This is a genomic window from Pseudomonas sp. TE6288 (assembly GCF_054062095.1).
Genome location: NZ_JBSSEW010000028.1, coordinates 1 through 57671, shown reverse-complemented (window position 1 = coordinate 57671; position 57671 = coordinate 1). Strand labels below are relative to the sequence as shown.

Sequence of the window (57671 nt, the reverse complement as noted above, 5' to 3'; positions counted from 1 at the left end):
GCAGCGGGGTGATCGACACGTAACCCTGCATCACGGCATGGAAGTCGGTGCCCGGGCCGCCATCTTCGGCATCGCCGGCCACGGCGATCCAGTAGCCTTCCTTGCCCCGCGGGTTGACCACCTTGGTCGGTGCCGCGGCACGCGCGCGGTGCCCCAGGCGGGTAAGCTGGATGCCACGTATATGCTCCAGCGGCAGGTTGGGGATATTGACGTTGAGCACGGTGCGCGGCGGCAGCTCCAGGCGCGACTGCGCCTCGACCAGGCGCCGGGCGATGTAGGCGGCGGTCGGCAAGTTGTCGGGCAGGCGCGACAGCAGCGAGAAGGCCAGCGAGGTGCCGCCGAGGAAGCGCCCCTCCAACGCCGCAGCCACCGTGCCCGAATAGAGCACGTCATCCCCCAGGTTGGCGCCCAGGTTGATGCCGGACACCACCATGTCCGGGGTTTCCGGCAACAGGCCGTTGAGCCCCAGGTGCACGCAGTCGGTCGGTGTGCCGTTGAGGCTGATGAAGCCGTTGGCCAGCGTCTGCGGATGCAGCGGCCGGTCCAGTGTCAGCGAGCTGCCGGCACCGCTTTTGTCTTGATCCGGGGCAATCACCACGCACTCGGCATAGTCCACCAACGCTTCATGCAGCGCGGCGAGGCCGGGTGCGGTAACTCCGTCGTCATTCGAAATCAGAATACGCATGGGCTGTCCGTCTGCCCTGCCGGCACCAGATCGACGAGTTCGCGCACCACCACGGTGGCGAAGCATCCGGCCGGAAGGACGAATTCCAGTTGCAGGATATCAGGCTCGGGATAATGCCACGTCAGCCGCCCAATAGGGAGCCGCAGGATGCGCCGTTCGTGATCCATGCCCGCTCGCGCCAGCCAATCGCACAGCGCCGGATGACGTCCGGCGACCGTGGACTCGAGGTCGAGGGTCGCGCCTTGGCTCGGTGCCGCACCGGCGCCCCACAGCGGGCCCGTCGGGTGCAGGTCGAGAATGGCCAGGCGCGGGTCGTTGCACTCGGCCTCGCCGGCCATGAAGAAGCTGCGCTTGTCGGTGAAAGCCAGCAGGTCGCCGACCTGGGCGCGCTGCCAGCTGCCGTCGGCGACACGGGTGGCTAGCACCTGGTTGAACAGGTAGCTGCGCCCGGCCGACAGCAGCCGCGAACGCAGGTTGCGCTGCTCGGGCAGCGCCTGGCGAGCGGCCCAGCCCTGTGCGTCGTGCACGTTGCCACCGGCATGGCCGAAGCGCTGGCTGCCGAAGTAGTTGGGCACGCCCTGCTGTTTGAGTTGCTCCAGGCGGGCATCAAGGGCCTGGTGGTCGGCCTGCAGCGCGGTAAGGCGCAAGGTGAAGCCATTGGCCGAATGCGCGCCACGCTGCAGCTTGCGTTGGTGGCGCACCTGCTTGAGCACGCGCAGGGTGTCGTCCTCGGCACGGGACAGGTCTGGGTCGGCCTTGCCCGGCAGGTGCAGGCTGAACCACTGGCGGGTCAGGGCCTGGCGGTCCTTGAGGCCGGCATAGCTGATGGCACGCACCGGCACGCCGGCGGCGCGGGCCAGGCGGCGAGCCGCCTCCTCGGTGTTGAGGTCACGCTTCTCGACCCACAGCCACAGGTGCTCGCCCTGGCCGGACAGCGGGATATCGAGGACTTCATCGACCTGGAAGTCTTCAGCCACCGCCTTGAGCACCGCGGTGCCCAAGACATCGCCCGAGGCCCGAGGGCCTAGCAGTTCCAGTTCGGTCATGCTGGCAGCAGCAGGGCAACCGCATGCACGGCGATGCCCTCCTCGCGGCCGGTGAAGCCCAGCTTTTCTTCAGTGGTGGCCTTGACGTTGACCTGGTCGAGCTCGACCTGCAGGTCTGCGGCGATGTGCTGGCGCATGGTCTCGATGTGCGGGGCCATCTTTGGTGCCTGGGCGACGATGGTGGCGTCGACATTGCCGACCTTCCAGCCCTTGTCACGCACGACAGCGACCACGTGGCGCAGCAGCACCCGGCTGTCGGCGCCCTTGAACTGCGGGTCGGTGTCGGGGAAATGCTTGCCGATGTCGCCCAGCGCCGCGGCACCCAGCAAGGCATCGCTCAGGGCGTGCAGCAGCACGTCGCCGTCGGAGTGGGCCAGCAGGCCGAACTTGTGGGGGATACGCACCCCGCCCAAGGTAATGAAATCACCGTCGCAGAAACGATGGACATCGTAGCCGTGGCCAATACGCATAGAAGAACGCCCTGATTGAGTCAGGGCGTGATTCTACCTGCTTTTGCGGTATTGGGGCTGCTTCACGGCCCTGCGGCTCAGACCCTGCCCAGTGCCACCGCATGATGGCGCAGGTGTTCATCGATGAAGCTGGCGATGAAGTAGTAGCTATGGTCGTAGCCTGGCTGCAGGCGCAGGGTCAGCCCATGGCCGCCCTTACGGGCCGCCTGCTCCAGCGCCTCTGGCTTGAGCTGCTTTTCAAGGAAGTCATCGCGATCCCCCTGGTCCACCAGCAGCGGCGGGCATTCATCCGCCTCGGCCAGCAGCACACTGGCATCCCACTCGCGCCACTGCGCCCGGTCTTCGCCCAGGTAGCGGCTGAAGGCCTTCTCACCCCAAGGGCAATCCATTGGATTGCTGATCGGTGAGAACGCCGACACCGAGCGGTAGCGCCCCGGGTTGCGCAAGGCGCAGACCAGCGCGCCATGCCCGCCCATCGAGTGGCCACTGATACTGCGCTGGCTTGACGCCGGGAAATGCTCCTCGATCAACTCCGGCAACTCGTGCACCACATAGTCGTGCATCTGGTAGTTGCGCGCCCAGGGCTGCTGGGTGGCATTGAGGTAGAACCCCGCGCCGAGGCCGAAGTCCCAGGCACCGTCCGGATCACCCGGCACCTGCTCGCCACGCGGGCTGGTGTCCGGGGCGACGATGATCAGCCCAAGCTCCGCGGCCAGGCGCTGGGCGCCGGCCTTCTGCATGAAGTTCTCGTCGGTGCAGGTCAGGCCGCTGAGCCAGTACAGCACCGGCAGCTTTTCGCCCTGCTCGGCTTGGGGCGGCAGGTACACCGCGAACACCATGTCGCAGGCAAGCACCTTGGAGCTGTGCCGGTAACGCTTGTGCCAGCCGCCAAAGCTTTTCTGGCAAGAGATGTTTTCCAGCGTCATGGCGAGGGCCTCAGAAGTGGATTACGCTGCGGATGCTCTTGCCTTCGTGCATCAGGTCGAAAGCTTTGTTGATGTCCTCCAGGCCCATGGTATGGGTAATGAAGGTGTCCAGCGGGATCTCGCCTTTCTCGGACATTTCCACGTAGCTCGGCAGCTCACTGCGGCCACGCACGCCGCCGAAGGCCGAACCGCGCCAGACGCGACCGGTGACCAGCTGGAACGGACGGGTGGCGATTTCCTGGCCGGCACCGGCCACGCCAATGATCACCGACTCGCCCCAGCCCTTGTGGCAGCATTCCAGCGCCGCGCGCATCAGTTGCACATTGCCGATGCACTCGAAGGAAAAGTCCACGCCGCCGTCGGTGAGATCGACGATCACTTCCTGGATCGGGCGGTCGTAGTCTTTCGGGTTGATGCAGTCGGTTGCGCCCAGCTGGCGGGCGATCTCGAACTTGGCCGGGTTGATGTCGATGGCGATGATGCGCGAAGCCTTGGCCTTGACCGCGCCGATCACTGCCGACAGACCGATGCCGCCGAGGCCGAAGATGGCCACAGTGTCACCCGGCTTGACCTTGGCGGTATTGAGCACCGCGCCGATACCGGTGGTCACGCCGCAGCCGAGCAGGCAGACCTTCTCCAGCGGGGCCTCTTTCTGGATCTTGGCCACGGAGATTTCCGGCAGCACGGTGTACTCGGAGAAGGTCGAGGTGCCCATGTAGTGGAACAGCTGCTGGCCCTTGTAGCTGAAGCGGGTGGTGCCGTCGGGCATCAGGCCCTTGCCCTGGGTGGCGCGGATGGCCTGGCACAGGTTGGTCTTGCCCGACAGGCAGAATTTGCACTTGCCGCATTCCGGGGTGTACAGCGGGATCACGTGGTCGCCGACCGCCACCGAGGTCACGCCCTCGCCAACCGCCTCGACGATCGCCCCGCCCTCATGGCCGAGAATCGACGGGAAGATGCCTTCCGGGTCGGCGCCAGACAGGGTATAGGCGTCGGTATGGCAGACACCCGAGGCGACGACGCGCAGCAGCACTTCGCCGGCCTTGGGCATGGCCACGTCCACTTCGACGATTTCCAGGGGTTTCTTGGCCTCGAAGGCTACAGCAGCGCGGGACTTGATCATCAAAGGTCTCCAGACAAGAGTGTCGATTGCAGGCAAGCAGTGTAATTCACTGCCTTTTGATGAATAATCCGGCCATTCACAAAACATTATTGCCACACAGGGATAATCCATTGAGCAGCCGCTGGGAAGGCATCGACGAATTCGTCGCCGTGGCAGAAATGGGCCAGTTCACCGCCGCCGCCGAACGCCTCGGAGTGTCTTCGTCGCACATCAGTCGGCAGATCGCCCGCCTGGAGGAACGCTTGCAGACCCGCCTGCTGTACCGCAGCACGCGGCGGGTGACCCTCAGCGAAGCCGGGCAGACCTTTCTCCAGCACTGCCAGCGCCTGCAGGATGGCCGCGAGGAAGCGTTGCGCGCCATGGGCGACCTGGCCAGCGAACCCAAAGGCCTGCTGCGCCTGACCTGCGCGGTAGCCTATGGCGAGCGCTTCATCGTGCCGCTGGTGACGCGCTTCATGGCGCTGTACCCGCAGTTGCGGGTGGAGGTGGAGTTGAGCAACCGCACCCTCGACCTGCTGCATGAGGGCATGGACCTGGCGATCCGCCTGGGCCGCCTGCAGGATTCCCGGCTGGTGGCCACGCGCCTGGCGCCGCGACGCATGTACCTGTGCGCATCACCGGCCTACCTGGCACGCTATGGGCGGCCGCACAGCGTGTCGGAGTTGGCGCGGCACAATTGCCTGGTCGGCAGCTCCGACCTGTGGGCGCTGCAGCAGGAGGGTCGCGAGATCAGCCAGCGGGTACAGGGCAACTGGCGCTGCAACAGCGGCCAGGCGGTGCTGGATGCAGCGCTGCAGGGGATGGGCCTGTGCCAGTTGCCGGACTACTACGTGCTGGAGCATCTGCATAGCGGGGCGCTGGTGTCGTTGCTGGAGGGGCACCAACCGCCGAATACAGCGGTATGGGCGTTGTATCCGCAACAACGGCATCTGTCGCCGAAGGTGCGGCGGTTGGTGGACTATCTCAAGGAAGGGTTGGCGCAGTTGCCGGAGTATCGCACCACGCCTTTGTAGGAGCGGCCTTAGCCGCGATGCGGGCAACGCGGTCAGGCACCCGCTGCGCGGGTGATCGCGGCTGAAGCCGCTCCTACAGATACGGCGTCAGACCATCGCTCAGCGACGCCCAGCCCAGCGCTGGCGCAACCACTCCAAGTCCTCTGGCCGGGTCACCTTGATATTGTCGCTGCGCCCTTCGACCAGGCGCGGCGCATACCCGGCCCACTCGATGGCGGACGACTCATCGGTGACTGCTACATCGGACACCAGGCACTCGGCCAGCGCCCGGTGCAACATGCCGAGGCGGAACATCTGCGGGGTATAGGCTTGCCAGACGGTGCTGCGATCGACCGTCGCCGCCACCCTGCCCTCGCCGTCGGCACGCTTGAGCGTGTCCCGAGCGGGTACGGCGAGCAATCCACCGACGGGATCTTCAGCCAGGGCTGACAGCAACTTGTCCAGATCGCCACGCGCCAGATTCGGCCGCGCGGCGTCGTGCACCAGCACCCAGTCGTCATCCGACGCGCCCTGGGCGTGCAGTAGCAATAGCGCATTGAGCACCGAGTCAGCGCGCTCGTCACCACCCGGGGCACGCTGGATACGCGGATCGCTGGCACAGCGCAGGCCGGGCCAATAAGGGTCGTGTTCGGCAATGCTGACCACCACGCCCTTGAGCATGGGATGGTCGAGGAAACAGTCGAGGCTGTGCTCGAGAATGGTCTGACCGCCCAGTTGCAGATACTGCTTGGGACGGTCGGCAGCCATGCGGGCGCCAATGCCCGCGGCGGGAATCACGGCCCAGAAGGCCGGCAGTTTGTTTGTCATTTCTGTGGCAGCTGGTAGAGGGTTTCGCCCTCCTTGACCATCCCCAGTTCATGACGAGCCCGTTCTTCCACGGTCTCCATACCTTTCTTCAACTCCAGGACCTCGGCATCCAGCACGCGATTGCGTTCCAGCAGGCGTTCGTTTTCCGCATGCTGGTCGGCGATCTGCTGCTTGAGTTCGGTCACTTGCGCCAGGCTGCCATTACCTACCCAAAGGCGATATTGCAGGCCGCCGAGCAGCAGGAGCAGGACGAGGAACAACCAATAGGGACTGCGCATGAAGATATCCAGGGTAAAAAAGGCCGCCGCAGCGAGCTTCCGATAGCACGAAGCCTGGCCGAGGCCAGGCTTCGTCGACAGAAACCCGTGGAGGCAACCGAACGATCAGTACGAACGTTCAGCAGGCCCCGGCTGCTGCCTTTTTACCATCTCTTGCTCAGCCGCGAAACTCGGCACGGCCGCGATACACGGCTTTGGCGCCCAGTTGCTCTTCGATGCGCAGCAGTTGGTTGTACTTGCTGACGCGGTCGGAGCGGCACAGCGAGCCGGTCTTGATCTGGCCAGCAGCAGTGCCCACGGCCAGGTCGGCGATGGTCGAGTCCTCGGTTTCACCGGAACGGTGCGAAATCACCGCGGTGTAGCCAGCGGCCTTGGCCATCTGGATGGCTTCCAGGGTCTCGGTCAGCGAGCCGATCTGGTTGAACTTGATCAGGATCGAGTTGCCGATGCCCTTCTCGATGCCTTCCTTCAGGATCTTGGTGTTGGTCACGAACAGGTCGTCGCCGACCAGCTGGACTTTCTCGCCGATCTTGTCGGTGAGGATCTTCCAGCCAGCCCAGTCGGACTCGTCCAGGCCGTCTTCGATCGAGATGATCGGGAAGCGCTCGGTCAGGCCCTTCAGGTATTCGGCGAAGCCTTCGGCGTCGAACGACTTGCCTTCACCGGACAGGTTGTACTTGCCGTCTTCGTAGAACTCGGAAGCCGCGCAGTCCAGGGCCAGGGTCACGTCGGTGCCCAGCTTGTAGCCGGCTTTCTCGACCGCTTCGGCGATGGCGCCCAGGGCGTCTTCGTTGGAAGCCAGGTTCGGGGCGAAGCCACCTTCGTCACCGACGGCGGTATTCAGGCCACGGGCCTTCAGTACGGCCTTGAGGTGGTGGAAGATCTCGGTGCCCATGCGCAGGCCGTCGGAGAAGGTCTTGGCGCCAACTGGCTGGACCATGAACTCCTGGATGTCGACGTTGTTGTCGGCGTGCTCGCCGCCATTGATGATGTTCATCATCGGCACGGGCATGGAATACTGACCCGGCGTGCCGTTGAGGTTGGCGATGTGCGCGTACAGCGGCAGGTCCTGATCCTGGGCGGCGGCCTTGGCGGCAGCCAGGGACACGGCGAGGATGGCGTTGGCGCCCAGCTTGGCCTTGTTCTCGGTGCCGTCCAGCTCGATCATCGCGCGGTCCAGGGCTTTCTGGTCCGATGGGTCCTTGCCCAGCAGCAGGTCGCGGATCGGGCCGTTGATGTTGGCGACGGCCTTCAGCACGCCCTTGCCCAGGTAACGGCTCTTGTCGCCATCACGCAGCTCCAGCGCTTCGCGCGAGCCAGTGGAAGCACCCGACGGCGCGCAGGCGCTGCCGATGATGCCGTTGTCGAGCAGTACATCGGCTTCCACGGTGGGGTTGCCACGCGAATCGAGAACTTCACGACCTTTGATGTCGACGATCTTTGCCATTGTTGTAAGCACTCCAGAATTGACGAAAACAACGCAGCTTTTGGGAATTCTTGCCGTTCACCAGGCGACATGGCACGGGCAGGCCTGGCGAAGGGAGCCCCTGACCGAAAGGTCAGGGGTGGAACGGGCGGTACTTTACCCGAGAAATGAGCTTTACGCGGTTTCTACCGTCGGAAAACTTTTCACCAGGTCGTCCAGCTGCTTGAGCTGTGCCAGGAACGGCTCAAGCTTGTCCAGGCGCAGGGCGCACGGGCCATCGCACTTGGCGTTGTCCGGGTCCGGATGCGCTTCGAGGAACAGGCCGGCCAGGCCCTGGCTCATGCCAGCCTTGGCCAGGTCGGTAACCTGGGCGCGGCGGCCACCGGCGGAGTCGGCGCGACCGCCCGGGGTCTGCAACGAGTGGGTCACGTCGAAGAACACCGGGTACTCGAACTCCTTCATGATGCCGAAGCCGAGCATGTCCACGACGAGGTTGTTGTAGCCGAAGCTCGAGCCGCGCTCGCAGAGGATCAGTTGGTCGTTGCCAGCCTCGACGCACTTGGCGAGGATGTGCTTCATCTCGTGGGGCGCCAGGAACTGCGCCTTCTTGATGTTGATCACCGCGCCGGTCTTGGCCATCGCCACGACCAGGTCGGTCTGGCGCGACAGGAAGGCCGGCAGCTGGATGATGTCGCACACCTTGGCCACCGGTTCGCACTGGTAGGGTTCGTGCACGTCGGTGATCACCGGCACGTTGAAGGTCTGCTTGATCTCCTCGAAGATCTTCAGGCCCTCTTCCATGCCTGGGCCGCGGTACGAGCTGACCGACGAACGGTTGGCCTTGTCGAAGCTGGCCTTGAACACGTACGGGATACCGAGCTTCTCGGTAACCCGCACGTACTCCTCGCAGACCTTCAGGGCCAGGTCACGGGACTCCAGGACGTTCATGCCGCCGAACAGGACGAACGGCTTGTCGTTGGCGATCTCGATGTTACCGACGCGAATGATCTTCTGAGTCATGGATCAGGCCTTGTTCTTCTGTGCCAGGGCAGCCTTGACGAAACCGCTGAACAGCGGGTGACCGTCACGTGGCGTCGAGGTGAACTCCGGGTGGAACTGGCAGGCGACGAACCATGGGTGGTCCTTGGACTCGACCACTTCAACCAGCGCGCCGTCTTCAGAGCGACCGGACACCTGCAGGCCAGCTTCGACCAGCTGCGGCAGCAGGTTGTTGTTGACTTCGTAGCGGTGGCGGTGACGCTCGGTGATGATGTCCTTGCCGTAGCAGTCGTGCACCTTGGAGCCGGCTGCCAGCTGGCAGTCCTGAGCGCCCAGGCGCATGGTGCCGCCCAGGTCGGACGCTTCAGTACGGGTCTCGACCGCGCCGGTGGCATCGGCCCACTCGGTGATCAGACCAACGACCGGGTGGCCGCTGTTGCGGTCGAACTCGGTGGAGTTGGCGTCTTTCCAGCCCATCACGTTACGGGCGAATTCGATCACGGCCACCTGCATGCCGAGGCAGATGCCCAGGTACGGGACCTTGTTCTCACGGGCGTACTGCACCGCGGTGATCTTGCCTTCGACGCCGCGCAGGCCGAAACCGCCCGGGACCAAGATGGCATCGGCGCCTTCGAGCAGGCTGGTGCCCTGGTTCTCGATGTCTTCAGAGTCGATGTAGCGCAGGTTGACCTTGGTGCGGTTGGTGATGCCGGCGTGGCTCATCGCTTCGATCAGTGACTTGTACGCGTCCAGCAGCTCCATGTACTTGCCGACCATGGCGATGGTCACTTCCTGCTCAGGGTTGAGCTTGGCGTCGACGACCTTGTCCCACTCGGACAGGTCGGCGCTGTTGCACTGCAGGCCGAAGCGCTCGACGACGAAGTCGTCCAGGCCCTGGGCATGCAGCACGCCTGGGATCTTGTAGATGGTGTCGACGTCTTCCAGCGAAATCACCGCACGCTCTTCGACGTTGGTGAACAGCGCGATCTTGCGGCGCGACGAAGCGTCCACCGGGTGGTCGGAGCGGCAGATCAGCACGTCAGGCTGCAGGCCGATGGAGCGCAGTTCCTTGACCGAGTGCTGGGTCGGCTTGGTCTTGGTCTCGCCGGCGGTGGCGATGTACGGGACCAGGGTCAGGTGCATCAGCATGGCGCGCTTGGAGCCCACTTCGACGCGCAGCTGGCGGATGGCCTCGAGGAACGGCTGCGACTCGATGTCGCCCACGGTGCCGCCGATCTCGACCAGCGCGACGTCGGCATCGCCGGCGCCCTTGATGATGCGGCGCTTGATTTCGTCGGTGATGTGCGGGATGACCTGGATGGTCGCGCCCAGGTAATCACCACGGCGCTCCTTGCGCAGCACGTGCTCGTAGATACGGCCGGTGGTGAAGTTGTTGTTCTGGGTCATCGTGGTGCGGATGAACCGCTCGTAGTGGCCCAGGTCGAGGTCGGTCTCGGCGCCGTCGTGAGTGACGAACACTTCACCGTGCTGGAACGGGCTCATGGTGCCCGGGTCGACGTTGATGTACGGGTCCAGCTTGAGCATGGTGACTTTAAGCCCCCGCGCTTCCAGGATGGCCGCCAGGGAAGCCGAGGCAATGCCTTTCCCCAATGAAGAAACAACACCGCCCGTGACGAATATGTAGCGCGTCATGAAAAACCCTAGAAGTCTGCGTTAAGGCGGCCAGCGCCGCCGGAGAAAGCGAAGGAAGGCCGAAGCCCCCGATCACCTGCGTCAATCACAGTGCATCTCGAAAAACTGCCGCGTCTGTACAGACCAGGGGTGTCCCCGGCATGGAGCTCGCTCGTCATTTTAAGAAATCAGCCCAGCAAAAAACTGCTTGGTAATCGGCAACCTCTGTGTTTTCGCGGAACCCACAGAAGTTGTATCAAGAAGGGAGGGTAGTCTACCGGAATGTACCCTTCAGCTCAAACCTTGCACGTTCGTCGGCGGTTGCCAGTGCAGTTGGCCTTCGGCCTGAGCGAGTCCGGGCAGATTGGCCACCGCCAGCAATTGCTCGCCGCGGTACAGCAGCGGCAGGCGCGGACGCACGAAGTGCGGGACCTGCAGCTCGTTGAGCAGACGCTTGAGGTCGCGTCGGCCACGGCCGCTGACCTCCAGCACTTCGCCGCCTTGACGATAGGCGATGCGCAGGCCTGCATCGTCCACGCAGCCCTCCAGCCACACCTGGCCGTTGCCCGGCAGCGCCAGGGGCCTGGACGGGTTCGGCCACGCCCATTCACCCGCCAGAGCCTGGAGCCATTGTCCGTCCAGCCACCAGATGCGCCCGTGGCTGCGCTGCAACTGACCGTCGGTCAGGCGCCAGATCGGGCAGGCATCGCCTGCCGCGTCACGCAGGTCGTCCCAGCCGGCCCAGTGGCGACTGTCCGGCAGGCGCGTGCGGCGGCCGAGCCAGTATTGCAGGGCATTGCGCTGGCGCGCCGGTGACAGCGCCTGGAGTACGGCGAGGTCGAGGGAGGCAAGGCCGAGCCAGGGCAGCGGCGCATTGTCGCAGGCCGGGGCCAGGTCGGTGGCGGCCAGTTCGTCAAGCAGGCCCAGGGCTTCGCCTAGATGCTCGGCGCTGCGCGCGAGGTTGCCCTCAGCCTGGGGCCAACGACCTCGCAACAATGGGAAGACCTCTGAACGCAGGAAGTTGCGGGCGAAGGTGGTGTCGGTATTGGAGGGATCGTCAACCCACACCAGCCCCCTGCTCTGGGCATAGGCGTGCAAACGCTCGCGCGAAACCTTCAGCAGCGGGCGCACGAGCCTGCCCTGCCCCAACGAGCGCACCTCGGGCATGGCCGACAGACCACGCAAGCCGGCGCCGCGCAGCAGACGGAACAGCAAGGTTTCGGCCTGATCGTCACGGTGCTGGCCGGTGAACAGGACGGCGCCTGGAGCGAGCTGCTTTTCGAACGCTGTGTAACGGGCATCGCGGGCCGCCTGCTCAAGACTGGCACCCGGGGCTACCTGAACGTGAACAACGTCGAGTTCGATGCCCAGGGCATCACAGACGGTCTTGCAGTGGGCGGGCCATGCATCGGCGGCAGCTTGCAGACCATGATGCACATGGACGGCACGCAGGGGAGGCGCGGGGTGATTACGGGCGTAATCGGCCAGCAGGTGCAGGAGGACGGTGGAGTCGAGGCCGCCGGAGAAGGCGACGTGCCAGGCGGGGGCATCGAGCCAACGGGCAAACTGGCGGGTGAGGTTGATCACCTGGACCTCACCGTCATGGAGATCGCGGGGGGCGTTTCACGCCCCTTTCGCCGGCAAGCCGGCTCCCACAGAAGTATGCATTCCCCTGTGGGAGCCGGCTTGCCGGCGAAAGGGCCGCAAAGCGGCCCCTGGAATCCATCAGAGACCGTAGCTCATCAGGCGATCGTAACGGCGCTTGAGCAGCGCGTCGTTGTCGAGCTTGCCGAGCATGTCCAGCTGTTCGATCAGGTCGGCGCGGATGCTCGCCGACATCTTGGCCGGATCACGGTGGGCGCCGCCCAGCGGTTCCTGGATGACCTTGTCGACGATGTTCAGGCTCTTCAGGCGCTCGGCGGTGATGCCCATGGCCTCGGCGGCGTCGGCGGCCTTGTCGGCGGTCTTCCACAGGATCGAGGCGCAGCCTTCCGGCGAGATCACCGAGTAGGTGGAGTACTGCAGCATGTTCAGCTGGTCGCACACGCCGATGGCCAGTGCGCCGCCGGAACCACCCTCACCGATCACGGTGGCGATGATCGGCGTCTTCAGGCGTGCCATCACGCGCAGGTTCCAGGCAATGGCCTCGCTCTGGTTGCGCTCTTCGGCGTCGATACCCGGATAGGCGCCCGGGGTGTCGATGAAGGTCAGGATCGGCATCTTGAAGCGCTCGGCCATTTCCATCAGGCGGCAAGCCTTGCGGTAGCCTTCAGGGCGCGGCATGCCGAAGTTGCGGCGCACCTTCTCGCGCACTTCACGGCCCTTCTGGTGGCCGATGACCATCACCGGCTTGTCGTCCAGGCGCGCGGTGCCACCAACGATGGCGGCGTCGTCGGAGAAGTGACGGTCGCCGTGCAGCTCTTCGAACTCGGTGAAGAGGTGATCGATGTAGTCGAGGGTGTACGGGCGGCGCGGGTGACGGGCCAGGCGGGCGATCTGCCAGCTGGTCAGGTTGCCGAAGATGCTCTCGGTCAGGGTGCTGCTCTTGTCCTGCAGACGGGCAATTTCATCGCTGATGTTCAGCGAGTTGTCGTTACCCACCAGGCGCAGCTCTTCGATCTTGGCTTGCAGGTCGGCAATCGGCTGTTCGAAATCGAGGAAATTCGGGTTCATAGGCTTCCGTCTTGGGTCTACGGCCAGGCGGCCGGCCGGTTGATCCGTTTGGCGCCCTACCTTAAGGGATCAGGCGCATATAGGTCGAGATTAAAATTCGTCGTTTCAACGGTATTGCAGGAAGACGTTCTCACGTCCGAACTGGTCACGCAGTGCCTGAATCAGGCCGTCGGCCGGGTCGATGGACCACTGGTCGCCGAATTGCAGCATGGCCTTGGCGTCGCTGCCGGTGTACTCCAGGGTGATCGGGCAGCCACCACGGTGACGGGTGATCAGCTCGCCCAGCCAGTTCAGGCGGTCACCCTTGAGCGCGTCGTGGGCGACCTTCAGGCGCAGGCTTTCGGCCAGTTTGGTACGGGCATCCTCCATGGTCATCACCGTCTTGACCCGCAGGCGCAGGCCACCGGAGAAGTCGTCGTTGCTGACCTCCCCTTCCACCACCACCATGGCGTCGGTCTGCAGCAGGGCCTGGGCGCCCATGAAGGCATCGGCGAACAACGAGGCCTCGATGCGCCCGGAACGGTCGTCGAGGGTGACGAAGCCCATCTTGTCACCCTTCTTGTTCTTCATCACGCGCAGGGCAATGATCATCCCGGCGATGGTCTGGGTATCCCGCGCAGGCTTCAAGTCGACAATGCGCTGGCGGGCGAAACGGCGGATCTCGGTCTCGTACTCATCGATCGGATGCCCGGTGAGGTACAGGCCGAGGGTGTCCTTCTCGCCTTTCAGGCGCTCCTTGAGCGTCAGTTCGCGCACCTTGCGGTGATTGGCATAGACGTCGACATCCGCCTCGTCGAACATGCCGCCGAACAGGTCGACATGGCCACTGTCGGCGGTATGGGCCGCCTGCTCGGCAGCCTTGACGGCCTCACCCAGCGCCGACAGCAGGGTCGCGCGGTTGATGTCGATGTTGGCCTGGTAGGCCTTGATCTCGTCATGGAAGTGCGGGCCGAGACGATCCAGCGCGCCACTGCGGATCAACGCATCGAGGGTACGCTTGTTGACGCGCTTGAGGTCGATGCGCTCACAGAAGTCGAACAGGTCCTTGAACGGACCACCCTGTGCGCGCGCCTCGACGATCGCCTCCACCGGGCCTTCGCCCACGCCCTTGATCGCCCCCAGGCCATAGACGATGCGGCCATCGTTGTTGACGGTGAACTTGAAGTCGGAGAAGTTCACGTCCGGCGCGTCGAGGCGCAGCTTCATGCTGCGCACTTCCTCGACCAGCACCACCACCTTGTCGGTGTTGTGCATATCCGCCGACAGCACCGCGGCCATGAACGGCGCCGGGTAGTGGGTCTTCAGCCAGGCGGTCTGGTACGACACCAGGCCGTAGGCGGCGGAGTGGGATTTGTTGAAGCCGTAGCCGGCGAATTTCTCTACCAGGTCGAAGATGTTACCGGCCAGGTCCGCATCGATGTTGTTGGCCACGCAGCCTTCGATGAAACCGCCCCGCTGCTTGGCCATTTCCTCGGGCTTTTTCTTACCCATGGCCCGGCGCAGCATGTCGGCGCCGCCGAGGGTATAGCCGGCCATCACCTGGGCGATCTGCATCACCTGTTCCTGGTACAGGATGATGCCGTAGGTGGGCGCAAGAACGGGCTTGAGGCCTTCGTACTGGTAGTCCGCATGCGGGTAGGCCAACTCGGCGCGGCCGTGCTTGCGGTTGATGAAGTCGTCCACCATGCCCGACTGCAGCGGACCGGGGCGGAACAGCGCCACCAGTGCGATCAGGTCTTCCAGGCAGTCAGGCTTGAGCTTCTTGATCAGCTCCTTCATGCCACGGGATTCGAGCTGGAACACCGCCGTGGTCTCGGCTTTTTGCAGCAGCTCGTAGGTCTTGCGGTCGTCCAGCGGGATGAAGTCGATGTTGACGTCGGGCAGGTTCTTCTTGGCCTGCTCGCGGTTGATGATCTCCATCGCCCACTTGATGATCGTCAGCGTACGCAGGCCGAGGAAGTCGAACTTCACCAGGCCTGCGGCCTCGACGTCGTCCTTGTCGAACTGGGTCACCAGGCCGCCGCCCTCTTCATCACAGGCGATTGGCGAGAAGTCGGTGAGCTTGGTCGGCGCGATCACCACGCCACCGGCGTGTTTGCCGGTACCGCGGGTGACACCTTCGAGCTTGAGGGCCATGTCCCAGATCTCGCGGCCATCCTCGTCGCTCTTGAGGAAGTCGCGCAGGATCTCTTCCTGCTCGTAGGCCTTCTCCAGGGTCATGCCCACTTCGAACGGGATCATCTTCGACAGGCGGTCGGCCAGACCATAGGACTTGCCCTGCACCCGCGCCACGTCACGCACCACCGCCTTGGCGGCCATGGTGCCGAAGGTGATGATCTGGCTCACCGCGTTACGCCCGTAGGCCTCGGCCACGTAGTCGATCACCCGGTCGCGGCCATCCATGCAGAAGTCGACGTCGAAGTCGGGCATGGAAATACGTTCAGGGTTGAGGAAGCGCTCGAACAGCAGGTCGTAGGCCAACGGGTCGAGGTCGGTGATCTTCAGCACGTAGGCCACCAACGAACCGGCACCCGACCCCCGGCCCGGGCCGACCGGCACGTCGTTGTTCTTGGCCCACTTGATGAAGTCCATAACGATCAGGAAGTAACCGGGGAAGCCCATCTGGATGATGATATCCAGCTCGAACTTCAGGCGGTCCAGGTAGACCTGGCGCTTCTCTTCGTAATTGGGCGTGGTCTCCTTCGGCCAGAGCACCGCCAGGCGCTCCTCCAGGCCTTCGTGGGAGACATGCCGCAGGTAGTCGTCGATGCCCATGCCGTTGGGCGTCGGGAAGTCGGGGAGGAAGTACTTGCCCAGCTGCACGGTGATATTGCAGCGCTTGGCGATCTCCACGGTGTTGGCAATGGCGTCCGGCAGGTCGCTGAACAGCTCGGCCATCTCTTCGGCGGACTTGAGGTACTGCTGGTCGCTGTAGCCACGCGGGCGGCGCGGGTCGTCCAGGGTCCAGCCCTCGCCGATGCACACGCGGGTCTCGTGGGCATCGAAGTCCGACTGCTTGACGAAACGCACGTCGTTGGTTGCCACCAGCGGCGCACCGAGCTTGTCGGCCAAGGCCACGGCAGCGTGCACGTACTCCTCGTCACCGGCGCGGTTGGTGCGCTGCACCTCGACGTAGAAGCGCTCGGGGAACATGCTCATCCAGTCGGCGAGCAGGACCTGGGCTTCGTCCTGACGATTGGCCATCAGCGCCATGCCGATGTCGCCTTCCTTGCCGGCGGAGAGGGCAATCAGCCCTTCGCTGGCCGGGGCGATCCAGTCGCGCTGGATGATCACCAGGCCATTGCGCTGGCCATCGGTCCAACCACGCGAGATCAGCTCGGTGAGATTGCGGTAACCCTTGGGGTTCATGGCCAGGAAACAGATGCGCGACAGCGGCGCTTCCGGATCGACCCCGGCCAGCCACAGGTCGGCGCCGCAGATCGGCTTGATGCCGGCGCCCATGGCGGTCTTGTAGAACTTCACCAGCGAGCACATGTTGCTCTGGTCGGTGATCGCCACCGCCGGCATGTTCATCCCGGCCAGGGCCTTGGCCAGCGGCTTGATCCGCACCAGGCCGTCGACCAGGGAGAATTCGGAGTGCACGCGAAGGTGAACGAAGGAGACCGACATGGAGGATCCTGTAGCAGTGCTGAACGACAAGGGCGGGATTGTAGCGTATTGCTCTGCGCTTGCCTCGCCTGCAGGTCAGCGGTTGATTGCAGAATGCATCGCGGGGCAAGCCCGCTCCCGCGCAGCTCGGCGTGGGAGCGGGCTTGCCCCGCGATGAATGGCGCCGATCAGATCAGCGAAGTGGTAATGCCTTCACGGGCTTCCCATGCGGCCCGAACAGGCGCGAACGAGCGCCGGTGAATCGGCGTCGGCCCAAGACGGGCCAGGGCCTCAAGGTGCACTGGAGTCGGATACCCCTTGTGCCCGCCGATCCCATAACCCGGGTAGATCAGCTCAAACGCGCTCATCTCGCGGTCACGGGTGACCTTGGCCAGGATCGATGCGGCGGCGATCGCCGGCACCTGCGAATCACCCTTGACCACCGGAGCCGCCGGTACTGAAAGCTTCGGGCAGCGGTTGCCATCGATCAGTGCCAGCTTCGGCGTGACGTGCAACCCTTCGACCGCACGCTGCATGGCCAGCATGGTCGCATGGAGGATGTTCAGCCGGTCGATTTCCTCGACCTCGGCGCGGGCGATGCAGAAACTCAGCGCCTTCTCGCAGATCTCGTCGAACAGCGCATCGCGCTTGGCCTCGGTGAGTTTTTTCGAGTCGTTCAGGCCGAGGATCGGCCGGCGCGGGTCGAGAATCACCGCTGCGGTGACCACCGCGCCGCACAGCGGACCACGGCCCACTTCGTCGACGCCGGCCACCAGTTCCTCGACCAGGTTGAAATCCAGTCCCATCTGCATGTCAGCGGTCCTTCAACAGGGCAAGCACCGCGTCGGCCGCCTGGTTGGAGGCGTCGCGGCGCAGGGTGCGGTGGATCTGGTCGAAGCTGTCGGTCTGCTGCGTGCCATCCTTGACCAACGGCGCCAGGGTCTGGGCCAAGGCCTCGCTGGTGGCGGCGTCCTGCAGCAGCTCGGGCACCAACAGGCGCTGGGCGAGCAAGTTGGGCAGCGACACGTAGGGGCTCTTGACCATGCGCTTGAGGATCCAGTACGTCAACGGCGCCAGGCGATAGGCCACCACCATCGGCCGCTTGTACAGCATCGCCTCCAGGGTGGCGGTACCCGAGGCAATCAGCACCGCGTCGCACGCCGCCAGGGCCTTGTGCGACTGGCCATCGAGCAAGGTCAGCGGCAACTCGCGCCCTTCGAGCATCTGCTCGACCTGGGCGCGACGCGCGGCATTGGCGCACGGCAGCACGAAACGTGCGCCAGGCACCAGCTCGCGCAGGCGCTGGGCCGCGTCGAGGAACAGGGCGCCCAGGCGCCCCACTTCGCCACCGCGGCTGCCGGGCATCAGGGCAATCACCGGGCCATCACCCAGGCCCAGCTCTGCACGCGCCGCGCCACGGTCAGCTTCGAGGGGAATGGTATCCGCCAACGGGTGGCCGACGAAGCGCACCGGCACACCCTGCTCTTCATAGAAGCGCGCCTCGAACGGCAGCAGGGTGAGCATCAGGTCGCACCCCTCGCGGATCTTCAGCACACGCTTCTGCCGCCAGGCCCAGACCGACGGGCTGACGTAGTGCACCGTCTTGATCCCGGCCTGGCGCAGCTTGAGTTCGATATTCAGGGTGAAATCAGGGGCATCGATACCGATGAACACGTCGGGCTTTTCACCGATCAGTGTCTCGATCAGCAGCTTGCGCCGCTTGAGCAGCTCGCGCAGACGCCCGAGTACCTCGACCAGGCCCATGACGGCCAGGCGTTCCATCGGGAAGTAGGAGGTCATGCCTTCGGCTTCCATCAAGGGCCCGCCGACGCCGATGAACCGTACATCGGGATGGCGCGCCTTGATGGCACGCATCAAGCCGGAACCGAGGATGTCGCCGCTGGCCTCGCCCGCGACCAGCGCCACGCAAAGCTGGGCCATGTCAGCGCGTGATGCCGCGGGCGGAGTTGGTAATCGATTGACGGAACAGATCGACTTCCGGGAACTGGCTCACCAGCTCGTCCAGCTCCTTGAGCGCCTCTTCGACGGTCAGGCCCTGGCGATAGACAATCTTGTAGGCGCGACGCAGTGCATGCAGCACCTCGTCGCTGAAACCGCGACGGCGCAGGCCTTCAAAGTTCATGCTGCGCGCCTCGGCCGGGCTGCCGAACACCGTCACGTAGGCCGGCACGTCCTTGCCGATCGCGGTACCCATGCCGGAAAAGGCATGCGCGCCGATATGGCAGTACTGATGCACCAGCGTATAGCCAGACAGAATCGCCCAGTCGCCCACGTGCACGTGCCCGGCCAACGCAGTGTTGTTGACCAGGATGCAGTGGTTGCCGATGACGCTGTCATGGCCGATGTGGGCATAGGCCATGATCAGGTTGTGATCGCCCAGCGTCGTTTCCGAACGGTCCTGCACGGTGCCGCGATGGATGGTGACACCCTCGCGGATCACGTTGTGGTCACCGATTACCAGGCGCGTCGGCTCACCCTTGTACTTCAGGTCAGGGGTGTCTTCACCGATCGAGGAGAACTGGTAGATGCGGTTGTGCTTGCCGATACGGGTCGGCCCTTTGAGCACGACGTGCGGGCCAATGATGGTGCCCTCCCCGATTTCCACATCGGGGCCTACGATCGACCAGGGGCCAACCTCGACACCCGCGGCCAGCCTGGCCGAGGGATCGATGATCGCCCGTGGGTCAATCGAACTCATAGGGAGCGTTCCGCGCAGGTGATCTCGGCCGAGCAGACTGGCTTGCCGTCCACCAGGGCACGGCATTCGAATTTCCAGATCATGCTCTTGCGGCTGAGGAACTTGGCTTCCAGGACCAGCTGGTCACCCGGCAGTACCGGTTGGCGGAAACGCAGCTTGTCGGAGCCGACAAAGTAATAAAGCGTGCCGTCAGCCGGTTTGGCGTCGAGCATCTTGAATCCGAGAATTCCGGCCGCCTGGGCCATCGCCTCGATGATCAGCACGCCCGGCATGATCGGATGCGCCGGGAAGTGGCCATTGAAGAACGGCTCGTTGATGCTGACATTCTTGTAGGCACGAATGCTTTGGGCCTCGAAGTCCAGCTCCGTCACCCGGTCCACCAGCAGGAACGGGTAACGGTGAGGCAGGTATTCGCGAATCTCGTTGATGTCCATCATTTCGGGGGGAAGCCTGTATAAGAATAGGGAGCGCAGGTGCTGACCACACGCTCCTTTTGCAGATCCAAAGAGGAGCCAGCTAGCGACTGTAACGCTCGCTCAGTAAATGGTATCAGCCTTCTGATGTCGGCTGGCCACCTGAGGTCACGGTGTCGACACGCTTTTCCAGCTGCTGGAGACGCTTGGACATCTCGTCCAGCTGGCGAATGCGAGCGGCGCTCTTGCGCCATTCGGCCAAAGGTTGCATGGCCGTTCCGGAAGAATAGCCACCCGGTTCGGTAATCGAACGGGTCACCATGGTCATGCCGGAGACGAAAACATTGTCGCAGACGTCGATGTGACCGACCATCCCGACACCACCGGCAATCATGCAGTGCTTGCCGATACGGGTACTGCCGGAGATGCCGACGCAGGCCGCCATCGCCGTGTGGTCACCGACCTGCACGTTATGGGCGATCTGGATCTGGTTGTCGAGCTTGACGCCATCACCGATGCGCGTATCCGACAGGGCGCCACGATCCACCGCAGTGTTCACGCCAATCTCGACATCGTCGCCCAGGGTGACGCCGCCGATCTGCGCGATCTTGCGCCAGATACCCTTCTCGTTGGCAAAGCCGAAGCCCTCGCCACCGATCACCGCGCCGGACTGGATGACCACGCGCTTGCCAATGGTCACGTCGTGATACAGCGTGACACGGGGTGCCAGCCAGCCACCCTCGCCGATGACGCAACGGGCACCGATGAAGCAGTGCGCGCCGACCGTCACGTTGGCGTCGATCCGCGCACCGCTTTCGACCACCGCGAACGGGCCGATGCTGGCGCTGGCATCCACCTGGGCATCCTCGGCAACCACGGCGCTGGGATGGATTCCCGCCACAGCCTTGGGCTTCGGATCGAACAGATGCGAGATGCGCGCGTAAGCCAGGTACGGGTCGGCCACGATCAAGGCGTTGCCGGCGAAACCTTCGGCGTCCTCGGCCTTGAGCAGTACCGCGCTGGCCGTGGAATCGTCCAGGAACTTGCGGTACTGCTTGTTGGCCAGGAAACTCAGCTGCCCGGAAACGGCCTCCTGCAAGGTGGCCAACCCGGTGATTTCCAGCGCCTCGGGGCCTTTGAGCTCGGCGCCGAGGGCTTCGGCCAGCTGGCCGAGTGTCATGGTCACGGTCATATCAACGGGCTTGGTTCATGCGCTCGATGACCTGGCGGGTGATGTCGTACTGCGGCTTGACATCGATGACCGCGCCACGCTCGAGCACCAGGTCGAAGCCGCCCTTCTTGATCACTTCCTCAACGGCGCCATCCAGCTTGGGCTTGAGCTGCTTGAGCATGTCGCGATCGGCCACGGCCTTGGCTTCGTTGAGTTCCTTGGACTGGAACTGGAAGTCGCGGGCCTTTTGCTTGAACTCGAGCTCGAGGCGCTCGCGCTCTGGCTGAGGCATCTTGTCGCCGCCCTTGATCAGGCGATCCTGGATGCCCTTGGCGCTGCTTTCCAGGCCCTTGAGCTTGGTCAGTTGCGGACCGAACTTCTTCTCGGCGTCGACGGCGTATTTCTTGGCCGCGTCGGATTCCAGCAGGGCCATCTGATAGTTCAGCACGGCAACCTTCATTTCGGCGAAAGCCGGGGTGGCGACCAGCGCCGCGGCCACGAGGGCCAGTTGGGTCAACTTACGCACGATGCACTCCTGGATAATCCGTTGTCGTTATGCAAGGGCCGACCTCAGAAGGTCTGGCCCAGAGAGAATTGGAACACTTGCGTGTCGGCGTCGTCCGGCTTCTTGATCGGCATCGCCAGGCTGAAGCTCAACGGGCCCAGCGCGGTGATCCAGGTTACGCCCAGACCGACGGAACTGGCCATGTCCGAGAAACCGACCTTGGTGCAGTCCGGCTTGGAACCGCAGTTGGTGTCGAACACGTTACCCACGTCCCAGAACACGGAGGTGCGCAGCGAACGCTGATCCTTGACGAACGGCAGCGGGAACAGCAGCTCCACGCCACCCTGGACGAGGACGTTGCCACCGAACGGCAGCGGATCCTGGTCCGGGTCGGCGATGGTGCCCTGGTTGCCGGTCACGGCCGCGCCACGGCTCGGCGTACTGCGTGGGCCAAGGGTGCTGTCCTTGAAGCCGCGCACGGAGTTGAAGCCGCCCGCGTAGTAGTTCTCGTAGAACGGCAGACCATTGGTCGAGCCGTAGCCGTCACCGTAGCCCAGCTCGGTGTGCAGGCGCAGGGTGTAGTCGTTGTTGATTGGCTTGAACAGCTGGCCACGGTAGTCGAGCTTGTAGAACGACAGGTCGCTGCCCGGCACGGTGGTCTCGAGGGTCAGGCTCTGCGAGTGACCACGGGTGGCCAGCACGCCCTTGTTCAGGGTCGACTCGGACCAGCCGATCGAAGCCTTGAAGTTGAGGAAGTTGTCGCCTTCGTCCTGGATGAACTTGAAGATCTCATCGACGGTGTAGCGGCCAGTCTTCAACTTGTCCTGCTGCACGGTCAGGCCGTAGGTCAGGCGCGAGGTTTCGCTGATCGGGTAGCCGAGGCTGACACCGGCACCCAGGCTGTCCACCGCATAGCTGGCCACGTCGACGTCGAGGTCGTCGTAGTCGGTGCTGCGGTAGAAGGCGTTGTAACCCAGGCTCACACCATCGGGGGTGAAGTAGGGATCGACGTAGCCGAAGTTGTAGCGGGTCTGGTATTCGGAACGGGTCAGGCCGATGGAGACCTTGTTACCGGTACCCAGGAAGTTGTTCTGGCTGATCGAGCCACCGAGGATCAGGCCCGCGCTCTGGGCGAAACCAACGCTGGCGGTGATCGAGCCGGAGGCCTGCTCTTCGACGCTGTAGTTGACGTCGACCTGGTCGTCGGTGCCCGGCACCGGCGGCGTCTCGACGTTGACTTCCTTGAAGAAGCCCAGGCGCTCGAGGCGGGTCTTGGATTGGTCGATGAGGTAGGTCGAAGCCCAGCCGCCTTCCATCTGGCGCATTTCGCGGCGCAGCACTTCGTCTTCGGTCTTGGTATTGCCGCGATAGTTGATGCGGTTGACGTAGGCACGCTTGCCCGGATCGACGACGAACATGATGTCGACGGTGTGATCCTGGTCGTTCGGTTGCGGCACGCCGTTGACGTTGGCGAAGGTATAGCCTTCGTTACCCAGGCGACGGGTGATCAGGTCGGACGTGGTGGTCATCACCTTGCGCGAGAACACCTGGCCCGGCTGCACCAGCAGCAGCGACTTGACCTGGTCTTCCGGCACTTTCAGGTCACCGGACAGCTTGACGTCGCGAACGGTGTACTTCTCGCCTTCATTGATGTTGACGGTGATGTAGACGTGCTTCTTGTCCGGAGTGATCGACACCTGGGTGGAGGCGATGTCCATGTTGATGTAGCCGCGGTCCAGGTAGTAGGAACGCAGGCGCTCCAGGTCACCGGACAGTTTTTCGCGGGCGTACTTGTCGTCGTTCTTGAAGAACGACAGCCAGTTGGTGGTCTTGAGCTCGAACAGCTGGCCTAGGGTCTCGTCGTCGAAGACCGTGTTGCCCACCACGTTGATGTGCTGGATCGCGGCCACGGTGCCTTCGTTGATCTTGATCTTCAGGCCGACGCGGTTGCGCGGCTGCGGCACGACCTCGGCGTCGACTTCGGCGGAGTAGCGGCCCTGGGCCACGTACTGGCGCTGCAGCTCGTTACGCACGCCTTCGAGCGTCGCGCGCTGGAAGATCTCGCCTTCGGCCAAGCCCGACTGTTTCAGGCCCTTCATCAGGTCTTCAGTGCTGATCGCCTTGTTGCCTTCGATCTCGATGCTCGACACCGAAGGGCGCTCGACCACGTTGATGATCAGGACATTGCCGTCGCGGTTCAGCTGGATGTCCTGGAAGAAGCCGGTCTTGAACAGCGAGCGGGTGGACTCGACCAGACGGCGGTCGTCGACCTGGTCACCGACGTTCAGCGGCAACGCGCCGAACACGCTGCCGGCGGAAACCCGCTGCAGGCCGTTGACACGAATATCGGAGATGGTGAAGGACTCGGCGTGAACTTCAGCGATCATCAGTGCGGAGAGCACCGCAGTTAGCAGCAGACGTTTCATGAAGTCCTTTTATTCCAACTGGCAATAAACAACCCGCCGCGAGAAAGCGGCAGGTTTCGCGATTGAGCGAAGCTTTTATAGTCGACCCAGATCGTTGATCAGGGCGAGCAACATCACCCCGACGACCAAACTGATACCGATCTGGACCCCCCAACCTTGCACCCGATCCGAGAGCGGACGACCGCGCGCCCACTCGATCAGGTAGAACAGCAAATGCCCCCCATCCAGTACCGGGATGGGCAGCAGGTTCAGAACCCCCAGGCTTATGCTCAGGTAGGCCAGGAAATTCAGGAAATCCCCAACGCCCGACTGGGCTGAAGCGCCCGCCACTTTAGCAATGGTTATCGGTCCGCTCAAGTTTTTTACCGAGAGCTCTCCGAACAGCATTTTCTTCAGCGATTCGAGGGTCAGGACACTCATGTTCCAAGTGCGGGACAAGCCCTCGCCCACCGCCTCCAGCGGCCCGTAACTGACCTCGCGAAGCATCTTCGCCGGCCATTCGCTGGCCTTGACCCCGGCGCCGAGGTAGCCACCGGATGCCTGGCCTTCGCCCTTGCGCGCCAGGGTGACCGGTACTTCGAGGGTTGCGCCGTCGCGCTCGATGCGCAGGTTCACCGTACGCTCGGGGCGGGCACGGACCGCGTCGACCACCTGCTGCCAGTCGCCCAGCGCCACGCCGTCGAGCGCCAGCAGCTTGTCACCGGTCTTGAGCCCGGCGGCAGCGGCCGGCCCTTTCGGATCGATCTCAGCCAGCACCGGAACCATCGCTGGTCGCCACGGGCGCAGGCCCAGGGACTGGATCGGATCAGGCTCATCGGCGCCCTTGAGCCAATTGTTCAGGGTAATGTCGAGCTGGCGCTCGACCGTTGCACCTTCATCGAGCACACCCACGCGCAGCGTGCCGCTCTCGCCGAGGCGGCGCACCAACTGCAGGTTGACCGCCGACCAGCCATTGGTCGGTTTGCCATCGATGGAAACGATTTCCTGGCCGACGCCCAGACCGGCGCTGGCCGCCAGGCTGCCCGCCTCGACCGCGCCGATGACCGGGCGCACCTGCTGCGAGCCGAGCATGGCCAGCACCCAGAAGAACAGGATGGCGAGGAGGAAGTTGGCAACCGGGCCGGCCGCCACGATGGCGATGCGCTGGCGTACCGATTTACGGTTGAACGATTGCTCGATCAGCGCCGGCGGCACCTCGCCCTCGCGCTCGTCGAGCATCTTGACGTAGCCGCCCAGGGGAATCGCGGCGACGACGAACTCGGTGCCCTGGCGATCGTGCCAGCGCAGCAACGGCGTGCCGAAGCCCACCGAGAAGCGCAGGACCTTGACCCCGCAGCGCCGCGCCACCCAGAAGTGGCCGAACTCGTGGAAGGTGACCAGCACGCCGAGCGCAATCAGCGTGCCGACAATCATGTAGAGCGCAGTCATGTCCTATCTCCGGATGACATTCGGCGGAGCCGGCCGCAGGCTTCAGCGGCCGTGGCGTCGCAACCATTCCCGGGACAGCTCCCGGGCACGCTGGTCGGCGGCGAATACCGCGTCAAGCGTGGGCAATGCCACCACAGGCTCCTGGTCGAGCACTTGTTCGATCATACCCGCGATCTCCGGGAAGCGGATACGCCGCTGGAGAAACGCTTCGACAGCCACTTCGTTGGCGGCATTGAGCACCGCCGGCGCACTGTTGCCCGCCTCGGCAGCCTGACGCGCCAGGCGCAGGCATGGGAAGCGCTGTTCGTCGGGGGCCTGGAAATCCAGACGGGCGATGGCGAACAGGTCCAGCGGCGCCACGCCCGAATCGATGCGCTCCGGCCAGGCCAGGGCATTGGAGATCGGCGTGCGCATGTCGGGGTTGCCCAACTGGGCGAGCACCGAGCCATCGACATAGTCCACCAACGAGTGGATAACGCTCTGCGGGTGCACCACCACTTCGACCTGCGAAGGCTTGGCGTCGAACAGCCAGCAGGCCTCGATCAGCTCCAGGCCTTTGTTCAGCATGCTCGCCGAGTCGACCGAGATCTTGCGCCCCATGGACCAATTCGGGTGGGCGCAGGCCTGTTCCGGCGTGACATCCAGCAAGGCTTCAGCCGGGGTTTCGCGGAACGGGCCGCCGGAGGCCGTCAGCAGGATGCGCCGCACGCCGACAGCGCCCAGGCCCCGGGCGTAGTCGCCGGGCATGCACTGGAATATCGCGTTGTGCTCGCTGTCGATCGGCAGCAGCACCGCGCCGCTACGCTGCACCGCCTGCATGAACAGGGCCCCGGACATCACCAGGGCTTCCTTGTTGGCCAACAGTACCTTCTTGCCCGCCTCGACCGCGGCCAGGGTTGGACGCAGGCCGGCAGCACCGACGATGGCGGCCATCACGGTATCGACCTCCGATGCGGAGGCGACCTGGCACAGCCCGGCCTCACCTTCCAGCACCTCGGTGGCACATCCGCTCCTGGCCAGCCCCGCGCGCAGCCGCACGGCCGCCTCGGCACTCGGCACCACGGCGTACGCCGGGCGATGGCGCTCGCACAGGGCCAGCAGTTCGTCGATGCGCGAATAGCCGCTCAAGGCGAACACCTGGTAACGGTCAGGATGGCGAGCGATGACGTCCAACGTGCTCAAGCCAATGGAGCCGGTGGCCCCCAGCACGGTAATGCGTTGCACGCGACTCACATCACACCCCACTCAGCCGCCCACAACAATACGGCAAACATCGGAATCGCCGCGGTCAGGCTGTCGATGCGATCAAGCACGCCGCCATGGCCCGGCAGCAGGTTGCTGCTGTCCTTGATGCCTTCACGGCGCTTGAACATGCTTTCGGTCAGGTCGCCGACCACCGAAGACATCACCACCACCACGGCGCCCAGCAAGCCCAGCAGCACCTGGCCGACACTCCAGTCACGGGCAATGCCCACGCCCAGGGTGATCAGCAGGCTGACCGCGAGGCCGCCATACACGCCCTCCCAGCTCTTGCCCGGGCTGACCTGTGGCGCCAGCTTGCGCTTGCCGAAGGCACGACCGGAGAAATAGGCACCGATGTCGGCCGCCCAGACCAGCACCATGACCGCCAGGATCAGCCAGTTGCCCAGCGGCCAGTGCTTGAGCAGCACCAGACCCTGCCAGGCGGGCAGCAACACCAGCAGGCCGATCAGCAGGCGGCAGGCGGCACTGCTCCACAGCTCGCCGCTGCGCGGATAGGTCAGCACCAGCCACGTGGCCAGCGCCCACCAGATCACCGAAGCGCCCAGCACCCAGGGCGCGAGATCCGGCATCAGGTAGAGCAGCATCAGCCCGCCCGCGACCACGGCGGCATAGGCGATGCGCAACGGTTGCGCCACCAGGCCGGCCAGGCGCGCCCACTCCCAGGCACCGAGCGTCACCACGAAACCGATGAAGAGGGCGAAATCCCCACCATTGAGCAGGAAGAAACCACCCACCGCGATCGGCAGCAGGATCAGCGCGGTAATGATGCGTTGTTTAAGCATTAAGCACGGGCTCCGGCTTCGACCTGCTCGCTGGTCTTACCGAAGCGGCGCTGGCGCGAAGCGAAATCGGCCAGCGCATTGCGCATGGCCTCGTGTTTGAAGTCCGGCCAATAGAGGTCGGAGAAGTACAGCTCGGCGTAGGCCAGCTGCCACAAGAGGAAATTGCTGATGCGGTGCTCGCCACCGGTGCGGATGCACAGGTCAGGCAATGGCAGGTCACCCGTCACCAGACAGGTCTGCAGCAGATCCGGCGTGATGTCCTCCGGCCGCAGATGGCCGGCCTGCACTTCACGCGCCAGGCGCTGGGCAGCCTGGGCAATATCCCACTGGCCACCGTAGTTGGCGGCGATCTGCAGGATGAAGCGGTTGCTGCCGGCGGTCGCAGCCTCAGCCTCGCGCATAGCAGCCTGGAGTTCAGGGTGGAAGCGTGAGCGGTCGCCGATGATGCGCAGGCTGATGTTATTGTCGTTCAGGCGCTTGGCCTCTCGGCGCAGCGCCTTGAAGAACAGGTCCATGAGGGCACTGACTTCGTCCGCCGGTCGCTGCCAGTTCTCACTGGAGAACGCAAAAAGCGTGAGCACCTCGACCTTGGCCTCGGCGCACACTTCAATTACGGCGCGCACCGCATCGACACCCGCTTTATGCCCGGCAACGCCGGGCATGAAGCGCTTCTTCGCCCAGCGATTATTCCCATCCATGATGATCGCCACGTGACGCGGCACCACGGAGGGCACAGTCTGCTTGGTCTTTTCCATGAAGGCGTCCTGACCCTTAGATGGCCATCAGGTCCTTTTCTTTTGCTTCGGTGGCCTTGGCGATCTGCGCCTCGAAATCCTTGATCAGCTTGTCGATGTCGGCACTGGCACGACGCTCTTCGTCTTCACTGATTTCCTTGTCCTTGGACAGCTTCTTCAGGTCACCCATGGCGTCACGACGAATGTTGCGCACGGCAACGCGGGCATCTTCGGCTGCGGCACGTGCCTGCTTGGTGAAGCCCTTGCGGGTTTCTTCGGTCAGCGGGGGCATGTTGACCAGCAGCAACTCACCCAGGTTGGTCGGGTTGAGGTTCAAGCCGGCACTGCCGATGGCCTTGTCGATGGCGCCCAGCATGTTGCGCTCGAAAGGCACCACTTGCAGGGTCTGGTTGTCTTTCACGGTCACGTTGGCCACGCTGGTCAGCGGGGTGTCAGTGCCATAGTAAGGCACCATCACGCTACCCAGGACGCTCGGGTGCGCCTTGCCAGTGCGGATCTGGCCAAATGCGTGGATCAGCGACTCCAGGGACTTTTGCATGCGCGCCTGGGCGTCTTTCTTGATTTCGTTGATCATTTTTGAACTTCCTCGATCAGAGTTCCTTCCGCGCCGCCATGCACGATGTTCAGCAGGGCGCCGGGTTTGTTCATGTTGAAGACGCGCAACGGCATCTTGTGATCGCGGCACAGGCAGATTGCCGTCAGGTCCATTACACCCAGCTTGCGATCCAGCACTTCATCGTAGGACAGATGATCGAACTTCTCGGCATGCGGGTCCTTGAATGGATCTGCAGTGTATACACCATCGACCTTGGTTGCCTTCAATACCACGTCGGCATCGATTTCGATGGCGCGCAGGCAAGCGGCGGAGTCGGTGGTGAAGAACGGGTTGCCGGTACCGGCAGCGAAGATCACGACTTCTTTCGAGTTCAGGTGGCGCATGGCCTTGCGGCGATCATAGTGATCGGTGACGCCGACCATGGAGATGGCCGACATGACGATCGCGGTGATATTCGCCCGCTCCAGCGCATCGCGCATGGCCAGGCCATTCATCACGGTGGCCAGCATGCCCATGTGGTCGCCAGTGACCCGATCCATGCCGGCTGCGCTGAGCGCCGCGCCACGGAACAGGTTGCCACCACCAATCACCAGGCCGACCTGGACGCCGATGCCGACCAGCTGGCCGACTTCCAGCGCCATGCGATCCAGGACCTTGGGGTCGATCCCGAACTCTTCCGAGCCCATCAGGGCCTCGCCGCTAAGTTTGAGTAGAATGCGTTTATAGCGAGCCTGATGACCACTGCCCTGCTGAGCCATTGCGAATCTCTCCTGCGGCGTTTGTAAAAATCTGGCGGGCTGCTTCAGCCTGCGCGTAACTCTAGCGTGACGCAGCTACTGCGTCAGCGAGCAGCGGTCTGGTAAACCACTCCCGCTTTGACAAAGAGGCTGCGCGCGTGAGCGGGCAGCCTCTTTGGGGCGACAGACGAGTCCGTCTTACTGCTTGGCGGCAGCTACCTGTGCGGCAACTTCGGCAGCAAAGTCGTCAACCGGCTTCTCGATGCCTTCGCCAACCTTGAAGTAGGTGAAGGAAACGATTTCGGCACCGGCTTTCTTGGCCAGCGCGCCGACTTTGACTTCCGGGTCCATCACGAAGGCTTGCTCTTTCAGCGAGGCTTCGGCTTTGAACTTGGAGATACGACCGTTGATCATGTTTTCAACGATGTTTTCCGGCTTGCCGGCGATCTTGTCAGCGTTCAGCTGCAGGAAGACGTTCTTCTCGCGCTCGATGGCCTCGGCAGAGATTTCCGACGCATCCAGGAACTCTGGGTTCGAAGCGGCAACGTGCATGGCAATGTTCTTGGCCAGATCGACGTCACCGCCTTTCAGGACAACAACTGCACCGATCTTGTTACCGTGCAGGTAGGCACCGACAACGTCACCTTCAACGCGCACCAGGCGACGGATGTTGACGTTCTCACCGCACTTGGCGACCAGGGCTTCACGAGCAGCTTCACGCGAAGCGATCAGTGGAGCGGCGTCGGTCAGCTTCTCGGCGAAGGCCTGCTCGATGCTTTCGGCGACGAAGTTCTTGAAGTCGTCTTGCAGGGCCAGGAAGTCGGTCTGCGAGTTCACTTCCAGCAGGACGGCGGATTTACCGTCGGTCTTGACGGCGATGGCGCCTTCGGCGGCAACGTTGCCAGCCTTCTTGGCGGCCTTGATGGCGCCCGAGGCACGCATGTCGTCAATGGCTTTCTCGATGTCGCCGCCGGCCTTTTCCAGGGCCTTCTTGCAATCCATCATGCCTTCGCCGGTACGCTCGCGCAGTTCTTTGACCAGCGCTGCAGTAATTGCTGCCATTTCAAAATCCTCTTGGAAAGTTTTTCAACCATTCCACCCGTTCGTCACGGGCGTTAAATTCTGCAAATCCGCTGTTATTACCTCAGCCAGCCCATGATGCGGGGCCTTCGCTGACAGCAGGATTTCAAGGTGGCAAAAAGGGGGCAAAGCCCCCTTTTTGCGTGCCAAGTAGACGCTAAGCGTCAATTACTCGGCAGCAGGTGCAGCCGCTTCTTCAACATAGACTTCAGTGCCGCCGGCAACGTTGTTGCGGCCGCGGATGACGGCGTCGGCCATCGAAGTCATGTACAGCTCGATAGCGCGGATGGCGTCATCGTTACCTGGGATGATGTAGTCAACACCTTCAGGGCTGCTGTTGGTATCGACAACGCCGATAACCGGAATGCCCAGCTTGTTGGCTTCGGTGATGGCAATGCGCTCGTGGTCGACGTCGATCACGAACAGGGCATCAGGCAGGCCGCCCATGTCCTTGATACCACCCAGGCTGCGGTCCAGTTTCTCCAGATCGCGCGAACGCATCAGGGCTTCTTTCTTGGTCAGCTTGGTGAAAGTACCATCTTCGGCCTGGGTTTCCAGGTCACGCAGACGTTTGATCGAAGCGCGGATGGTCTTGTAGTTGGTCAGCATGCCGCCCAACCAACGGTGATCAACGTATGGCGAACCGCAACGAGCAGCTTGCTCGGCGACGATCTTGCCGGCGGAACGCTTGGTGCCGACGAACATGATCTTGTTCTTGCCCTGGGCCAGGCGCTCTACGAAGGACAGAGCCTCGTTGAACATCGGCAGGGTTTTTTCCAGGTTGATGATGTGGATCTTGTTGCGCGCGCCGAAAATGTACTTGCCCATTTTCGGGTTCCAGTAACGGGTCTGGTGGCCGAAGTGCACACCGGCCTTCAGCATATCGCGCATGTTGACTTGGGACATGATAGTTCCTTGATAAGTCGGGTTGGGCCTCCACGTATCCCAATGACCAACCCGTGTTTCCAGGGAAACCGGGCACCCAGGCCATCGTGTCGACACGTGTGTGGGTTTGAGCTGACGGAGGACATCCCCCGAAAGCGGCGCATTTTATACCACAGCCGGCGAGCGAACGGAACCCGGATAATGCTTCGTCCGTCAGCGGCTTTTGCAGCCCCCGCCTTTTGGGGCCAGAATGCCCTCAATAGACCACCGGATCTGCTGGACTATCCCGACAGATCGACGCCGCGCTCTGGTAGAATCCAGTCTTTCCCGTTTGTTCGCGCCGCCCGCGGCGCCGTAGAGAGCCTGTAATGACCGTCACCATCAAGACCGCAGAAGACATCGAGAAGATGCGCATCGCCGGCCGCCTGGCCGCCGAAGTGCTGGAAATGATCGAGCCACACGTCAAGCCCGGTATCACCACCGAGGAGCTCGACCGCCTCTGCCACGACTACATCGTCAACGAGCAGAAGGCCATCCCGGCGCCACTGAACTACAAAGGCTTCCCCAAGTCGATCTGCACCTCGATCAACCACGTGGTCTGCCATGGCATCCCCAATGACAAGGCACTCAAGGATGGCGACACCATCAACATCGATGTGACCGTGATCAAGGACGGCTACCACGGCGACACCAGCCGGATGTTCCATGTCGGCACCGTCGCGCCGTGGGCCGAACGCCTGTCCAAGGTCACCCAGGAGTGCCTGTACAAGGCCATCGAACTGGTCAAGCCCGGCTGCCGCCTGGGCGACATCGGCGAGGTGATCCAGAAGCACGCCGAAAAGAACGGTTTCTCGGTGGTCCGCGAGTTCTGCGGCCACGGCATCGGCAAGGTGTTCCACGAAGAGCCACAGATCGTCCACTACGGCCGCGCCGGCACCGGCATGGAGCTCAAGGAAGGCATGACCTTCACCATCGAGCCGATGATCAACCAGGGCAAGGCCGACACCAAGGTGCTGGGCGACGGCTGGACCGCCATCACCAAGGACCGCAAGCTCTCGGCCCAGTGGGAACACACCCTGGTGGTGACCGCCACCGGCTACGAGATCTTCACCCTGCGCAAGGACGACACCATCCCGCGCACCTCGGCCTGATACTGAACGACAGGAACGCGACTCGATGCCCCAGGTGGATCCCGAACTGTTCGACCGCGGCCAGTTCCAGGCGGAACTGGCCCTCAAGGCAAGCCCCATCGCCGCTTTCAAGAAGGCCATCCGCATGGCCAGCGAGGTGCTCGACAAGCGTTTTCGCGAAGGCCGCGAGATCCGTCGGCTGATCGAGGACCGCGCCTGGTTCGTCGACAACATCCTGCAACAGGCCTGGCACCAGTTCAGCTGGGGCACGCCAGACGGCATCGCCCTGGTGGCGGTTGGCGGCTACGGCCGTGGCGAGCTGCATCCGTATTCGGACATCGACCTGCTGATCCTGCTCGACGCCGCCGAGCACGAGCAGTACCGCGATGCCATCGAGCGCTTCCTCACCCTGCTCTGGGACATCGGCCTGGAGGTCGGCCAGAGCGTGCGCACCGTCGACGAGTGCGCCGAGCAGGCCCGGGCCGACCTCACGGTCATCACCAACCTGATGGAAAGCCGCACCATCGCCGGCCCCGAGCCCCTGCGCCAGCGCATGCTCGACGCCACCAGCACCGCGCACATGTGGCCCAGCAAGGAGTTCTTCCTGGCCAAACGTGCCGAACTCAAGGCCCGCCATCACAAGTACAACGATACCGAGTACAACCTCGAACCCAACGTGAAGGGCGGCCCGGGCGGCCTGCGCGACATCCAGACCGTGCTCTGGGTAGCCAGGCGCCAGTACGGCACGCTGAACCTGCACGCGCTGGCCGGTGAAGACTTCCTGCTGGAGAGCGAAAACGAGCTGCTGGCCTCGTCCCAGGCCTTCCTCTGGCGTGTGCGTTACGCCCTGCACATGCTGGCCGGGCGCGCCGAAGACCGCCTGCTGTTCGACCACCAGCGCAGCATCGCCGCGCTGCTGGGCTACACCGACGAGAACCCCAAGCGCGCCATCGAACAATTCATGCAGCAGTACTACCGGGTGGTGATGAGCATCAGCCAGCTGTGCGACCTGATCATCCAGCATTTCGAAGAGGTGATCCTGGCCGATGACAGCGGCGCCACGCAGCCGGTCAATGCGCGGTTCCGCCTGCACGATGGCTATATAGAAGCGGTTAACCCGAACGTTTTCCGGCGCACCCCGTTCGCCATGCTGGAAATCTTCGTACTGATGGCCCAGCACCCCGAAATCAAGGGCGTGCGCGCCGACACCGTGCGCTTGCTGCGCGAACATCGCCACCTGATCGACGACAAGTTCCGCCACGATATCCGCAACACCAGCCTGTTCATCGAGCTGTTCAAGTGCGAGATCGGCATCCATCGCAACCTGCGGAGAATGAACCGCTACGGCATCCTCGGCCGCTACCTGCCAGAGTTCGGCCTGATCGTCGGGCAGATGCAGCACGACCTGTTCCACATCTACACGGTCGATGCCCACACCCTCAACCTGATCAAGCACCTGCGCAAACTGCAATACACGCCCGTCTCGGAGAAATTCCCGCTGGCCAGCAAGCTCATGGGCCGCCTGCCCAAGCCCGAGCTGATTTACCTGGCAGGGCTTTACCATGACATAGGCAAGGGTCGCCAGGGTGACCACTCCGAACTGGGCGCCGTCGACGCGCAAGCGTTCTGCCAGCGCCACCAGTTGCCGGCCTGGGACAGCCGCCTGATTGTCTGGCTGGTGCTGAACCACCTGGTAATGTCCACCACCGCCCAGCGCAAGGACCTCTCCGACCCACAGGTGATCAACGATTTCGCGCTGCATGTCGGTGACGAGACGCGCCTGGATTACCTCTACGTGCTGACCGTGGCCGACATCAATGCCACCAACCCCAGCCTGTGGAACTCCTGGCGAGCGAGCCTGCTGCGCCAGCTCTATACCGAAACCAAGCGCGCCCTGCGCCGTGGCCTGGAAAACCCGCTGGACCGCGAAGAGCAGATCCGCCAGACGCAAAGCGCGGCGCTGGACATCCTGGTGCGCGAGGGCACCGACCCGGATGACGTCGAGCAGCTCTGGTCGCAACTGGGCGACGACTACTTTCTCAAGCACACTGCCGCCGATGTGGCCTGGCACAGTGATGCGATCCTCCAGCAACCGGCCGATGGCGGCCCGCTGGTGCTGATCAAGGAGACCACCCAGCGCGAATTCGAGGGCGGCACGCAGATCTTCATCTACGCCCCCGACCAGCACGATTTCTTCGCCGTGACCGTGGCCGCCATGGCCCAGCTCAACCTGAACATCCACGATGCCCGGATCATCACCTCGAGCAGCCAGTTCACCCTCGACACCTATATCGTGCTCGACAACGACGGCGGCTCGATCGGTGACAATCCACAGCGGGTCAGGCAGATCCGCGACGGCCTGACCGAGGCGCTGCGCAATCCCGAGGACTACCCGGCGATCATCCAGCGCCGGGTGCCACGCCAGCTCAAGCACTTCGATTTCCCGCCGCAGGTGACCATCCTCAACGACGCCCAGCGCCCGGTGACCATCCTCGAGATCACCGCGCCCGACCGCCCCGGCCTGCTGGCCAGGATCGGGCGGATCTTCCTCGAGTTCGACATCTCACTGCAAAACGCCAAGATCGCCACTCTCGGCGAGCGCGTGGAAGACGTGTTCTTCATCACCGACGCCGACAACCAGCCGCTGTCCGACCCGCAGCTGTGCAGCCGCCTGCAGGAAGCCATCGTCCAGCAGTTGCAGGCCGGCCAGGCCAGCGACGCCAGCCCTACCCGCATGACCTTTTGACGCTAACGAGACCTTGCGCCGATGAACCACGCCCTGACCCAGCTCCAGCCCTACCCGTTCGAGAAACTGCGCGCCCTGCTGGGCACCGTGAAACCGGCAGCCGACAAGCGCGCCATCGCCTTGTCGATCGGTGAGCCGAAACATGAATCGCCGGCGTTCGTCGCCAGGGCCATGGCCGACAACCTCGACAAGCTGGCGGTCTACCCCAGCACCATCGGCCTCCCGGCCCTGCGCCAGGCCATCGGCCAGTGGTGCGAACGGCGCTTCGGCGTGCCAACGGGCTGGCTGGACGCCGACCGTCATATCCTGCCGGTCAATGGCACCCGCGAAGCACTGTTCGCCTTCACCCAGGCCGTGGTCAACCGCGACGACGACGGCCTGGTGGTCAGTCCCAACCCGTTCTACCAAATCTACGAAGGCGCGGCCCTGCTGGCGGGCGCCACCCCGCACTACCTGCCATGCCTGGAAAGCAACGGTTTCAACCCCGACTTCGACGCCGTGCCGGACGAGACCTGGGAACGCTGCCAGGTCCTGTTCCTGTGCTCCCCGGGCAACCCCACCGGCGCCCTGGTGCCGATGGATACCCTGAAGAAGCTGATCGCCCTCGCCGACAAGCACGACTTCGTGATCGCCGCCGACGAGTGCTACAGCGAGCTGTACTTCGACGAGGACGCGCCGCCACCGGGCCTGCTGAGCGCATGCGCTGCGCTTGGTCGCAGTGACTTCAAGCGCTGCGTGGTGTTCCACAGCCTGTCCAAGCGCTCCAACCTGCCCGGCCTGCGTTCGGGCTTCGTGGCTGGCGACGCCGAGATCATCAAACCATTCCTGCTGTACCGGACCTACCACGGTTGCGCAATGCCGGTGCAAACCCAGCTGGCCAGCATCGCCGCCTGGCAGGACGAGGCCCACGTGCGCGAGAACCGCGACCAGTACCGCGCCAAGTACGACGCGGTGCTCGACATCCTGCAGCCGGTAATGGATGTACAGCGCCCGGATGGCAGCTTCTACCTGTGGGCCAAGGTACCGGGCAGCGACGCAGAATTCACCCGCGACTTGTTCGAGGCAGAGCATGTCACTGTGGTGCCGGGGTCGTACCTGTCCCGCGAGGTGAACGGCGTAAACCCAGGCGCCGGCCGCGTGCGCATGGCGCTGGTTGCTCCGCTGGCCGAGTGCATCGAAGCCGCAGAGCGTATTCGCGCATTCCTGAGCCGTTAATGTCATAACGCCCCTCTTCGGAGGGGCGTCGCCCCAGCAATATGCACAGCTCATGGCCTGCCCGCATCCCAGATACTTGCCACCCTCTCCAACCAGACGGTGACAACAAATGGTCGATTCCCTCCTTGCCTCATCCACCTATCGCCTGCGCAAGAAGCTGTACTCAGCCCATGCGCAGCACACACGCCGTAAGCGCTCGGTAGGCGTAACCTCGGTATTCTGGTCTGCCGGCCAGACACTCAGGATCTCGTTCCTGAACGGCACCTGCCCCTGGCACAAGCAGGCGATAGTCGCCACTGCGTGCCATTGGCTCAGGTACGCCAACCTGCATTTCAAGCTTGTCAACGATGGTGACAGCCAGGCCGAAATCCGCATTCGTACCGATGTCGCCGAAGACATCAACTACAGCGTCCTGGGCAACCAGTCGCTGAATGAGGCGGACGAGAGCATGGCCATTGGCGCCAAGCTGTCAGACCCGCGCTTCGAAGCAATCGTCCTGCATGAGTTCGGCCATGCGCTGGGCATGGATCACGAGCATCAGCATCCCCACGCCAACATTCCCTGGGACCTCGCGGCACTGCGTCCGCTGTTGAGAGAAATCCTCGCCAAGGAAGTGGACGACCAGGAGGCGCTCGACGATGCGATCGAGGACGAGCTCGCCACCCAGTTTCTTCCGGTGCCTGACGATGGCACCCGATTGCTGCTGCCCTACGACAGGCAGTCAATCATGCATTATCAGGTCAGGCAGACGCACACAGTCGGTAACTGGAAGGCAAGGCGAAACCAGGTAATCAGTGAAAAAGACAAACGCTTCATGCGCCTGGTCTATCCCCACCCCTGTCAGTTGCGCTGCTAACGAACCAGCCCCAGGTTCGCCTCACTCATGTCCAACTCGCCCAGCACCTGGCGCACCACTTCATCGCCCACCCGGTGCTGGCGATGCAACTCATATAGCTCCAAGCGCTGCGCCCGCAGCGCACGGAGCCTCAGGCGGCGCTCCAACTGGTCCATCTGCTCGGCCAGCGCACGGGCCTCGGCGGTGTCGTTGTAGCTGTCCAGTTCATCCCGGTATTCGGCCATCAGCCGCGCTTTCAGCTCGGTGGCCAGGGTGGCCTGGGCGGCGTCCTGGGGCGCATTGGCATCGATCACTTCCTCGGCTTCCAGGGCATGGATAGCCGCTTCGGCGGTGCGCCGCCAGGCCTCCTGCACCTCCTGGTGCAAGCGTTCGTCAGGGCTCTTGGTCACGCCACGCAGCAGGATCGGCAGGGCAATCACCGCGCTGACCAGCGACAGCAGGATCACCCCGGCGGCAATGAAGATCAGCAGGTCGCGCTCGGGGAAGGCTTTGCCCGCCCCCATCAGCAACGGCACCGACATCACGCCCGCCAGGGTCACCGCCCCGCGCACGCCGCCAAAGGTCAGCAGCCAGCAGGAGCGCGCGGTCGGCATCAGCACCAGCGCCGGCTTGCCGCGCCAGCGCCGCACCACGCCGATCGCCCGCCAGATGCTCTGCACCCAGACAAAACGCAGCAGCACCAGCGCGGCGAAGATCGCCACCACGTCCAGGCAGCGCCAGGCCAGGGTCGGCCACACCGTCGCCTCGTCGGTGACCACCGCCTTGATGATGTCCGGCAACTGCAGGCCGAGCAGCAGGAAGATCAGGCCGTTGAAAGCGAACTCCAGCAACGACCAGACACTGCGATTGAGCAGGCGGGTGCTGGTCTGACGCGGCAGCAGGTCGAGCCAGCTCTGCATCATGCCCGCGGCCACCGCCGAGAGGATGCCCGACACACCCAGGCGCTCAGCCAGCACGTAGGCGGCGAACGGCAGCAGCAGCATGAACACCACGTGGGTGGCCGGATCGTCCCAACCGCGGGTGATCATCCACATGCGCAGGCGCCCCACCAGCCAGCTCAGCGCCACGCCCACCGCCAGGCCGCCAAGGGCGACGAGCACGAAGGTCAGGCTGGCCTCGGTCAGCGAGAACACGCCGGTGATGGCGGCGGCCAGGGCGAACTTGAAGGTTACCAGGCCCGAGGCGTCGTTCATCAATGCCTCGCCCTGGAGCATGTGCATCAGGGGCGTGGGCAGGCGGTCCTGGGTGATGGCCGAGACCGCCACCGCATCGGTGGGCGACAGCACCGCCGCCAGGGCAAAGGCCACCGGCAGGGGAATGCTCGGCAGCAGCCAGTGGATGAAGTACCCGGCGCCGACCACGGTGAACAGCACCAGCCCCACGGCCAGAGCCACCACCGGCCCGCGGATACGCCACAGCTCGCGCTTGGGCATACGCCAGCCATCGGCGAACAGCAACGGCGGCAAGAACAGGAACAGAAACAGCTCCGGGTCCAGCGCCACATGCAGGCCCAGGGTTGGCCAGGCCAGCAAGGCACCCGCACCGATCTGCACCAGCGGCAGCGGCAGCGGCAACACGCGCCCCACCAGTTTCGACATGCTCACCAGCATCAGCAGGATAAGAACGGTATAGGCTGACTGCATCGGCAAGCTTCCTGTGTAATCGGAGAAACGACAGCAAGGCGAAACATCGCCATTGAAACAATATGTTAGCGAGGACCTTCTATTGTGGACCGCTGCACGTTAGTCGCAACCCACCGGCGAATATGTAACACAATGCTACTTGAGACGATGTGACATACATCCCCCCGTACCTTCGGGCCCGCAGCCGTGGCGCCAACCCCATCGATACCGCATAATCGCTCCCACCCAATCTTCAAGGAGTATCGGGGACGCCAGCCCCCAGCCGGCAGCCCCAGGCATTTCAATGGCTTACACTCTCTACGGCATCAAAGCCTGCGACACCATGAAAAAGGCCCGTACCTGGCTTGAAGAAAAGGCCATTGGCTACGACTTCCACGACTACAAGACCCAGGGCATCGACCGCGACAGCCTGAACCGCTGGTGCGACGAGCATGGCTGGGAAGTCGTGCTGAACCGCGCCGGGACCACCTTCCGCAAGCTCGACGACGCCAGCAAGGCCAACCTCGACCAGGCCAAGGCCGTCGAACTGATGGTCGCCCAACCGTCGATGATCAAGCGCCCGGTGCTCGACCTCGGCGAGCGCACGCTGGTCGGCTTCAAGCCCGACCTGTACGCGGCGGCGCTGGCCTGATCACGCATTACGCTCCATCCCTTTTCGCATGAGGTAATCGCATGTCTCAATCGCTGTTCAGCCTGGCCTTCGGTGTCGGCACCCAGAACCGCCAGGGCGCCTGGCTGGAAGTCTTCTACGCACAGCCTGTGCTCAATCCGTCCGCCGAACTGGTCGCGGCCATCGCGCCGGTTCTCGGTTATGAAGGTGGCAACCAGGCCATCGCCTTCAGCACCGCCCAGGCCGCCCAGCTGGCCGACGCGCTCAAGGGCGTCGACGCCGCCCAGGCCGCCCTGCTGACCCGCCTGGCCGAAAGCCACAAGCCGCTGGTCGCCACCCTGCTGGCCGAAGACGGCGCCCTGGCCTCCACCCCCGAGGCCTACCTCAAGCTGCACCTGCTGTCGCACCGCCTGGTCAAGCCGCACGGTGTGTCGCTGGCCGGCATCTTCCCGCTGCTGCCCAACGTCGCCTGGACCAACCAGGGCGCGGTCGACCTGGCCGAGCTGGCCGAGCGGCAACTGGAAGCGCGCCTGAAAGGTGAACTGCTGGAAGTATTCTCGGTGGACAAGTTCCCGAAGATGACCGACTACGTGGTGCCCGCCGGCGTGCGCATCGCCGACACCGCCCGTGTGCGCCTGGGCGCCTACATCGGCGAAGGCACCACCATCATGCACGAAGGCTTCGTCAACTTTAACGCCGGCACCGAAGGCCCGGGCATGATCGAAGGCCGCGTCTCCGCCGGCGTGTTCGTCGGCAAGGGCTCGGACCTGGGCGGAGGCTGCTCGACCATGGGCACCCTGTCCGGCGGTGGCAACATCGTCATCAAGGTCGGCGAAGGCTGCCTGATCGGCGCCAACGCCGGTATCGGCATCCCGCTGGGCGACCGCAACACCGTCGAAGCCGGCCTGTACATCACCGCCGGTACCAAGGTGAACCTGCTGGACGAGAACAACCAGCTGGTCAAGGTGGTCAAGGCACGCGATCTGGCCGGCCAGACCGACTTGCTGTTCCGCCGCAACTCGCTCAATGGCGCCGTGGAGTGCAAGACCCACAAGTCGGCCATCGAGCTGAACGAGGCATTGCACGCTCACAACTGAGGCTCTGCCTGGGTTTGAGGTGATAAGATCGGGTCTGCTCCTACGGGCAGACCCGATTTTTCATTCCAGGCCCCGCGAACATGTTCCAGCCCTCCCCCTGGCGTACCGACTTCCCGGCCATCGCCGCCCTGCAACGGCAGCACCAGACCTATCTGGACAGCGCCGCCACCGCGCAGAAACCCCAGGCCTTGCTTGATGCCCTGAGCCATTACTACGGGCATGGTGCAGCCAATGTGCACCGCGCCCAGCACCTGCCCGGCGCCTTGGCGACACAGGCCTTCGAGGGCACACGGGACAAGGTCGCCGCCTGGCTCAATGCAGCCGATGCGCGCCAGATCGTCTTCACCCACGGCGCTACCTCTGCATTGAACCTGCTGGCCTATGGCCTGGAACATCGCTTCGAGGCAGGCGACGAAATCGCCGTCAGCGGCCTGGAGCACCACGCCAACCTGCTGCCCTGGCAACAACTGGCGCACCGCCGCAACCTGCGACTGGTGGTCCTCCCGGTCACTGACCAGGGGCATGTCGACCTGGAGCAGGCCCTGCAACTGATCGGCCCGCGCACTCGCCTGCTGGCGATCAGCCAACTGTCCAACGTGCTGGGTACCTGGCAACCGCTGGCGCCTTTGCTGGCACATGCCCGCGCCCAGGGCGCGCTGAGCGTTGTCGATGGCGCCCAAGGCGTGGTTCATGGCCGGCACGACGTGCAGCAACTGGCGTGCGACTTCTATGTGTTCTCCAGTCACAAACTCTATGGTCCGGACGGAGTGGGCGTACTTTACGGCCGCCAGGATGCGCTGGCGTTGCTGCGTCACTGGCAGTACGGCGGAGAAATGGTGCAGATGGCGGACTACCAGAGCGCCAGTTTCCGCCCCGCGCCACTGGGTTTCGAAGCCGGCACCCCGCCGATTGCCGGGGTGATCGGCCTGGGCGCCACCCTGGACTACCTGGCCAGCCTCGACGTACATGCCGTGGCCGCCCATGAAAGCAGCCTGCACCAGTATCTGGTACGTGGCCTGGCCGATCGCGAGGGGGTTCGCCTGCTCGGCTCGCCCGAGGCGGCTTTGGCCAGTTTCGTCATCGATGGCGTGCACAACGCCGATATCGCCCACCTGCTGACCGAACAGGGTATCGCCGTGCGCGCCGGGCACCATTGCGCCATGCCACTGCTCAGGCACCTGGGGCTCGATGGCGCGATCCGCGTTTCGCTGGGGCTGTACTCAGACAGTGACGACCTGCAGCGCTTCTTCGCGGCGCTCGACAAAGGCCTGGAGCTGTTGCGATGAACCTTTCGCCAGAGGCCAGCCAAGCGCTGGAAGCTTTCGAACAGGCGCGTGGCTGGGAGCAGCGGGCGCGGTTGCTGATGCAGTGGGGCGACCGCCTGGAACCGCTGGGTGACAGCGACAAGACCGAAGCCAATCGGGTGCATGGCTGCGAGAGCCTGGTATGGCTGGTGGCTGTGCGGGACGACGGCCAGTGGCGGTTCAAGGCAGGCAGCGATGCGCGGATGCTGCGGGGGTTGCTGGCACTTCTTCTTGTGCGGGTACAAGGCTTGGCCAGCGATCAGTTGGAAGCGATCGACCTGAGCGCCTGGTTTACCCAATTGGGGCTGGAGCGGCAGTTGTCACCGTCGCGCAGCAATGGGCTGCATGCGGTGCTACTGAGGATGGCCGAACTCGCCACCCAGGCCTGAATCGCTGCCCCGCGATAGCCTAATCAGCCTTGACCCGCTCCGAAGGTCGCCGCGCCCCGGCCACCAGTTTTTCAACGGCCTTGCTCGCCGCCACCATGCCGAAGGTCGCGGTCACCATCATCACCGCGCCGAAACCACCGGCGCAGTCCAGGCGTACGCCTTCACCGACAAAGCTCTTCTGCAGGCACACACTGCCGTCGCCCTTGGGGTAGCGCAGCTGTTCGCTGGAGAACACGCATGGCACGCCATAGTTGCGGCTGGTGTTGCGCGAGAAGTTGTAGTCGCGGCGCAAGGTCGAGCGCACCCGTGAAGCCAGCGGGTCGTTGAAGGTCTTGTTGAGATCGCCGACCTGGATCTGGGTCGGGTCGATCTGCCCGCCGGCGCCACCGGTGGTGACGATGGCGATCTTGCGCCGGCGGCACCAGGCAATCAGCGCGGCCTTGGCCATCACGCTGTCGATGCAGTCGATCACGCAGTCCATCTGCTCGGTGATGTACTCGGCCATGGTCTCGCGGGTGACGAAGTCGGCCACCGCGTGCACCGTGCAAGCCGGGTTGATCGCCCGCAGACGCTCGGCCATCACCTCGACCTTGAGGCGGCCCACCTGCCCTTCGAGGGCGTGGGCCTGGCGGTTGGTGTTGCTCACGCAGACATCGTCGAGGTCGAACAGGCTGATCTCGCCCACGCCACTGCGCGCCAGGGCCTCGGCCGCCCATGAGCCGACCCCGCCGATGCCGACGATGGCCACATGGGCCTGGCGCAGGCGCTGCAAGCCGTCGTCGCCGTAGAGCCGGGCGACGCCGGCGAAGCGTGGATCTTCTGTGCTCATGTGGGGACCTCGAAAAAACCGGCGCGCATTATATGCCAAGGCATGCGCTCCGGGGGAGCACAGCGCGTGAACACGCCGCAACGGCGTGGCAGAGCGGCTCGGTGTTGGAACAAAACCTACCTAGCCTGCTTTAATGTCCTATCAAGCAAATATATCTGGACGACAAGCGAGCGGCCTCAGAACTACATTCCTTGTCGATAATCCAACAGATTACCTTCTCCGGCACTTGTAGGACCCACGGCCTGCGACAGCGACCCTCGCTCCCCTCTTCGGAACCTCGAACACCTATGTCATCACGTAAATTCGGTCTCAACCTGGTGGTGGTCCTGGCGATCGCCGCGCTGTTCACCGGGTTCTGGGCCTTGATCAACCGCCCGGTTTCCGCCCCCGCCTGGCCGGAACAGATCTCCGGTTTTTCCTATTCGCCCTTCCGCCTGGGGCAGAGCCCGCAGAAAGGCCAGTACCCCAGCGAGGACGAGATCCGCCAGGACCTCGAGCAACTGAACAAGCTGACCGACAACGTGCGCATCTACACCGTTGAAGGCACCCAGGCCGAGGTACCGCGCCTGGCCGAAGAGCTCGGCCTGCGCGTGACCTTGGGCATCTGGATCAGCAACGACCAGGAGCGCAACGAGCGCGAGATCGAAAAGGCCATCGGCCTGGCCAATACCTCGCGCAGCGTGGTGCGGGTGGTGGTCGGCAACGAAGCGTTGTTTCGCGAGGAAGTCACCGCCGAACAGTTGATCGGTTACCTCGACCGGGTGCGCGCCGCGGTGAAGGTGCCGGTGACCACCAGCGAGCAGTGGCACATCTGGAAGGAACACCCGGAGCTGGCGAAACACGTCGACCTGATCGCCGCGCACATCCTGCCCTATTGGGAATTCGTGCCCATGAAGGACTCGGTGCAGTTCGTCCTCGACCGTGCCCGCGAGCTGCGCAAGCAGTTCCCACGCAAGCCTCTGCTGCTCTCGGAGGTTGGCTGGCCCAGCAATGGCCGTATGCGCGGCGGCGCCGACGCCACCCAGGCCGACCAGGCCATCTACCTGCGTACCCTGGTCAACACCCTCAACCGCCGTGGCTACAACTACTTCGTCATCGAGGCCTACGACCAGCCGTGGAAGGCCAGCGACGAAGGTTCGGTTGGCGCCTACTGGGGCGTGTACAACGCCGAGCGCCAGCAGAAGTTCAACTTCGAGGGGCCGATCGTGGCGATCCCGCAATGGCGCGCCTTGGCCGTGGCCTCGGTGGTGCTGGCGATGATCGCCCTGGCCGTCCTGCTGATCGACGGCTCGGCCCTGCGCCAGCGCGGGCGTACCTTCCTCACCTTCATCACCTTCCTGTGCGGGTCGGTGCTGGTATGGATCGCCTACGACTACAGCCAGCAGTACAGCACCTGGTTCAGCCTCACCGTGGGCGTGCTGCTGGCGCTCGGTGCCCTCGGCGTTTTCATCGTGCTGCTGACCGAGGCCCACGAACTGGCCGAGGCGGTGTGGATCCACAAACGCCGACGCGAATTCCTGCCCGTACAGGGCGACAGCGCCTATCGCCCCAAAGTCTCAGTGCATGTGCCGTGCTACAACGAGCCGCCGGAGATGGTCAAGCAGACCCTAGACGCCCTCGCCGCGCTGGACTACCCGGATTACGAAGTGCTGGTGATCGACAACAACACCAAGGACCCGGCCGTGTGGGAGCCGCTCAAGGCCCACTGCGAGAAGCTCGGCACGCGCTTCAAGTTCTTCCACGTCGCGCCCCTGGCCGGCTTCAAGGGCGGGGCGCTGAACTACCTGATCCCGCACACCGCCAAGGACGCCGAGGTGATCGCGGTGATCGACTCGGACTACTGCGTCGACCGTAATTGGCTAAAACACATGGTGCCGCACTTCTCCGACCCGAAGATCGCCGTGGTGCAGTCGCCGCAGGACTACCGCGACCAGCACGAGAGCGCCTTCAAGAAGCTGTGCTACAGCGAGTACAAGGGCTTCTTCCATATCGGCATGGTCACCCGCAACGACCGTGACGCGATCATCCAGCACGGCACCATGACCATGACCAGGCGCAGCGTGCTCGAGGAACTCGGCTGGGCCGAATGGTGCATCTGCGAAGACGCCGAACTGGGCTTGCGAGTGTTCGAAAAAGGCCTGTCGGCGGCCTACGCCCACAACAGCTACGGCAAGGGCCTGATGCCCGACACCTTCATCGACTTCAAGAAGCAGCGCTTCCGCTGGGCCTACGGCGCCATCCAGATCATCAAGCACCACGCCGGCGCCCTGCTGCGCGGCAAGGGCAGCGAGCTGACCCGCGGCCAGCGCTACCACTTCCTGGCCGGCTGGCTGCCATGGATCGCCGATGGCATGAACATCTTCTTCACCGTCGGCGCGCTGCTGTGGTCGGCGGCGATGATCATCGTGCCGCACCGGGTCGACCCGCCGCTGATGATGTTCGCCATCCCGCCGCTGGCGCTGTTCTTCTTCAAGGTCGGCAAGATCCTGTTCCTCTATCGCCGCGCGGTGGGTGTCGACCTGAAGGACGCCTTCGCCGCCGCCCTGGCAGGGCTGGCGCTGTCGCATACCATCGCCAAGGCGGTGCTGTACGGTTTCTTCACCAGCAGCATGCCGTTCTTCCGCACGCCAAAGAATGCCGATAGCCATGGGCTGCTGGTGGCGATTGCCGAGGCCCGCGAAGAGCTGTTCATCATGCTGATGCTGTGGGGCGCGGCGCTAGGGATCTATCTGGTTCAGGGGCTGCCGAGTTCGGACATGCGCTTCTGGGTGGCGATGCTGCTGGTGCAGTCGTTGCCGTACCTGGCGGCGTTGGTGATGGCGCTGCTGTCGTCGCTGCCCAAGCCGGCGGACAAGGTCAGCGAAGCACAAGTCGTTTGATGCAGCGTGGGAGCGGCGGTACGCCGCTCCCGCCAAGCACATCGTGTCCGCAAACATCATTTGATATAAGATAACGCCCAGTTTCCTGCCCTGCCTTGCCCCCGGAGTCTTGCAATGACGGCCCCTGCCGAGCTTTCGCCTACCCTGCAACTGGCCTGCGACCTGATCCGCCGCCCGTCGGTCACCCCGGTCGATGCCGACTGCCAGACCCAGATGATGAACCGCCTGGGCGCCGTCGGCTTCCAGCTCGAGCCGATGCGCATCGAAGACGTAGACAACTTCTGGGCCAGCCATGGCACCCAGGAAGGCCCGGTGCTGTGCTTCGCCGGCCACACCGACGTGGTGCCCACCGGCCCGGTGCAGCAGTGGCAGCATGAGCCGTTCGAAGCGCTGATCGATGCCGACGGCATGCTCTGCGGCCGTGGCGCCGCCGACATGAAGGGCAGCCTGGCGTCGATGGTGGTGGCCAGCGAACGCTTCGTGCACGACTACCCGAACCACCGCGGCAAGGTCGCGTTCCTGATCACCAGCGACGAGGAAGGCCCGGCCCACCATGGCACCAAGGCCGTGGTCGAGCGTCTGAAGGCGCGCAACGAGCGCCTGGACTGGTGCATCGTCGGCGAGCCGTCCAGCACCACCCTGCTCGGTGACGTGGTCAAGAATGGCCGTCGCGGCTCGCTCGGCGCCAAGCTGACCGTGCGCGGCAAGCAGGGCCACGTGGCCTACCCGCACCTGGCGCGCAACCCTATCCACCTGGCCGCGCCGGCCCTGGCGGAACTTGCCGCCGAGCACTGGGACGAAGGCAATGCGTTCTTCCCGCCGACCAGCTTCCAGATCTCCAACCTCAACTCCGGCACTGGCGCCACCAACGTGGTACCGGGCGAGCTGACCGCGCTGTTCAACTTCCGTTTCTCCACCGAATCGACGGTCGAGGGCCTGCAGCAACGCGTCGCGGCGATCCTCGACAAGCACCAGCTGGAATGGAGCATCGATTGGGCGCTGTCGGGCCTGCCGTTCCTCACCGAGCCGGGCGAACTGCTCGATGCGGTGTCGTCGAGCATCAAGGCCGTCACTGGCCGCGAGACCCGACCATCGACCAGTGGCGGTACCTCCGATGGCCGTTTCATCGCCACCATGGGTACCCAGGTGGTCGAGCTCGGCCCGGTCAACGCCACCATCCACCAGGTGGACGAGCGTATCCTGGCCAGCGACCTCGACCTGCTGACCGAGATCTACTATCAGACCCTGGTACGGTTGCTCGCCTGATGCTCGCCTGCCCTCTCTGCCAGGCGCCCCTGGCGCAGCTCGACAACGGCGTGGCCTGCCCCGCCGGCCACCGCTTCGACCGCGCCCGCCAGGGCTACCTGAACCTGCTGCCGGTACAACACAAGAACAGCCGCGACCCGGGTGACAACCAGGCCATGGTCGAAGCCCGTCGTGACTTCCTCGACGCCGGGCACTACGCCCCGGTGGCGAGTCGCCTGGCGCAACTGGCTGCCGAGCGCCAGCCGCAGGCCTGGCTGGACATCGGCTGCGGCGAAGGCTACTACACCGCGAAGATTGCCCAGGCGCTGCCTGCGGCCGACGGCTACGCCCTGGACATCTCCCGCGAAGCGGTGAAGCGCGCGTGCCGCCGAGCCCCTGAAGTGACCTGGATGGTGGCCAGCATGGCCCGCGTTCCCATGGCCGATGCCAGCTGTGGCTTCATCGCCAGCGTGTTCAGCCCGCTCGACTGGCAGGAGGCCAGGCGCCTGCTCGCCCCGGGCGGCGGGCTGATGCGGGTCGGCCCGACCAGCGGTCACCTGATGGAGCTGCGCGAGGTGCTCTACGATGAAGTGCGTCCCTACGCCGACGACAAGCACCTTGCCCTGGTCCCTGAAGGCATGACCCACGCCCACAGCGAGGTCCTCGAGTTCCGCCTGAGCCTGGTCGAGGCCAAGGCCCGCGCCGATCTGCTGGCGATGACCCCGCACGGCTGGCGGGCCAGCGCCGAGAAGCGCGCACAAGTGATCGACCAACCCGAACCTTTCGTGGTCACCGTTTCCATGCGTTATGACTATTTCGTGCGCCAAGACTGAGCACACTGGAGCCACCCATGCGTCAACCCGATATCGAGATCTACCTCAAGGACGCCGAGGTCGATCACAAGCAGATCGCCGACTGGCTGACCCAGGCCCTGGGCCCGTGCAGCGAATGGAAGCAGAAAGGCCAGACCTTCAAGTGCACAGCCGGTAACATCCCGGTTACCTGGTTGCCAAAGGCTGTGGGGAAATGGAACAGCCTGTACCTGGAAAGTGACCAGACCCCCTGGGTCGACGACATCGCCTGCGCGCGTGCGGCATTCGCCGCGCTGAACGTCGAAGTGCGTTGCGCGCCAGGTAGCTGGGCGGAAGAAGACGGGGAAGAAGATGCCGATCGCTGGATCCGCATCAGCGCCGACGGTGAAGAGGAAATCACCTGGCGTACCAGCTGAGGCCGTTCGCATCAGGCTGCAAGTTCCACGGACAACTTGCAGCTTGAGCGTGCAGCCGGAAGACTCAGAGCCCGACTACATCCTCTGCCTGCAGGCCTTTCTGGCCCTGCACGAGTGCGTACTCCACCTGCTGTCCCTCGACCAGGGTGCGATGCCCCTCACCGCGGATAGCCCGATAGTGGACGAACACGTCCGCACCACCTTCGCGCTGAATGAAGCCATAACCCTTGGCATCGTTGAACCACTTAACATTCCCAGTCTCACGAGACGACATCTGAACTACTCCGGATTTTTATTTTGAAGATCGCCTTGCTGGCATGGGCTCACCGCCCGTGCCGACGCAGCTTGCGCGAATATCCTGCAAGCGGCAGGCCGAGTATATGACAGGGAACAAAAAAAATTCATGACAGGGTCATTTTTGGCGGAATTTTGCTGAACTTACGCAGATACGGCAGACTAACGTGCTGAAAAGACACTGCAACTTCCACCCAGGGCCCACCCCATGACCCGTTCTCCCCTGCGCCGCCTCATCTTCGGCGCCCTGCGTCGCGTTCTCTACCTGTGGGTGCGCTCCGAAACCATCAACCAGTCCTCGCTGACACTCAAGCTCGACCGCAGCCGACCGGTGTTCTACGCCCTCTCCTCGCCTTCGCTGACCGACCTGGCCGTGGTTGACCACGAATGCACCAAGGCAGGGCTGCCACGCCCGGTGCTGCCGGTGGCCGTCGGCCCCTTGCAGGAGCCCGCGGCGTTCTTCTACCTGACCCCCGACCCCGACTGGCTCGGCCGCCAGGACAAGCGTGGCGCGCCGCCCACCCTCGAACGCCTGGTCGCGGCGATCAGCCAGCACGCCGAGGAAGACGCGCAGATCATTCCGGTCAGCGTGTTCTGGGGCCAGACCCCGGCCAGCGAGTCGAGCCCGTGGAAACTGCTGTTCGCCGACAGCTGGGCGGTCACCGGCCGCCTGCGCCGGCTGCTCAGCGTGCTGATCCTCGGGCGCAAGACCCGGGTGCAGTTCTCCGCGCCAATCCACCTGCGCGAGCTGGTGCAGCACAACAAGGGCCACGAGCGCACCGTGCGCATGGCCCAACGCATGATGCGCGTGCATTTTCGCAACCTGAAGACCGCGGTCATCGGGCCAGACATCTCGCACCGGCGCAACCTGGTCAAAGGGCTGGTGCACGACCCGTTGGTGCGCCAGGCGATCAGCGACGAGGCCGACCGCGAGAAAATCCCCTACGCCAAGGCCGAGGCCAAGGCGCTGCACTATGGCAACGAGATCGCCTCGGACTATACCTACACCGCGATCCGCTTCCTTGAAGTGGTGCTGAGCTGGTTCTGGAACAAGATCTACGACGGCATCAAGGTCAACCACATCGAGCAGGTGCAGGGTATCGCCCCCGGCCACGAAGTGATCTACGTGCCCTGCCACCGCAGCCACATCGACTACCTGCTGCTGTCCTACCTGCTGTTCCGCAACGGCCTGACGCCGCCGCACATCGCCGCCGGCATCAACCTCAACATGCCGGTGATCGGCGGCCTGCTGCGCCGCGGCGGGGCGTTCTTCATGCGCCGCACGTTCAAGGGCAACCCGCTGTACACCGCCGTGTTCAACGAATACCTGCACACCCTGTTCACCAAGGGCTTCCCGGTGGAGTACTTCGTCGAAGGCGGGCGTTCGCGCACCGGGCGCATGCTGCAGCCGCGCACCGGCATGCTGGCAATCACCCTGCGCAGCTTCCTGCGCTCCTCGCGCACGCCGATCGTCTTCGTGCCGGTGTACATCGGCTACGAGCGGGTGCTCGAAGGCCGCACCTACCTGGGCGAGCTGCGCGGCGCCAGCAAGAAGAAGGAATCGATCTTCGACATCTTCAAGGTCATCGGCGCGCTCAAGCAGCGCTTCGGCCAGGTGTACGTCAACTTCGGCGAGCCGATCCGCCTGAACAGCTTCCTCGACCAGCAGCAACCCGGCTGGCGCGAACAGGCGCTGGGCCCGCAGTTCCGCCCGGACTGGCTCAACGAAACCACCACCCGCCTGGGCGAAACGGTTGCCCGCCACCTCAACGAGGCTGCGGCAATCAACCCGGTCAACCTGGTGGCGCTGGCCCTGTTGTCGACCAGCCGCCTGGCCCTGGACGAACGAGCCCTGACCCGCGTGCTCGACCTGTACCTGGCCCTGCTGCGCCAGGTGCCCTACTCGCCGCACACCACCCTGCCCGAGGGTGACGGCAAGGCACTTATCGAGCACGTACTGGGCATGGACCTGCTGGCCGAGCAGAAGGATGCGCTGGGTCGCATCCTCTACCTGGACGAAGCCAACGCGGTACTGATGACCTACTACCGCAACAACGTACTGCACATCTTCGCCCTGCCGGGGCTGCTGGCGAGCTTCTTCCTCAGCAGCTCGCGCATGAGCCGCGAACTGCTGGGCCAGTACGTGCGAGCGCTGTATCCGTACCTGCAGGCCGAACTGTTCCTGCGCTGGACGCCCGAGCAACTGGACGAGGTGATCGACCAGTGGCTGGCGGCGCTGGTCGAACAGGGGCTGCTGCGCAAGGAGCAAGACATCTACATGCGCCCCGCGCCCAGCTCGCGGCAGTTCGTGCTGCTGACGCTGCTGGCGCGCACCATCACCCAGACCCTGCAGCGCTTCTACATGGCCACTTCGCTGCTGCTCAACAGCGGCCAGCACACGCTGAGCGCCGAGGAACTGGAGGAGCTGTGCGTGATGATGGCCCAGCGCCTGTCGATCCTGCATGGCTTGAATGCGCCCGAGTTCTTCGACAAGACTCTGTTCCGCCACTTCATCCAGACGCTGGTACGCGAAGGGGTCTTGCGACCCGACAGCACCGGCAAGCTGGGCTACCACGACAAGCTCGCCGAACTGGCCGAAGGCGTGGCCAAGCGCGTGCTGTCAGCGGAGCTGCGCCTGTCGATCCGCCAGGTGGCCTTGCACCGCGATGAAACACCGGAACCTGCCGCGCTTGCCTGACTGGCCCGATCACGGCCTGAACGATACGCTGAACCTGTTCCATTCTGCCCATAAGGAAAGCCCCATGATCCGCTCCTCCCTGCGCTTCACCACCCTGTGCGCCGGCCTGCTGTTGTCGGCCAGCGCCCTGGCCCTGTCGCTTGGCGACCTGTCCCAGAGCGACGCCTCCGGCGGCCTGAAGGACGCCCTCACCCAAGGCGCGCAGATCGCCGTCAAGCAACTGAGCACCCCCGGTGGTTTCAGCAACAACCCGGACGTGCGCATCGAGCTGCCAGGCAACCTCGGCAAAGCGGCCAAGGCCATGAAGATGTTCGGCAAAGGCGACCAGGTCGATGCCCTGGAAACCAGCATGAACAAGGCCGCCGAGGCTGCCGTGCCGCAAGCCCAGGCGATCCTGGTGGACGCGGTGAAGAAGATGACCGTGACCGATGCCAAGGGCATCCTCAGCGGTGGCCAGGATTCGGCCACCCAGTACCTGAACAAGAGCAGCCGTGAGCAGATCCGCGCCAAGTTCCTGCCGATCGTCAAGCAGGCCACCGACAAGGTCGGCCTGGCCCAGCAGTACAACAGCTTTGCCGGGCAGGCCAAGGGCCTTGGCCTGATCAAGGATGACGCCAATATCGAGAACTATGTGACCGAGAAGGCGCTGGACGGCTTGTTCGAGATGATCGGCAAGCAGGAAGAAAGCATTCGCCAGAACCCGGCCGGTGCGGCCACCAGCCTGGCCAAGAAGGTGTTCGGCGCGCTGTGATGTCGAGCTGAAAACCAGTGGGGCTGCTGTGCAGCCCTATCGCTGGCAAGCCAGCTCCCACAGGTACTGCGCAACTCGTGTGGGAGCCGGCTTGCCGGCGATAGGAGGGCAAAGCCCTCCCGCTCGTTCCTCAGTTTTTCTTGACCCTGAACCACGCCGCATAGAGCGCCGGCAGGAACAGCAGGGTCAGCACCGTGGCGACGATCAACCCACCCATGATCGCCACCGCCATCGGTCCGTAGAACACACTCCTCGACAACGGAATCATCGCCAGCACCGCCGCCAGCGCGGTCAGCACGATCGGCCGGAAGCGCCGCACCGTGGCCTCGATGATCGCCTGCCAACGCTCCATCCCTGCGGCGATATCCTGTTCGATCTGGTCCACCAGGATCACCGAATTGCGCATGATCATGCCCGCCAGGGCGATGGTCCCGAGCATGGCGACGAAACCGAACGGCTGGCGGAACACCAGCAGGAACAGAGTCACGCCAATCAGCCCCAGGGGCGCGGTGAGGAACACCATGAACATCCGCGAGAAACTGCGCAGCTGGATCATCAGCAGGCTCAGCACTACCACGATGAACAGCGGCATGCCGGCGTTCACCGAACGCTGGCCACGCTCGGAGTCTTCCACCGTGCCGCCCACCTCGAGCAAGTAGCCATCAGGCAGCTCGTCCTTGATCTGCGCCAGCGTCGGCTGGATCTGCTTGATCAAGGTCGCCGGCTGTTCCTTGTCGTAGATATCGGCGCGCACGGTGACCGTGGGCAGGCGGTTGCGGTGCCAGATGATGCCTTCCTCGAAGCCGTACTCAAGGGTCGCCACCTGCGACAGGGCCACGCTCTGGCCGTTGTCGGTGGGCACCGCCAGGCTGCCCAGGTTGCCCAGCTCACGGCGCTCCTCTGGCGTACCGCGCAGGAGAATCTCGATCAGCTCGTTGTCTTCGCGGTACTGGCTGACGTTGCTGCCGGTCAGTGAACTCTGCAGGAAGCTCGACAGGTGCGCGGTGCTCACGCCCAGCGCCCGGGCACGGTCCTGGTCGATATCCAGGTACACCGCCTTGCTCGGTTCTTCCCAGTCCAGGTGCACGTTGACCACATGCGGGTTCTCGCGCACCTTGGCCGCCACCTCGCGGGCCAGGGCGCGGACCTTCTCGATGTGCTCGCCGGTGACCCGGAACTGCACCGGATAGCCTACGGGCGGGCCGTTTTCCAGGCGCGTCACCCGCGAGCGCAGGTCGGGGAACTGCTGGTCCAGGGTGCCGATCAACCAGCTGCGCAGGCGTTCACGGTCCTCCAGCGACTTGGCCAGCACCACGAACTGGGCAAAGCTCGCCGCCGGCAGTTGCTGGTCCAGCGGCAGGTAGAAACGCGGTGAACCAGTGCCGACATAGGCGACGTAGTTGGCGATACCGTCCTGCTGCTTGAGCAGCGCCTCCAATTGCTTGACCCGCTCGGCGGTGTTGTTCAGCGAAGCGCCTTCGGTCAGCTTCAGATCGACCATCAGCTCCGGCCGCCCGGAAGCCGGGAAGAACTGCTGAGGCACGAAGCGGAACAACAGGATGCTGCCGACGAACGCGGCGATGGTCAGCACGATCACTGTCTTGCGTCGCCGCACGCACCACTCGACCACGCGCCGGACTCGTTGGTAGAACGGTGTTGCATAGGGGTCGGGGGCGTGCCCGTCGGCGCCGTGGCGAGCGGCGTGAAGCTTGGCCAGGTCCGGCAGCAGGCGCTCGCCCAGGTAGGGCACGAACACCACCGCCGCCACCCAGGACGTGAGCAAGGCAATGGTCACCACCTGGAAGATCGAACGGGTGTATTCCCCAGTACTCGAAGCCGCCGTGGCGATCGGCAGGAAGCCCGCTGCGGTGATCAGGGTACCGGTGAGCATCGGGAACGCCGTACTGGTCCAGGCGTAGCTCGCGGCCTTGAGCCGGTCATAGCCCTGCTCCATCTTGATCGCCATCATCTCCACTGCGATGATCGCGTCGTCGACCAGCAGGCCCAGGGCCAGCACCAGCGCCCCCAGCGAGATCTTGTGCAGGCCGATGCCGAAGTAGTGCATGGCGGCGAAGGTCATGGCCAGCACCAGCGGGATCGCCAGCGCCACCACCAGGCCGGTGCGCAGGCCCAGCGAGAAAAAACTCACCAGCAGGACGATGGCCAGGGCCTCGACCAGCACCTGCACGAACTCACCGACCCCGGCCTTCACCGCCGCCGGCTGGTCGGACACCTTGCGCAGTTCCATGCCTGCCGGCAGGCTCTGCGCCAGGCGGGCGAACTCGCCCTCCAGAGCCTTGCCAAGCACCAGGATGTCGCCGCCGTCCTTCATCGACACCGCCAGCCCGATGGCGTCCTCGCCCATGAAGCGCATGCGCGGCGCGGGTGGGTCGTTAAAACCGCGCTGCACCTCGGCGACGTCACCGATGCGGAAGGTGCGATCACCAATGCGGATAGGAAACTGGCGAATCTGCTCGACGCTGTCGAAGCGCCCGCTGACCCTCAGTTGCAGGCGCTCGCTCGAGGTTTCGAAGAAACCCGCGGTACTCACCGCGTTCTGTTCGCGCAGCGCCTGCTGCACGGCGGCGAGCGGCACCCCGAGAGTGGCCAGCTTGACGTTGGACAGTTCGATCCAGATCTTCTCGTCCTGCAGGCCGATGAGCTCCACCTTGCCCACGTCCTTGACCCGCTGCAGCTGGATCTGGATACGGTCGGCGTAGTCCTTGAGCACCGCGTAGTCGAAGCCGGCGCCGGTCAGGGCGTAGATATTGCCGAAGGTGGTGCCGAACTCGTCGTTGAAGAATGGCCCCTGCGCTTCGGGGGGCAGGGTGTGCTTGATGTCCGCGACCTTCTTGCGGATCTGGTACCACAGCTCGGGGATATCCTTGGAATACATCGCGTCACGGGCCATGAACGTGACCTGGGACTCACCGGGCCGGGAGAACGAGACGATCTTCTCGTACTCGCCGGTCTCCATCAGTTTCTTCTCGATACGTTCGGTGACCTGGCGCGACACCTCCTCGGCGGTCGCGCCTGGCCACAGGGTACGGATGACCATGGCCTTGAAGGTGAAGGGTGGATCCTCGCTCTGCCCCAGCTTGGTGTAGGACATGGCGCCTACTGCTGCCAACAGGATCATCAGGAACAGTACGATCTGGCGGTTGCGCAGCGCCCAGGCGGAAAGGTTGAAACCCATCGGGACTTACTCCTTGGCCGCCAGGTTCACTTCACGGTTGCTGCGGTCCACAGGCCGCACCTGTTGCCCCTCGCGCAGCACATGGCCGCCCGCAGCCACCACCCAGTCGCCGGCCTCCAGGCCTTCGAGCACCGGCACGCTGTCCGCGCCATAGGCACCCAGACGCACAGCGGCGCGCTGCAGGCGGTTGTCCTTGCCAACCCGCCAGACATAGGCCTGCCCCGCCTCGGCGGTCACTGCCGACAGCGGGACTGCCAGCGGCGAACGTTCGGCATGATCGATGAACACTCGCGCGCTCTGGCCCAGCTCGGCAGGGGTGGCGTTGGAGATAAAGGCGATGCGCGCGGCAAAGGTGCGCGAACGCGGGTCCGCCGCCGGGGAAAGCTCGCGGATCCGGCCTTCGAAACGCCGGTTCGGGTGCGACCACAGTTCCACGCTGACTGTCTGCCCGACAGCAAAGCGGGCGAACTGTTGCTCCGGCAGGCCTATGACCACTTCGCGCTCACCATCGGCAGCCAGCGTGAACACAGTCTGCCCCGCCGCCACCACCTGGCCCACCTCGACCTGACGCTTGGCGATCACGCCGGCCTGGGGCGCGCGCAACACGGCGTACTCGGCCTGGTTGCCCGCCACTTCGTACTCGGCCTTGGCCTGCTTCAGGCGGGCCATGCCGGCGCGGTAAAGGTTCTCGGCATTGTCGAACTGGGAATGGCTGACCATCTGCCGATCCAGCAGTTTCTGGTAGCGGTCGCGCTCGGCGCGCACCAGCGCCAGGTTGGCTTCGGCCGCGGCCAGCTGGGCGCGGTTAGCCTCCAGTTGCAGACGCACGTCCTGCGGGTCGAGTTCGGCCAGCGGCTGCTCGGCCTTGACCCGCTGCCCCTCCTCCACCAGGCGTTTGCTGACCTTGCCTCCGATGCGGAACGCCAGTTCAGGCTCGAAGCGCGCCCGCACCTCGCCCGGGTAACTGTCGGCGGATGCGCCGGCCGGCTGGGGTTGGACCACCAGCGCCGGGCGCGGTGCGGCAGGTGGCGCGGCCTCCTGGCCGCAGGCGGTGAGCAGCAGCACGGCAACGGCCGGCAGGGCGAGGGACAACGCACGACGCAACATGATGAATGACCTTTGGCAGAGGGCGCATCGAATATTTATACTGGCGAGTATATTAAGTCAGCGAATCGAGCCGGGGAAGCAGGCGCTTCAGAGAAAATCGATATTTAGTGGTGCGACGTACGCTGCAGCCGACCGCCCCTGGACCCGGTAAGATGTGCCCCTTTCACAGAGAATGCGGTCCCTCATGTCCAACGACGCACCCATCGGCCCCGGCCGGCCCAAGGACCTTGCCAAGCGCGAGGCCATCCTCGAAGCCGCCAAGCGCCTGTTTCTCAGCCTTGGCTATGCCAACACCAGCATGGATGCGGTCGCTGCGGCGGCAGGTGTTTCGAAACTCACCGTCTATAGCCATTTCACCGACAAGCAGACGCTGTTCGGCGCGGCGGTCATGGCCACCTGCCAGAACCAGTTGCCCGACCTGATGTTCGAGTATCCTGAAGGCGCGGCGGTGGAAGATGTGCTGCTGAACATTGCCCGTGGTTTCCAGGCTTTGATCAGCAGTGACGAGGCCGTCAAGCTGAGCCGCCTGATCTTTGCCCTGGGTAGCCAGGATCCGGGGTTTGGCCAGTATTTCTATGCGGCGGGGCCCAAGCGGGTGATGAGCGGGATGGAGGCGTTGCTGCGTTGTGTCGACCAGCGCGGGCTGTTGCGGATCGATAACCCGTGGCAGGCGGCGGAGCATTTCTTCTGCCTGGTGAAGGGGGCGCCGGATTATCGGTTGCTGCTGGGGTGCTCGCCGGCGCTGGAGGGGGATGAGGCTGAGGCGCATGTGCGGGAGGCGGTGGGGGTTTTTATTCGGGCGTTTCGGGGGTAGGTTCGGGTTTGGGTTTGGGTTTGGGTTTGGGTTTGGGTTTGGGTTTGGGTTTGGGTTTGGGTTTGGGTTTGGGTTTGGGTTTGGGTTTGGGGCGATTGTTTTGGTTTTTGTGAGCGCATTCGTAGAAGATGTCGACATTTAGTCACCCTTTCGCCTTTACGGCGACCTACTTTTGTCTTGACAAAAGTAGGCAAAACCGTTCGGCTCCGTTCATACGGCCCCTACGCTTCGCT

49 protein-coding genes (1 of these 49 running past the window's edge) are annotated in these 57671 nt (G+C 64.0%); 16 read left to right on the top strand and 33 right to left on the bottom strand.

Annotated features, from left to right (window positions below; genetic code table 11):
• The 5 genes from surE to ACVWY1_RS23735 all read right to left on the bottom strand — a co-directional run.
• A protein-coding gene (surE, locus tag ACVWY1_RS23755) for a 5'/3'-nucleotidase SurE (RefSeq protein ID WP_046854410.1) crosses the window boundary here: on the bottom strand, window positions 1-685 show its 5' portion. The gene continues 65 nt to the left of window position 1, outside the view; 685 of the gene's 750 nt are visible here — the first part of the coding sequence; the start codon lies at window positions 683-685; the stop codon falls past the left edge of the window.
• The gene (truD, locus tag ACVWY1_RS23750) at window positions 673-1731 is read right to left on the bottom strand and encodes a tRNA pseudouridine(13) synthase TruD (protein WP_457378829.1); all 1059 of its coding nucleotides are present in this window, start codon (window positions 1729-1731) and stop codon (window positions 673-675) included. The genes surE and truD overlap by 13 nt, the downstream gene beginning before the upstream one ends.
• A complete protein-coding gene (ispF, locus tag ACVWY1_RS23745) occupies window positions 1728-2201 on the bottom strand; it encodes a 2-C-methyl-D-erythritol 2,4-cyclodiphosphate synthase (RefSeq protein WP_102684063.1) in 474 nt (157 codons plus the stop codon). Before ispF ends, truD begins: the two co-directional genes overlap by 4 nt.
• Before the next feature lie 77 nt (window positions 2202-2278).
• Window positions 2279-3127, bottom strand: coding sequence for an S-formylglutathione hydrolase (fghA, locus tag ACVWY1_RS23740; RefSeq protein WP_110701900.1), 849 nt, complete (start codon window positions 3125-3127; stop codon window positions 2279-2281).
• 10 nt (window positions 3128-3137) lie between these two features.
• On the bottom strand, window positions 3138-4250 hold the full coding sequence (locus ACVWY1_RS23735; RefSeq protein WP_016712915.1) for an S-(hydroxymethyl)glutathione dehydrogenase/class III alcohol dehydrogenase: 1113 nt from the start codon (window positions 4248-4250) through the stop codon (window positions 3138-3140).
• A 110-nt stretch (window positions 4251-4360) separates the two neighbouring features.
• Here ACVWY1_RS23735 and ACVWY1_RS23730 point away from each other — a divergent pair, with 110 nt between their 5' ends.
• Complete coding sequence (locus tag ACVWY1_RS23730; protein ID WP_457378828.1) at window positions 4361-5263, top strand: LysR substrate-binding domain-containing protein; 903 nt, start codon at window positions 4361-4363, stop codon at window positions 5261-5263.
• Between the two features lie 99 nt (window positions 5264-5362).
• Here ACVWY1_RS23730 and ispD read toward each other — a convergent pair whose 3' ends face one another.
• From ispD to rpsB, 23 genes are all read right to left on the bottom strand, one after another.
• The gene (gene ispD, locus ACVWY1_RS23725) at window positions 5363-6070 is read right to left on the bottom strand and encodes a 2-C-methyl-D-erythritol 4-phosphate cytidylyltransferase (protein ID WP_277501778.1); all 708 of its coding nucleotides are present in this window, start codon (window positions 6068-6070) and stop codon (window positions 5363-5365) included.
• Window positions 6067-6348, bottom strand: a complete 282-nt coding sequence (gene ftsB / locus ACVWY1_RS23720; RefSeq protein WP_011535259.1) for a cell division protein FtsB — start codon at window positions 6346-6348, stop codon at window positions 6067-6069. Before ftsB ends, ispD begins: the two co-directional genes overlap by 4 nt.
• Before the next feature lie 157 nt (window positions 6349-6505).
• Window positions 6506-7795, bottom strand: a complete 1290-nt coding sequence (gene eno, locus ACVWY1_RS23715) for a phosphopyruvate hydratase (protein WP_027920020.1) — start codon at window positions 7793-7795, stop codon at window positions 6506-6508.
• Between the two features lie 153 nt (window positions 7796-7948).
• Complete coding sequence (kdsA, locus tag ACVWY1_RS23710; protein WP_457378827.1) at window positions 7949-8794, bottom strand: 3-deoxy-8-phosphooctulonate synthase; 846 nt, start codon at window positions 8792-8794, stop codon at window positions 7949-7951.
• Between the two features lie 3 nt (window positions 8795-8797).
• Window positions 8798-10426, bottom strand: coding sequence for a CTP synthase (locus tag ACVWY1_RS23705; protein ID WP_046854404.1), 1629 nt, complete (start codon window positions 10424-10426; stop codon window positions 8798-8800).
• Between the two features lie 270 nt (window positions 10427-10696).
• A complete protein-coding gene (gene tilS, locus ACVWY1_RS23700; protein WP_457378826.1) occupies window positions 10697-11992 on the bottom strand; it encodes a tRNA lysidine(34) synthetase TilS in 1296 nt (431 codons plus the stop codon).
• A 138-nt stretch (window positions 11993-12130) separates the two neighbouring features.
• Window positions 12131-13078 carry an acetyl-CoA carboxylase carboxyltransferase subunit alpha gene (locus ACVWY1_RS23695; RefSeq protein WP_023628729.1) on the bottom strand — a complete coding sequence of 316 codons (948 nt, stop codon included), beginning with the start codon at window positions 13076-13078 and terminating at the stop codon, window positions 12131-12133.
• A 105-nt stretch (window positions 13079-13183) separates the two neighbouring features.
• Window positions 13184-16708, bottom strand: a complete 3525-nt coding sequence (dnaE, locus tag ACVWY1_RS23690) for a DNA polymerase III subunit alpha (protein WP_046854402.1) — start codon at window positions 16706-16708, stop codon at window positions 13184-13186.
• Window positions 16709-16875: 167 nt separating this feature from the next.
• Window positions 16876-17499: a ribonuclease HII gene (gene rnhB, locus ACVWY1_RS23685; RefSeq protein ID WP_110701889.1), complete on the bottom strand. Its 624-nt coding sequence runs from the start codon at window positions 17497-17499 to the stop codon at window positions 16876-16878.
• Between the two features lies 1 nt (window position 17500).
• Window positions 17501-18628, bottom strand: coding sequence for a lipid-A-disaccharide synthase (gene lpxB / locus ACVWY1_RS23680; protein ID WP_401110952.1), 1128 nt, complete (start codon window positions 18626-18628; stop codon window positions 17501-17503).
• A gap of 1 nt (window position 18629) precedes the next feature.
• Window positions 18630-19406 carry an acyl-ACP--UDP-N-acetylglucosamine O-acyltransferase gene (gene lpxA / locus ACVWY1_RS23675; RefSeq protein WP_457378825.1) on the bottom strand — a complete coding sequence of 259 codons (777 nt, stop codon included), beginning with the start codon at window positions 19404-19406 and terminating at the stop codon, window positions 18630-18632.
• Window positions 19403-19843 carry a 3-hydroxyacyl-ACP dehydratase FabZ gene (gene fabZ / locus ACVWY1_RS23670; protein WP_011535269.1) on the bottom strand — a complete coding sequence of 147 codons (441 nt, stop codon included), beginning with the start codon at window positions 19841-19843 and terminating at the stop codon, window positions 19403-19405. The genes lpxA and fabZ overlap by 4 nt, the downstream gene beginning before the upstream one ends.
• Before the next feature lie 112 nt (window positions 19844-19955).
• Window positions 19956-21011 carry a UDP-3-O-(3-hydroxymyristoyl)glucosamine N-acyltransferase gene (lpxD, locus tag ACVWY1_RS23665; RefSeq protein ID WP_046854399.1) on the bottom strand — a complete coding sequence of 352 codons (1056 nt, stop codon included), beginning with the start codon at window positions 21009-21011 and terminating at the stop codon, window positions 19956-19958.
• 1 nt (window position 21012) lies between these two features.
• Window positions 21013-21516 carry an OmpH family outer membrane protein gene (locus ACVWY1_RS23660; protein ID WP_023629834.1) on the bottom strand — a complete coding sequence of 168 codons (504 nt, stop codon included), beginning with the start codon at window positions 21514-21516 and terminating at the stop codon, window positions 21013-21015.
• Between the two features lie 44 nt (window positions 21517-21560).
• A complete protein-coding gene (gene bamA, locus ACVWY1_RS23655) occupies window positions 21561-23921 on the bottom strand; it encodes an outer membrane protein assembly factor BamA (protein WP_046854398.1) in 2361 nt (786 codons plus the stop codon).
• A gap of 75 nt (window positions 23922-23996) precedes the next feature.
• Window positions 23997-25349: an RIP metalloprotease RseP gene (gene rseP / locus ACVWY1_RS23650; protein ID WP_457378824.1), complete on the bottom strand. Its 1353-nt coding sequence runs from the start codon at window positions 25347-25349 to the stop codon at window positions 23997-23999.
• 42 nt (window positions 25350-25391) lie between these two features.
• A complete protein-coding gene (gene ispC, locus ACVWY1_RS23645) occupies window positions 25392-26582 on the bottom strand; it encodes a 1-deoxy-D-xylulose-5-phosphate reductoisomerase (RefSeq protein ID WP_277501782.1) in 1191 nt (396 codons plus the stop codon).
• A complete protein-coding gene (locus ACVWY1_RS23640) occupies window positions 26579-27394 on the bottom strand; it encodes a phosphatidate cytidylyltransferase (RefSeq protein WP_038706689.1) in 816 nt (271 codons plus the stop codon). The genes ispC and ACVWY1_RS23640 overlap by 4 nt, the downstream gene beginning before the upstream one ends.
• A complete protein-coding gene (uppS, locus tag ACVWY1_RS23635) occupies window positions 27394-28149 on the bottom strand; it encodes a polyprenyl diphosphate synthase (RefSeq protein WP_102684051.1) in 756 nt (251 codons plus the stop codon). The genes ACVWY1_RS23640 and uppS overlap by 1 nt, the downstream gene beginning before the upstream one ends.
• A gap of 16 nt (window positions 28150-28165) precedes the next feature.
• Window positions 28166-28723, bottom strand: a complete 558-nt coding sequence (frr, locus tag ACVWY1_RS23630) for a ribosome recycling factor (protein WP_046854394.1) — start codon at window positions 28721-28723, stop codon at window positions 28166-28168.
• On the bottom strand, window positions 28720-29463 hold the full coding sequence (pyrH, locus tag ACVWY1_RS23625; protein ID WP_028690676.1) for a UMP kinase: 744 nt from the start codon (window positions 29461-29463) through the stop codon (window positions 28720-28722). Before pyrH ends, frr begins: the two co-directional genes overlap by 4 nt.
• A 177-nt stretch (window positions 29464-29640) precedes the next feature.
• On the bottom strand, window positions 29641-30504 hold the full coding sequence (gene tsf, locus ACVWY1_RS23620) for a translation elongation factor Ts (protein WP_023629890.1): 864 nt from the start codon (window positions 30502-30504) through the stop codon (window positions 29641-29643).
• 186 nt (window positions 30505-30690) lie between these two features.
• A complete protein-coding gene (rpsB, locus tag ACVWY1_RS23615) occupies window positions 30691-31428 on the bottom strand; it encodes a 30S ribosomal protein S2 (protein ID WP_023629884.1) in 738 nt (245 codons plus the stop codon).
• Between the two features lie 347 nt (window positions 31429-31775).
• Between rpsB and map the strand changes: the two genes are divergently transcribed.
• From map to ACVWY1_RS23595, 4 genes are all read left to right on the top strand, one after another.
• Window positions 31776-32558 carry a type I methionyl aminopeptidase gene (map, locus tag ACVWY1_RS23610; protein WP_094011637.1) on the top strand — a complete coding sequence of 261 codons (783 nt, stop codon included), beginning with the start codon at window positions 31776-31778 and terminating at the stop codon, window positions 32556-32558.
• Window positions 32559-32583: 25 nt separating this feature from the next.
• A complete protein-coding gene (locus tag ACVWY1_RS23605) occupies window positions 32584-35283 on the top strand; it encodes a [protein-PII] uridylyltransferase (protein WP_139669194.1) in 2700 nt (899 codons plus the stop codon).
• A 21-nt stretch (window positions 35284-35304) separates the two neighbouring features.
• Window positions 35305-36498 (top strand): succinyldiaminopimelate transaminase, encoded by a 1194-nt coding sequence (gene dapC / locus ACVWY1_RS23600; protein WP_277501787.1) that lies wholly within the window; start codon window positions 35305-35307, stop codon window positions 36496-36498.
• Window positions 36499-36607: 109 nt separating this feature from the next.
• Window positions 36608-37354, top strand: a complete 747-nt coding sequence (locus tag ACVWY1_RS23595) for a zinc metalloprotease (protein ID WP_258599999.1) — start codon at window positions 36608-36610, stop codon at window positions 37352-37354.
• On the opposite strand, the gene ACVWY1_RS23590 is transcribed toward ACVWY1_RS23595, so the two are convergent.
• Window positions 37351-38997 carry a Na+/H+ antiporter gene (locus tag ACVWY1_RS23590; protein WP_277501789.1) on the bottom strand — a complete coding sequence of 549 codons (1647 nt, stop codon included), beginning with the start codon at window positions 38995-38997 and terminating at the stop codon, window positions 37351-37353. The two genes, ACVWY1_RS23595 and ACVWY1_RS23590, sit on opposite strands and share 4 nt — an antisense overlap.
• Before the next feature lie 283 nt (window positions 38998-39280).
• Here ACVWY1_RS23590 and ACVWY1_RS23585 point away from each other — a divergent pair, with 283 nt between their 5' ends.
• The 4 genes from ACVWY1_RS23585 to ACVWY1_RS23570 all read left to right on the top strand — a co-directional run bounded on the left by ACVWY1_RS23585 (window position 39281) and on the right by ACVWY1_RS23570 (window position 42397).
• Entirely contained in the window at window positions 39281-39628 is a 348-nt protein-coding gene (locus ACVWY1_RS23585; RefSeq protein WP_023631566.1) for an ArsC family reductase, read from the top strand.
• Window positions 39629-39669: 41 nt separating this feature from the next.
• Window positions 39670-40704, top strand: coding sequence for a 2,3,4,5-tetrahydropyridine-2,6-dicarboxylate N-succinyltransferase (dapD, locus tag ACVWY1_RS23580; protein WP_046854388.1), 1035 nt, complete (start codon window positions 39670-39672; stop codon window positions 40702-40704).
• A gap of 80 nt (window positions 40705-40784) precedes the next feature.
• On the top strand, window positions 40785-41990 hold the full coding sequence (locus ACVWY1_RS23575) for a cysteine desulfurase (RefSeq protein ID WP_457378823.1): 1206 nt from the start codon (window positions 40785-40787) through the stop codon (window positions 41988-41990).
• The gene (locus ACVWY1_RS23570) at window positions 41987-42397 is read left to right on the top strand and encodes a SufE family protein (RefSeq protein ID WP_457378822.1); all 411 of its coding nucleotides are present in this window, start codon (window positions 41987-41989) and stop codon (window positions 42395-42397) included. The genes ACVWY1_RS23575 and ACVWY1_RS23570 overlap by 4 nt, the downstream gene beginning before the upstream one ends.
• Before the next feature lie 19 nt (window positions 42398-42416).
• Here ACVWY1_RS23570 and tcdA read toward each other — a convergent pair whose 3' ends face one another.
• Entirely contained in the window at window positions 42417-43226 is an 810-nt protein-coding gene (gene tcdA / locus ACVWY1_RS23565) for a tRNA cyclic N6-threonylcarbamoyladenosine(37) synthase TcdA (protein ID WP_038706694.1), read from the bottom strand.
• Between the two features lie 287 nt (window positions 43227-43513).
• Between tcdA and ACVWY1_RS23560 the strand changes: the two genes are divergently transcribed.
• From ACVWY1_RS23560 to ACVWY1_RS23545, 4 genes are all read left to right on the top strand, one after another.
• Complete coding sequence (locus ACVWY1_RS23560; RefSeq protein WP_198755163.1) at window positions 43514-46105, top strand: glycosyltransferase; 2592 nt, start codon at window positions 43514-43516, stop codon at window positions 46103-46105.
• 114 nt (window positions 46106-46219) lie between these two features.
• Complete coding sequence (dapE, locus tag ACVWY1_RS23555; RefSeq protein WP_102684042.1) at window positions 46220-47371, top strand: succinyl-diaminopimelate desuccinylase; 1152 nt, start codon at window positions 46220-46222, stop codon at window positions 47369-47371.
• Complete coding sequence (locus ACVWY1_RS23550; protein ID WP_277501794.1) at window positions 47371-48183, top strand: putative RNA methyltransferase; 813 nt, start codon at window positions 47371-47373, stop codon at window positions 48181-48183. Before dapE ends, ACVWY1_RS23550 begins: the two co-directional genes overlap by 1 nt.
• A gap of 17 nt (window positions 48184-48200) precedes the next feature.
• Complete coding sequence (locus ACVWY1_RS23545) at window positions 48201-48578, top strand: hypothetical protein (protein ID WP_102684040.1); 378 nt, start codon at window positions 48201-48203, stop codon at window positions 48576-48578.
• A gap of 64 nt (window positions 48579-48642) precedes the next feature.
• On the opposite strand, the gene ACVWY1_RS23540 is transcribed toward ACVWY1_RS23545, so the two are convergent.
• The gene (locus tag ACVWY1_RS23540) at window positions 48643-48852 is read right to left on the bottom strand and encodes a cold-shock protein (RefSeq protein WP_011535295.1); all 210 of its coding nucleotides are present in this window, start codon (window positions 48850-48852) and stop codon (window positions 48643-48645) included.
• 228 nt (window positions 48853-49080) lie between these two features.
• On the opposite strand from ACVWY1_RS23540, the gene plsB reads away from it, so the two are divergent.
• Both plsB and ACVWY1_RS23530 read left to right on the top strand, forming a co-directional pair.
• Window positions 49081-51570, top strand: coding sequence for a glycerol-3-phosphate 1-O-acyltransferase PlsB (plsB, locus tag ACVWY1_RS23535; protein WP_139669169.1), 2490 nt, complete (start codon window positions 49081-49083; stop codon window positions 51568-51570).
• Between the two features lie 64 nt (window positions 51571-51634).
• Complete coding sequence (locus ACVWY1_RS23530; protein WP_023631317.1) at window positions 51635-52321, top strand: DUF4197 domain-containing protein; 687 nt, start codon at window positions 51635-51637, stop codon at window positions 52319-52321.
• Window positions 52322-52451: 130 nt separating this feature from the next.
• On the opposite strand, the gene ACVWY1_RS23525 is transcribed toward ACVWY1_RS23530, so the two are convergent.
• The gene (locus ACVWY1_RS23525) at window positions 52452-55517 is read right to left on the bottom strand and encodes an efflux RND transporter permease subunit (RefSeq protein WP_457378821.1); all 3066 of its coding nucleotides are present in this window, start codon (window positions 55515-55517) and stop codon (window positions 52452-52454) included.
• Between the two features lie 6 nt (window positions 55518-55523).
• A complete protein-coding gene (locus ACVWY1_RS23520) occupies window positions 55524-56624 on the bottom strand; it encodes an efflux RND transporter periplasmic adaptor subunit (RefSeq protein ID WP_277501796.1) in 1101 nt (366 codons plus the stop codon).
• A 172-nt stretch (window positions 56625-56796) separates the two neighbouring features.
• On the opposite strand from ACVWY1_RS23520, the gene ACVWY1_RS23515 reads away from it, so the two are divergent.
• Window positions 56797-57438: a TetR/AcrR family transcriptional regulator gene (locus ACVWY1_RS23515; protein WP_102690704.1), complete on the top strand. Its 642-nt coding sequence runs from the start codon at window positions 56797-56799 to the stop codon at window positions 57436-57438.
• The last annotated feature ends 233 nt before the right edge of the window (window positions 57439-57671 follow it).

Excerpts from the sequence above, each read along its gene's own strand:
- truD (WP_457378829.1), bottom strand. The coding sequence starts at position 1,731 with ATGACCGAACTGGAACTGCTAGGCCCTCGGGCCTCGGGCGATGTCTTG.
- ispF (WP_102684063.1), bottom strand. The coding sequence starts at position 2,201 with ATGCGTATTGGCCACGGCTACGATGTCCATCGTTTCTGCGACGGTGAT.
- fghA (WP_110701900.1), bottom strand. The coding sequence starts at position 3,127 with ATGACGCTGGAAAACATCTCTTGCCAGAAAAGCTTTGGCGGCTGGCAC.
- ACVWY1_RS23735 (WP_016712915.1), bottom strand. The coding sequence starts at position 4,250 with ATGATCAAGTCCCGCGCTGCTGTAGCCTTCGAGGCCAAGAAACCCCTG.
- ispD (WP_277501778.1), bottom strand. The coding sequence starts at position 6,070 with ATGACAAACAAACTGCCGGCCTTCTGGGCCGTGATTCCCGCCGCGGGC.
- ftsB (WP_011535259.1), bottom strand. The coding sequence starts at position 6,348 with ATGCGCAGTCCCTATTGGTTGTTCCTCGTCCTGCTCCTGCTGCTCGGC.
- eno (WP_027920020.1), bottom strand. The coding sequence starts at position 7,795 with ATGGCAAAGATCGTCGACATCAAAGGTCGTGAAGTTCTCGATTCGCGT.
- kdsA (WP_457378827.1), bottom strand. The coding sequence starts at position 8,794 with ATGACTCAGAAGATCATTCGCGTCGGTAACATCGAGATCGCCAACGAC.
- ACVWY1_RS23705 (WP_046854404.1), bottom strand. The coding sequence starts at position 10,426 with ATGACGCGCTACATATTCGTCACGGGCGGTGTTGTTTCTTCATTGGGG.
- ACVWY1_RS23695 (WP_023628729.1), bottom strand. The coding sequence starts at position 13,078 with ATGAACCCGAATTTCCTCGATTTCGAACAGCCGATTGCCGACCTGCAA.
- dnaE (WP_046854402.1), bottom strand. The coding sequence starts at position 16,708 with ATGTCGGTCTCCTTCGTTCACCTTCGCGTGCACTCCGAATTCTCCCTG.
- rnhB (WP_110701889.1), bottom strand. The coding sequence starts at position 17,499 with ATGCAGATGGGACTGGATTTCAACCTGGTCGAGGAACTGGTGGCCGGC.
- lpxB (WP_401110952.1), bottom strand. The coding sequence starts at position 18,628 with ATGGCCCAGCTTTGCGTGGCGCTGGTCGCGGGCGAGGCCAGCGGCGAC.
- lpxA (WP_457378825.1), bottom strand. The coding sequence starts at position 19,406 with ATGAGTTCGATTGACCCACGGGCGATCATCGATCCCTCGGCCAGGCTG.
- fabZ (WP_011535269.1), bottom strand. The coding sequence starts at position 19,843 with ATGATGGACATCAACGAGATTCGCGAATACCTGCCTCACCGTTACCCG.
- lpxD (WP_046854399.1), bottom strand. The coding sequence starts at position 21,011 with ATGACCGTGACCATGACACTCGGCCAGCTGGCCGAAGCCCTCGGCGCC.
- bamA (WP_046854398.1), bottom strand. The coding sequence starts at position 23,921 with ATGAAACGTCTGCTGCTAACTGCGGTGCTCTCCGCACTGATGATCGCT.
- rseP (WP_457378824.1), bottom strand. The coding sequence starts at position 25,349 with ATGACTGCGCTCTACATGATTGTCGGCACGCTGATTGCGCTCGGCGTG.
- ACVWY1_RS23640 (WP_038706689.1), bottom strand. The coding sequence starts at position 27,394 with ATGCTTAAACAACGCATCATTACCGCGCTGATCCTGCTGCCGATCGCG.
- uppS (WP_102684051.1), bottom strand. The coding sequence starts at position 28,149 with ATGGAAAAGACCAAGCAGACTGTGCCCTCCGTGGTGCCGCGTCACGTG.
- frr (WP_046854394.1), bottom strand. The coding sequence starts at position 28,723 with ATGATCAACGAAATCAAGAAAGACGCCCAGGCGCGCATGCAAAAGTCC.
- pyrH (WP_028690676.1), bottom strand. The coding sequence starts at position 29,463 with ATGGCTCAGCAGGGCAGTGGTCATCAGGCTCGCTATAAACGCATTCTA.
- tsf (WP_023629890.1), bottom strand. The coding sequence starts at position 30,504 with ATGGCAGCAATTACTGCAGCGCTGGTCAAAGAACTGCGCGAGCGTACC.
- rpsB (WP_023629884.1), bottom strand. The coding sequence starts at position 31,428 with ATGTCCCAAGTCAACATGCGCGATATGCTGAAGGCCGGTGTGCACTTC.
- map (WP_094011637.1), top strand. The coding sequence starts at position 31,776 with ATGACCGTCACCATCAAGACCGCAGAAGACATCGAGAAGATGCGCATC.
- ACVWY1_RS23605 (WP_139669194.1), top strand. The coding sequence starts at position 32,584 with ATGCCCCAGGTGGATCCCGAACTGTTCGACCGCGGCCAGTTCCAGGCG.
- dapC (WP_277501787.1), top strand. The coding sequence starts at position 35,305 with ATGAACCACGCCCTGACCCAGCTCCAGCCCTACCCGTTCGAGAAACTG.
- ACVWY1_RS23595 (WP_258599999.1), top strand. The coding sequence starts at position 36,608 with ATGGTCGATTCCCTCCTTGCCTCATCCACCTATCGCCTGCGCAAGAAG.
- ACVWY1_RS23590 (WP_277501789.1), bottom strand. The coding sequence starts at position 38,997 with ATGCAGTCAGCCTATACCGTTCTTATCCTGCTGATGCTGGTGAGCATG.
- ACVWY1_RS23585 (WP_023631566.1), top strand. The coding sequence starts at position 39,281 with ATGGCTTACACTCTCTACGGCATCAAAGCCTGCGACACCATGAAAAAG.
- dapD (WP_046854388.1), top strand. The coding sequence starts at position 39,670 with ATGTCTCAATCGCTGTTCAGCCTGGCCTTCGGTGTCGGCACCCAGAAC.
- ACVWY1_RS23575 (WP_457378823.1), top strand. The coding sequence starts at position 40,785 with ATGTTCCAGCCCTCCCCCTGGCGTACCGACTTCCCGGCCATCGCCGCC.
- ACVWY1_RS23570 (WP_457378822.1), top strand. The coding sequence starts at position 41,987 with ATGAACCTTTCGCCAGAGGCCAGCCAAGCGCTGGAAGCTTTCGAACAG.
- tcdA (WP_038706694.1), bottom strand. The coding sequence starts at position 43,226 with ATGAGCACAGAAGATCCACGCTTCGCCGGCGTCGCCCGGCTCTACGGC.
- ACVWY1_RS23560 (WP_198755163.1), top strand. The coding sequence starts at position 43,514 with ATGTCATCACGTAAATTCGGTCTCAACCTGGTGGTGGTCCTGGCGATC.
- dapE (WP_102684042.1), top strand. The coding sequence starts at position 46,220 with ATGACGGCCCCTGCCGAGCTTTCGCCTACCCTGCAACTGGCCTGCGAC.
- ACVWY1_RS23550 (WP_277501794.1), top strand. The coding sequence starts at position 47,371 with ATGCTCGCCTGCCCTCTCTGCCAGGCGCCCCTGGCGCAGCTCGACAAC.
- ACVWY1_RS23545 (WP_102684040.1), top strand. The coding sequence starts at position 48,201 with ATGCGTCAACCCGATATCGAGATCTACCTCAAGGACGCCGAGGTCGAT.
- ACVWY1_RS23540 (WP_011535295.1), bottom strand. The coding sequence starts at position 48,852 with ATGTCGTCTCGTGAGACTGGGAATGTTAAGTGGTTCAACGATGCCAAG.
- plsB (WP_139669169.1), top strand. The coding sequence starts at position 49,081 with ATGACCCGTTCTCCCCTGCGCCGCCTCATCTTCGGCGCCCTGCGTCGC.
- ACVWY1_RS23530 (WP_023631317.1), top strand. The coding sequence starts at position 51,635 with ATGATCCGCTCCTCCCTGCGCTTCACCACCCTGTGCGCCGGCCTGCTG.
- ACVWY1_RS23525 (WP_457378821.1), bottom strand. The coding sequence starts at position 55,517 with ATGGGTTTCAACCTTTCCGCCTGGGCGCTGCGCAACCGCCAGATCGTA.
- ACVWY1_RS23520 (WP_277501796.1), bottom strand. The coding sequence starts at position 56,624 with ATGTTGCGTCGTGCGTTGTCCCTCGCCCTGCCGGCCGTTGCCGTGCTG.
- ACVWY1_RS23515 (WP_102690704.1), top strand. The coding sequence starts at position 56,797 with ATGCGGTCCCTCATGTCCAACGACGCACCCATCGGCCCCGGCCGGCCC.